The following is a 55,267-nucleotide window of genomic DNA, read 5'->3' on the forward strand; positions in this document are numbered from 1 at the left end:
ACTTAATTTTGAAAATGTGTCGGGCTCGTTCTACGCCGATACCATCACCGGTAACAGTGCCGACAACGTGCTGTATGGGCGCGAAGGTGCGGACACAATCGATGGCGGCGAAGGAAACGACATTTTGATTGGTGGATCTGGTAACGACACCCTCACCAGTGGGGCTGGTATGGACATTTTTATGTATCTGTCCTGGGATTTGGGCTCAGGGGATCTTGAAACGGGCGGACTTGACACAACCGACGCCACCATCGGTGATAAAATCTATTTCAAGATGCAAGACTTTACGAATTTGACCGTATATGGATCGCTCATCAATAATATCTGGCAAACTGAGAACGTCGCTTCGTCGCTTGACGCCTCCAACAGCATCGCCTTGGTCAATATAGACGGTGATTATCAGATTCATATTGATTTTGATGGGGACACAAACGCAGACTTTACAATTGATGTTGCCGATGACGTCACTCATGCTGTTGCTGCGGGCATAAATGGTTATGGAACCATTTCGTTTGAAACTGCAGGTATCGCTTAATGATCGTGGTGTTATGAGGTCTGCGTTCGTGAATGAGATTGAGAAGCTTTAATGTTTTCTCTTTGATCGGTGGGGTACTTGTGCGTGCACAGGCGCTTTACTTCTTGTGCCCCCAGGGCAACCTTGTTTGCCAACCGGGGATGATGATTGCGTGCAGATTATAACGGTCGCCTAAAGCAGCGATTGCTCCGTTTCCTCTGATAATGGACATTATATTGTCCTCACTTCTTTCGCGCCCAAAGGCTGCGTTCAGGGAACGTTCATGGAAGATGTGCATACTGGGTTCCGATGAAAAAGGAAATTGGTTACCCGAAATGCTGACACGTATGCTGATGCACTCTGCCATTTTTACCGTTGTTGTCGCCCTGGGTGCGGTGTCGATGAACAGTGTCGGCATGTTGGATGGTGGCAAGCCTGCAAAGTCCTCCTTTTCCAGCTTTTTCACAGGCTCTGCGGCCGGTGGCGGCCATCAATGGAACCGACGGGAGCACGATGATGACTAAATCGCGTAAGCCGAACCGTTTTGAGATGACGTTTCTGATGATGTTTCACGGTGTGCTCACGGGAAGCATATTGCTCACCTACCTGAGCGGTGATGACGTGTATTTCCTTCACAAATTCGCGGGCTATGTGGTTTGCGCTGCTCTTTTTGTGCGTTTGGCGGCTGCGCTGGTGGTTCCGAAAAGCAGTCCGCTTCGTTTGTCGCTGCCCAAGTTGTTCGTGCGGCGCGAAGGTGGACGGAGTCCGGTGTTCGCGTGGATGGCGGTGGCGTTGATCACAACCACTGCAGCGGCCGCGCTGAGCGGTTTGTTGGCCGACAGCATTGGCTTTAAAGATCTGCATGAGGGCTTGGCAGAAGGCATCCTTCCGATCTTCATCTTTGGGCACATGGCTTTGGTCTTGTGGCGGCCTTTGGTCCGCAGACTGTCAAACGTCACGGCAGAAGATGCGGATCGTATTGTTACCCAAGCGACCGTTGTTGGCTCACAGCTTACAGCCTTGCTCCTGTCTGTGGTACGACGCGCCAAACCCTATCTTCAAGGTACTCGCTGAAGGTATACGGACTTTAACCGTTTACGCGTCCTCTTCCTCGTCCTCGTCTTCCATCACACGGGCTTTTGGTTTGTGCAGTGTGAAGTAAAGCACCACGATGAAACCCAGGCTGAGACTGCCTATAGCCCCCCATAGGGCGAGGTAGAGATAATCGATACCGGTGTCTTTCGGGCTTGGTTCAGTCTCGGTTTTTTTTGCGGCTTGGGGCGGATTCGGGTTCATCTTAGATTGAACAAGGTCCGCCAGTTTTGGGATGGAGGTTCCTCCATCTTCTATCTTTATCGTTTCGGGAATTTCTTCTTTACCCGAAATGATGCTGGGCAGTCTGTCGCCGGAAAGATAGGGGTTGGTTTTAGGCGTGCTCGGTTGCGCTGTTGTTTCGACAGGAGCTGTCACGACAGGAGCTGTCTTGGGTGGGGCGAGCGGGGTGGATGTGATGGATGGAGTGGGCGCAACGGGCCTAGGCTTTTCAGGCTCTGCTTTTGACGTTAAGGCTTCTTTTTGTTTCAGAAGATATTTTGGCGCCTCAGAATCCGGTGCGACGACAACGGGCCAAGGGAGAAAACGCCCATCCCAGACTTCTTGGGGTTCGCGGCAATAATTTTTCTCCGCCGTCATCCGGGCAATCCCCCAGTTTGGGTCGACGGTCACTTTTGGCAGCAAGCCAGATTTAAAGGATTGGGCAACGATGACATCGCAATTGACATGCGGCAAATCAGCGGGCAATTCCGCATGAGCCTGGGGCGACAGAACCAATACACCTGAAAACAGGGTGCACAGGAATAGGGCATGGGGCCGCAACGCTTTCAAAGTTGGTGCTCCTCATCAATCATTTTGATGGAGGATCCCGTGAGACGAGATCAAACACTATTAAAACTTTTTGCAAACACGTGATCTTTTTCCAAGCCAAGGTCTTTAAGGGTTTGATAAAACTCTAAGTCTTTTCCTTTTGCAAATGATGCATATTTTTTGTCTTCATTGAGAATGTGATTGAATAACCAGCCTTTCATAAATTTCCGCAATTCAATCAGGTTTTTCTGACTGCGTTGATGGAGCCAGGCCTGATGATGAAAGTTTAGATCCCGGATAAGTCTTTTGTGAAGGGCGCAATGTGTCTGCAGTCCTGGAAATTTGGCGGTTCTTAAAATCGCTTCCTCGCGGTTGAAGTGGTAGTGCGTGTAATCCAGCAGTTGGGTAATCACATCATCAACGTCTGCGTCGTCTGCGGTTCTCAGCATGATCCGGTTTAACAAAGTTACGAGAACTTGGTGGTCTTTATCTAAGATATCAACGCCGACGCGGATGGCGTTTGTCCAAATCAGAACGTCGTCATTTTCGGATAAGGGAAGATCAACCCAGAAAGTCGCCCCGGAACCTTGTTCGCTTTTCAAGCCAATGCGCCCGGCCAAACGATCCACCAGCATTTTGCTGACGGTCAAACCAACGCCGGTTCCGTCCTTGGCAATCATCGGGTCCGTATCGAGACGTCGAAACAGATCGAACACGCCGGGTTGATCAATTTCGGCGATACCGTCACCGGTATCGGTTATCGACAAACGCAGATAGCCATAATCCAACATACGTCCTTCAATGATGATGGCTCCGTTCTCTTTGTTGTATTCGACGGCATTGAAAAGAATATTGATCAAAATTTGTTTGAAAAACATGGGGTCCGTGAACAGAAAGACGGGTGCTCCGGAACTGAAGTGGTCAATGACCTTGATGTTCCGCAACGCCCTGAGGGAAGCCGTCATGTGGACGCATTGAGTAACGATTTCGTTGGCGTTTACATTGTTTAAGTGAAGATCAAGCTGGGCGGCTTCGATTCTTGCGAGATCCAAAATCTTATTGACCAACTCCAACAGCTGATTGCCGCCTTCTAGAATATATTCCAGGTTTTGGTGTTGCGTTGATGAAGGCTGAATGTTGGGATCAAGTTGCATCAATTGCGCGAATCCGATTACGGCATTAAGCGGTGTGCGCAGTTCGTGACTCATGCTGGCCAAAAATTCAGATTTTGCTTGATTGGCCCGTTCGGCCTCAATCAAAGCGGCCTGCAGCTGCTCTTCAGCATGTTTTTGAGCAGCTATTTTATTGTTTAATGCCTTAGCCATTTGGTGGGTTAGTCCATAAACCAACCCGGCTGTTATAAAAATAAAGGCCCACCCTTTAACCGTCTGCAAATAACTTTCCAGTTCGCTGTTTTGGGCAAGCGCGTGCAATGTGGCATCTGAAAATAAGATCCAAATGACGCCAAAAAAAGCATACACAGCGGCTATGCGAATGGGTGAAAATTGCGTTTTCATTATGCGTTCCTGAAGGTGCAGACAGCGTATCAGAAAGTCGTCTTAAGCTATTGGAGGAAAAAATTACGACCTTAGCTTCTCCTTTCACAAGAACCTGAGCATACGCCATTTAGAGTGGAAATGTTATTGATTTTAGACGTAAAAGGTTGTGCAATCAAAAGGTTCCTGACCCGAGTTGCTTGCAAACGAACGCTTTTTCAATAATTTTCAAGTGTTCCTGTGAAGATCGTACGTGGAAAAGGGCGTGTAGTGTGCGCCTTTGTGCCCAAGGTGGCTTTCAAACAAGGTGAAGCCTTGCACCCTAAAGGGCTCTAGACAGAACCCGGCATGTGTAGAGAGGTGTTCGGCCAAGCGCCCCGGATTGACCGAGCGCCGGAAGCGCGTCAGCGTCACATGCGGGGTGAATTTTCGACCTTCCGGCTCCAAACCGGTGCGCACCAGGGCGCTTTCCACATTTGCATAGAGGTGCGCCAAGGCCCCGGACGGGGCGTCTTCGGTTCCCACCCATAAACTGTGTGGTGGGCTGCCAAAGGTGCCGACACCCTTTAAGGTCACCTCAAAGGGTTCCGCCGTCACATCGCCCAGCGCAAGCGCGATTTGCGCCGCCACGTCTTCGTCCACTTCGCCAATAAAGCGCAGCGTAATGTGCAAGTTTTCTGGATCGATCCAGCGGGCATCTTTGACCCCATTTTGAATTGTAGCCAATGTCCGGCGGTGGTCGTCTGGTATAGAAAGTCCCGCAAAAAGCCGTATCATTGCACATTCTCCATCTCGTGAAGATGTCACATAACACAGAAATATAGATTTTGCGCGGCCTCAAATGGTTCGATTCAGTTTACGCTGCGTCCCGGGGGCAAGATGATGGAAACATGCGTGCCGACCCCAACTTCGCTGGTCACATCAATGCGTCCGCCGTGCATTTCGGCAAGTGTCTTGACCAGATAAAGACCCAGCCCCACCCCTTCGTGCGACAAGGTAATGTTTTCTGCGGCTTGGCCAAAAGGTTCCAGAACCCTGGCAAGATCTTTCGCCGCAATGCCGATGCCGTTATCTTCCGACCGAATGATGATGCCGCCTTGGGGCGTTAATTCCATAACCAGACGCACCGATCCGCCCGCCGGGGTGAACTTGATGGCGTTGGTCAGCAAGTTGAGCACAATCTGTTTGATGCGCACTTCGTCGGCCAACAAATCCGGGAAATGCTCCGGTACGTGTGATGTTAGCGAGATGTTGCTGCCTGCTGCGCGGTGACGTAGCAACTTGCAACACGATTGTGCCAAATCATCAAGATGAATGCGGTCCTCAGACAGTTTCATCTTACCTGCTTCGATTTTGGAGACATCCAAGATATCGGAAATCAGCGTCAACAGGTGTGACCCTGAATTGTGGATGTCTTCGGCGTATTCACGGTATTTGTCATGGCCCAAAGGCCCAAACGTTTCCAGGCGCATCATGTCGATGAAGCCCAAAACCGCGTTCAAGGGCGTGCGCAGTTCGTGGCTCATATTGGCGAGGAACTGGGTTTTGACGTGGTTCGCCGCTTCGGCGCCGATCTTTGCCTCGCGCAATTCGATTTCGGCCTCTTTGCGCTGGGTGATGTCATCGTGGATGCCGACGAAGTGGGTGATTTGGCCATCCGCGTCCATAATTGGGCTGATGGTTTGGTTAACGATCACCAAGCTTCCGTCTTTGCGTCGGTTGATAAACTCTCCCGTCCAGATATGCCCTGCAAGGATGGTTTGCCAAAGGTTCTGGATAACATCCGGTGTCATCATGCCGGAGTTTAGCAACTTGGGATTCTGGCCAATCACATCATTGAAATCATAGCCGAACTGTTTGCAGAACGCGTCGTTCACCCATACGATTTGAGCAGCCACATTGGTGATCAGAACCATATTGGCCGAAGTTTTCAATGCGGCACCCAAGAGTGCCAATTGTTTTTCAGCTTGGTCTTGGGCAGATCGTTGGCGATAAACCACAACGGCCAAAATCATCAAAACCGTCAATCCTCCGCCCATGACCATGCTGAAGTTCAGGGTATCCTTCCGCCATGCAGCCAACGCGTCGTGCTGATCCAGGTTTACAGCCACCAAGACGGGCCAGCGGGTGGTGGCGCGATAACTGATGATGCGTTGATGGTCGTCGGGCGTGGCCCCCGCTTGGCGGAATGTGCCCCATTCTTGGTGAGCAAGATGGTCGGCAAACAAGGGGCTATCGGCGTGATTCTCGGTGCCGATTTCCAGCATGTCCAAGCCACTTTGAACCAACATGGCCCCATCATATCGATAAAAAGACACGATGCCGCCGGGGCCAATATTCAAAGCGCCGATCTGTTCTTGAATATAACCGGGGTTGAGGATCGCCAAGGCCATTCCCTGGAATATGCCGTCGTCGTTCGTGACGGCGCTGGCCGCGATCAAATGCCATTGGTGTGCGGATTCGGGAATATCCGCGACCGATCCAAGCAATCGTCCTGGTTGGGGCGTGCTGAGGAATAGGGGCGGCAAGTTCCCCTCTTGGGCTTGTTTAAAATAGTCTTCGACCGCAATGGAGAGCGCGGGCAATTCGGTTCGTCGGGAAATATCGGTAATGCGCCCGTTGGCGTCGGCATAGGCGACTTCGCGAATCTGCGGGGCTTCGTCCAACAATGATTGCAAAAAAGCTTTGCCATCTTTGCCTTGGGCCCAGCCGCCGGGGCGCATGCCCGCACTGACATTGAAAAGAATCAGATTCACCGCTTGAATTGATCTGTTATTGGCGTCTTCGATGGCGCGCGCCAAATTGGCGGCCGTTGCCTCCGCGGTTTGAAGGGCGCGCTCTTGACCTTGCCACACTTGATGACTCCACACCCCAACGAACGCCGTGATCACGACAAACGTGAAAAATAGCACGCCATGCTTTCCAGCTAGCCACGAGGTTCTGCTTTTCGGTGACAGGATTGCATCAAAGCGCACGGGGGGGGCCTTAACTTTACAAAAAAGATGTGCAATCGCACAGTATATAAGCTTACACTGATATTGTATGAGAAGTCACGAACAGCTTTATAGCTCTTATAAAACGCGCGCAACTTAAGGGAAAAACGGTCATGTCCAAACATATTAAGGTTTTGATCGGTGTTTTTCTGGCAATGGTACTCAATACGGCACCCGCACTGGCGGCGGGACACCTTGATCGCGTGAAAGACTCGAACGAATTGCGCGTTTGCCATTGGCCGGCGTATTACGCCATTTCCTACAACAACCCCAAAAGCGGCAAGCTGGAAGGCATCGACATTGGCCTTGCCGAAGAATTGGCCAAGGACTTGAGCGTGCAGCTGACGTTCGTTAAAACCAGTTTCGCCACCTTCATCAAAGATATTCAAGCCGACAAATGCGATATCGCCATGTTCGGCGTGGGCATCACCGAAGCACGCGCTAAGTTCTTGGATTACAGTGAACCTTATCTGCGTAGTGATATTTACGCCATCGTCACCAAGTCTCATCCCACCTTGAAAACTTGGGATGATATGGACAAGACGGGGCACATTTTGGTGGTGCAAAAAGGCACCTTTATGGAAGACGCTGCCAGTGCGTTCCAAAATGCCTCTATCCTGTCCGTGGTGAAGTTTCAACAACGTGAACAAGAAGTGCGCACGGGGCGTGCCGATGCGTTTCTCACCGATTTTCCCTATGGCAAGAAAATCCTCGTTACTTACGATTGGGCAAAATTGTTGGAACCCAGCAAACCATTTTGGACCACCGAATACGCCTATGCGATCAACAAAGGCGATCCTGACTGGCTGGCCTACATCAATGGATTTGTCGAACGCATTAAGTCGGATGGACGCCTGAAAAAACACGCCGAAGACAACGGTCTGCTGCCCATCGCCATTTTGAAGTGAAGCTTCCTGACCCTAGAGCGGTGCGCGAAAAACAAAAAATGCCCCCAGTCCGATCAAGGCAAATCCGACGGCATGATTGATGGTCAGCGCTTCTTTGAGAAACAGCAGCGAAAATGCGGCGAACACGACCAACGTGATGACTTCTTGAAAGGTCTTCAATTCCGCCGCCGTCCACACTTGGTGACCGATGCGGTTGGCGGGTACCGCAAGGCAGTATTCAAAAAAAGCGATGCCCCAGGCGATTGGCACCACCAGCCAAAGCGAAGTGTTGGGGTATTTCAAATGCCCATACCAGGCAAATGTCATGAACACATTTGATAAAGATAACAGTAAAATCGGCAGCAATACGGGAGAAAACAACGGGGAAATCAGTTTTTCCATCATCCAGACTCCAAGGATCAAAGCCTGCAACGGACATCCGTAATTTGCGTCCGGTCAGGAAGGAGCGAGTGTCCGTCTGCGGCCAGGGGTACGCAAGAAAAAAATCCCTGTGCAAAACGCTACAGGGCTTTTTGAAAATGGCGGAGGGAAGAAATCCGGATTTCAACCTTCTCTGATTTTTCATTTATAAACAACTCATTACAATGCATTTCCTCGGCGCTCTTCTTGGGCCCATTTGGCCCCCTTGCTCATATGGATCATTTTTGGTACAGTCCCATATGGTCGATCAGACGAAGCGCATTCAGGCGGTGTTCTTCCGATCCGATACCGGCGCCGAGCCGGTTCGGGATTGGCTGAAGACGCTGGACAAGCAGGATCGGTTCCGCATCGGCACGGATATCAAGACGGTCGAATACGGCTGGCCGATCGGAATGCCGACCTGCAAGCCCATGAAGAACGGGCTGTTTGAGGTTCGGACCAACCTTGGCAACCGCATCGCTCGGGTTTTGTTCTGCATCAACGATGGATGCATGGTTTTGCTGCATGGATTCATCAAAAAGACCCAGAAAACGCCACAGGCAGATCTTGACCTTGCATTGGAGCGCAAACGCAAACTGGAGAAACACTCATGACCAAGGCCCGCAATCCTCACATTGGCTCGACTTTGGACGATTTGCTCGACGAAGACGGCATCCTGGCCGAGGCCCATACCGTCGCCATCAAACGCACACTCGCTTGGCAGGTTAGCCAGACCATGGCCAACGAAAACTTGAGCAAGTCCGAGATGGCTCGGCGCATGAACACCAGCCGCGCCGCGCTCAACCGCCTGCTCGACCCCGACAATCCATCCGTGACCCTGCTGACCCTGGACAAGGCCGCAGCGGTGCTGGGCAAGCGGTTGCGGGTGGAACTGGTGGATGAGGTGGCGTGAGGGGGGGCGCTCATAGACGACAAGGAACACATCCTCGAGACGGTCAAACACATCCGGGGCGACTTGGACGATGCGTGTCGTATCGACAGCCTTCTGTACGGCCTCGATGACAGCCCGATCGCAGAAAACTGGGATTCGATCAGGGGCGATATTCGCGACCCGATAGCGCTCATCGAGGTGTCCCTGCTGACACGGCTCGTTCTGGACTTGGCCCGAATGTACGACACCGAAAAATCTAACGGGAAATTTAACGACAGGATGTGCCTGGCCGGTATATTCGCGCGCCTTGAGAACGTGAATAATGCCAGGCTCAAGAGCACGCTCCTTTCGACCGAGGGCCAAAAAGAGAGTTACGGTATGGCTCTGAAGAATTGGAAGGGCAGAGAAAACACCCCGTGCGTCCGGGGCATGAAAGCGGCAATCCAGGCCGCGAATTCCGGCAAGACCAACGAAATCGCCGGAATCTCAAAAAAACTTTAAGCTTGATAAATTATTGAAGAACCTCCGTGACCACTATCTTGCCCACAATCTGAAGCACCTAAATCTACACGGAATGGGTTACGACGAATTGCGATCCGTTCTGGAAATGACGATTGAGATCGTCGAGCCTTTGGAAAAAGCCCTCACCGAAACCAGCGTCACCTACTCGAGCACGAGAGAAATCTGGCACCGGAAGGCGGAAGCTTTTTGGGGACTGTTGAGTAGATAAGAATCCTTGATAGTTGTATAGCCTTATTAAAATCTCTCGTGTCTTGAGATGGCTTAAGGTTTGATGTTTTGTGGCGTGGGTGTGCCGACTTGGGCATAGGCCAGCGGAAATAAAATACACTGTGCCGCGAAGTCGTCAGATAAGCGGGAACGCGCATACCCTATCCGTAGGCGCAGTGCATGGCATCGTTAAGCAATCAATAACTTGCTAACGGCTTTTTGTAAGGATTTACGAATAAATGACACACGAACTAAGCACTCTTTTTAAATGCGTCGAAGAGTTTCGGAAAATTGATGATGAAATGCCTTCTCAAAGGATGGCGTTTCCACTAAGTTACCTTGATTGCGTGAACGGATCGCATCGGCAGCTCGAATGCTAGCCGCTTGCAACTCACGGCAAAGTAATCGCCAGCTAGGCGATTTGGGATCAAGCTGAAGGTTAACATTGTCCCAGGTCAAAACATCTTCGGCCTCGCTGAGGAAAAAATCAGAAAGTTTACCTCGGGCATAATCATGTCTATTCACGTCATCAAGAGAATCGTTGATTTCTGCGTAATCTTCAAAAGATGTAACGGGCAATTCTGGGGTTGGGCTATCAAGATCATGGAAGCCCTCTAGGCGCGTCTCATCATCTTCTTCCAATCGGAAGGCGTGATAGATTTCTCCAATGCTCTTTATCTGTTGGGTGGATAATTCAGTAAGCGGCGGTTGACCTTTTAAAACGAGCATTCGCCTGTGGGCATCAAACTTGCCGTCAACCTTGGCCGCAGCCACGCGAACAAGGCGAACCGCTTCTCTGTGATCCGTGGTGCCGAGTGAAAAGGTTTCCTCGGTTTTCGGGTATGAAGTCTTGATATCGACTGGGATCGCTGCGCGATGGTAATAGGTAGCGCCACGGCGGTATAAGCGGGGGTGTCCTGACATTTTTTCCATGCTCCTGATGTAACACATCACTGGAACAGCGGGAAGAAGAAAGCCCTGCAAATCAGTAAGTTACTGATCAAACAGGGCTTCCATGAAATATGGCGGAGAGACAGGGATTCGAACCCTGGGTACGCAAGCGCACAACGGTTTTCGAGACCGCCCCGTTCGACCACTCCGGCATCTCTCCGCAATTTGAGTGTCCTGAAGGTCTGGGCGGGCGGAGACTAGCTTAAAGCGGATGGGGGTGCAAGCCGGGGAATGGTCAAAGCGGTGCTTTTTGGACACTTTATAGAGTGGGGGGGAAATCGCGGGCCCAGGACGCATCAAATTGAGTCCGGACAGATGGCATAAAGCGTTGACATGCGCGGTTTTCGGGGTATATTGCCGCCTTCCTAACCCGGAGAGTGATTTCCGGGGTTTTGCAATGCGCAGTTTGAGGCGGGCCAAGGCTTTATAAGTTCGGCCCTTATAAGTTCGCAAGGCTTGAGTTTTTAAGCCCCGACGCCGTAGGACGCGGAACAGAAAAGAAGAGAGCGAAACCATGTTCGCAGTGTTTAAAACCGGCGGCAAACAGTACCGTGTCAGTGAAAACGACACGCTGGTCGTCGAAAAATTGGTTGCCGAAGCCGGCGATACCGTCAACTTTGACCAAGTCTTGATGATTGGCGAAGACGGCCAAGCCCCCACCGTGGGCGCGCCGCTGCTCGATAAGGCTGCTGTGACCGCCGAAGTGGTCCGTCAAACCCGTGGCGAAAAAGTTATCATTTTCAAAAAGCGTCGTCGTCAAAACTCGCGCCGCAAAAATGGTCACCGTCAAGATTTGACGTTGATCAAAATCACCGGCATCAGCGCAACCGGCGCCGCTAAAGCTCCGGCCAAAAAAGCCGCAGCCCCAAAGGCTGCCGCTGAAGACGCATCCGCAGACAAACCTGCCGCAAAGAAGGCTCCGGCTAAAAAAGCCGCGCCGAAGGCAGCGACCAAGACCGAAAAGGAGTAATCACTCATGGCACATAAAAAAGCAGGTGGCAGCTCCCGTAACGGCCGCGATTCTGACGGCCGCCGTCTGGGCGTGAAAAAGTTCGGTGGCGAAGCCGTCATTCCGGGCAACATCATCATTCGCCAGCGTGGCACCAAGTACAAGCCCGGCCTGAACGTTGGCCTCGGCAAAGACCACACCATCTTCGCTCTGGTTGAAGGCCGCGTGGCGTTCTCAGAAAAGAAGGGTCGTACCTTTGTTGGTGTGGAGCCGGCTGCGTAACGATACGCACCGCCCGATCAAATTCTCAAAAAGAGGGAATGGCACGGGCCGTTTCCTCTTTTTTTGCGTTCTACCCCCACGAGGCCCCAGTTTGGCCCCCCAGTTTGGCCCCCCAGTTTGGCCCCCCAGTTTGGCCACCAGTTCGGCCGATACGATTTTAAGATTCATTTAGGCAAACGACGATGAAGTTCCTCGATCAAGCAAAAGTGTTTGTGCAAAGCGGCGACGGCGGCGACGGCTGCATGTCGTTTCGCCGCGAAAAATATATCGCCATGGGCGGGCCCGATGGTGGCGACGGCGGGCGCGGCGGTGATGTGATCTTGGAATGTGTCGAAGGCTTGAACACCTTGATTGACTACCGTTATCAACAACACTTTAAAGCCAAGCGCGGCGTCCACGGCATGGGCCGTGACCGCACCGGTGCCAAGGGTGAAAGCAAAGTTTTGCGTTTACCCCGGGGCACGCAGGTCTTGGCGGACGATCAAGAAACCGTCTTGGCCGACTTGACCGAAGTGGGTCAAACCGTCTTGTTGCTTCACGGCGGCAAAGGTGGATTGGGCAATGCTCGTTTTAAGTCGAGCACCAACCGCGCGCCCAGGCGCACCGAGCCCGGCGAGCCCGGCGAAGAAATGTGGATTTGGCTGCGCTTGAAGCTGATCGCCGATGTGGGATTGGTGGGGCTGCCCAACGCGGGCAAGTCGACCTTTATTTCCGCCGTATCCGGTGCCAAACCCAAAATCGGCGCTTATCCGTTTACGACGCTCCATCCCAACTTAGGCATGGTGCGGCGTATGGACGGTGAATTGGTGATTGCTGACATCCCTGGATTGATCGAGGGGGCCAACGAGGGCCACGGCTTGGGCACGCGGTTTTTGGGCCACGTGGAACGCTGCGGCGTGCTGTTGCATTTGATTGACGGCACCGACGAAGATGTGGTGAAAAACTACTTGATCGTCCGCCATGAACTGGAAGCTTACGGCCTGGTCTTGGAAAACAAGGAAGAAATTCTCGCCCTGAACAAGTGCGATGCGTTGTCTGACAAAGACATTGCGGAGAAAAAATCGGCCTTGCAAAAAGCGTCTGGTCGGGTTGTACAGGTGATCTCCGGCGTGGCGGGTACGGGCGTGGATAAAATCATGAATTTGTTGTTCGATGCCGTCCGCGCCGCGCGTATTGCCGAAGCAGAAGCCGAGGCACACGAGGACTACGCGCCATGACCGCCGCCTTGTTGAAAACCGCGAAACGGGTGGTCATCAAAATCGGTTCGGCTCTGTTGGTCGATGAAGCCCATGGTACCGTACACCGCAAATGGCTGGAAGCCATCGCCTTGGACGTGGCGATGATGAAGGCCCGCGGCCAGGACGTGATCTTGGTCTCCAGCGGGGCCATTGCGGTCGGTCGGCGTTATTTGGGGCTGGCCGATGGACCGTTGAAGCTGGATGAAAAACAAGCCGCCGCCGCCACCGGGCAAATCCGCTTGGCGCACGCGTACCAAGAGGTCTTGGGCCAGCAAAACATCACCGTCTCGCAAGTGCTGCTGACCTTGGACGACACTGAAAGTCGCCGCCGCTACTTAAATGCGCGCGGCACCCTCAGCGCCATTTTGCGTTTGGGTGCGGTGCCTTTGATCAATGAAAACGACACGGTGGCGACCGATGAAATTCGTTTTGGCGACAACGACAGACTGGCGGCCCGCGTGGCGGCAATGGCCAGCGCTGACGTGTTGGTGCTGCTGAGCGATATCGATGGGCTGTATGACGCCAACCCCAACGAACATGAAGGTGCCAAGCACATTGCAACGGTGAACGCCATCACCCCCGAAATCGAAGCTATGGCGGGGGGCGTCGCGTCCTCGGTGGGTTCGGGCGGCATGGTGACCAAGTTGGCGGCGGCGAAGATTTGCCTGCAAAACGGGTGCGCCATGGCGATCACCTTGGGCAAAGGCGAACGACCCCTGCAACGACTGCAAGACGGTGCCCGCGCGACTTGGTTTATGCCGTCGCTGACGCCGACCAACGCTCGCAAGCGGTGGATTGCGGGCTCCCTGCAACCAAACGGTCAATTGGTGTTGGACGACGGCGCGTTGACGGCGTTGAAAGCGGGCAAGAGCCTGTTGCCCATCGGCGTGACGACGGTGAAGGGTGAGTTTCAAAAGGGCGATGCCGTAATCATCGAAGACAAAACGGGGCGCGAATTGGCGCGTGGACTGAGTGCCTATGCGTCAGATGAGGCGCGCAAAATCATCGGCAAACGATCCGCCGAAATCGAAGACATTTTGGGCTATCGGGGTCGGGATGAACTGGTCCACCGCGATGACATGGCGCTCAGTTGAGCATCGGAAGAAGTAATGAATGAGATGACACAGACACAAGATATTCCCGCCTTGATGCACACCATCGGTTTAGACGCGCAAGCGGCTGGACGGGCCTTGGCGTTGGCCAGCACGGCGGCGAAAAACTTGGCCCTGAGAGAAGGCGCAAAAGCCATCCGGGCGCGCAAAGCCGAAATCATTGACGCCAACAACACGGATGTGATCGCGGGAAAAGCGAAGGGCCTGACGCCGGCCTTGATCGATCGCCTTGTGCTCAATGACGAACGCATCGAATCCATGGCGGCGGGACTTGAAGCCATTGCCGAATTGGCTGATCCCGTGGGTCGGGTGCTGAGCGAATGGGACCGTCCCAATGGTCTGAAAATTCGCCGCGTGGCGGTGCCTTTGGGGGTCATCGGGGTGATTTACGAAAGCCGTCCCAACGTCACAGCAGACGCGGGGGCATTGTGCTTGAAGGCGGGTAACGCGGTTATTTTGCGCGGCGGCTCGGAAAGTTTTTTGTCGTCGGGCGTCATTCACAGCTGTCTGGTGGACGGTCTTAAAGCGGCAAACCTGCCCGCCCAAGCGATCCAGCGCGTGCCCACACGGGATCGCGCCGCGGTGGGTGAAATGCTCACCATGGTGGGGCTAATCGACGTGATCGTGCCGCGCGGTGGCAAGTCCTTGATTGAACGGGTGACGGCGGAAAGCAAAGTGCCGTTGTTCAAGCATTTGGAAGGCATCTGCCACACCTATGTGGACAAGTCCGCCGATGTCGTCAAAGCGCGCGCCGTTGTGTTGAACGCCAAAATGCGTCGCACCGGTGTGTGCGGAGCGACCGAAACCTTGCTGGTGGACAAAGCAGCGGGTGTGGGTGTTTTGAAAGACTTGGTCACGGACCTGTTGGATGCGGGTTGCGAAGTGCGCGGCGACGCTGCCACCCAAGCCGTCGATGAGCGGGTCTTCCCCGCCAAGGACAACGACTGGGACACGGAATATTTGGACGCGATCATTTCCGTGAAAGTCGTGGACGGGGTTGCGGACGCGATGGCGCACATTGCGGCGCACAGTTCGGGGCACACGGAATCCATCATTGCCGAAGACCAAGCGACGGCGGATACGTTTCTCAACACGGTCGACAGCGCCATCGTCATGCACAATGCGTCGACCCAATTCGCCGACGGTGGTGAGTTCGGCATGGGCGCGGAAATCGGCATCTCGACGGACAAGATGCATGCCCGCGGCCCGGTCGGTGTGGAACAGTTGACCAGCTTTAAATACCAAGTCATCGGCACCGGCCAGACGAGACCCTCATGAGCAGGTCGTTTTGATATGGCGAATGCGGCGCGCAAAGTGGGCCTGTTGGGCGGATCGTTCAATCCCGCCCACGAGGGGCATTTGCACATATCCCAATTTGCCTTGGACCGCCTGGGCTTGGATGAATTGTGGTGGTTGGTATCGCCGCAAAATCCGCTGAAGTCCGAACGCGACATGGCCTCGTTTGAGACCCGCATGAAGACCGCGAAAATGGTGACGAAGGCAGAGCCGCGGATTCGCGTTTCCGACTTCGAATCGACAAAACAAACCCGCTTCACGGTGGATACCTTGGCCGCATTGCAGGCCGATTTTCCCGACATAGCGTTCGTTTGGATTATGGGCGCGGATAATTTGCGCCAAATGGACAAGTGGAGAGGCTGGCGGGAGATATTCCACTCGGTTCCCATTGCGATTTTTCCTCGTGCTCCTTATTCTTTAAGGGCATTGAGGAGTAGGGCGGCGCGGCGTTTTGAACACGCGCGCATTCCCACAACTCGGGCATTTAGGCTTGCGCGCATGACGCCGCCAGCGTGGGTGTTGTTAAAGGCTCCACGCCACGGCCAATCCGCAACCCGGATTCGCAGTCTCGGGGAATCGATCTAAAACGCCGTTAGGCGGATATTAAGGGAAATTTGAGAGACTATGATTGAAACAACTTGGAGGAAACAAACCATTCCTCATACCGTACAAACGCCGCCGACAAGCCCAGATTTGCTTGATCTCGTGGAACGCACACTCGATGGTGACAAAGCCCACAACGTGGTTGTCATCGATCTCAAGGGAAAAACAGAAATCGCGGATTATCTCGTGGTTGCGTCTGGCACGTCACAGCGCCATGTCGGAGCCATGGCCAATCATCTGCGTGAAGAAATGAAAAAGGTTGGGGTCATTCCAGTCCCCGTTGAAGGCGTACCCCAGTGTGATTGGGTGTTGGTCGATGGCGGTGACGTGGTGGTGCATCTGTTCCGTCCCGAAGTGCGCGAATTCTACAACATTGAAAAGATGTGGGGTGCCGTCAGTTCAACGCCTCAAGACGGTGTTGTCGTCGACACTGAGGTTCGCCCGTAGGTTCGGAGGTTTGCATGCGCACCCATCTCACTGCGGTGGGCCGCATCAAGCCTGGGCCTGAACGTGATCTGTATGCGCATTATGTTGCGCGCCTCAACCCCGCACCGGTGGTGCGCGAAGTCGAGGAAAAGCGCAATCTTCCCGCAGCGCAGTTGAAGGTGCGCGAGGGTGAGTTGCTGTTGGCGGCCATTCCCGAAGGGGCCCACGTGGTGGCCTTGGACGAAAAAGGTCGCAAACTGGGCAGCGTTGCTTTTGCCGAACAGCTGGGGCAGTGGCGTGATTTGGGTGTTCGTGACGTGGCGTTTGTGATTGGTGGTGCGGATGGCTTGGACAAAGCGGTGCTGGACCGTGCCGACTTGAGTTTGTCGTTAAGTGATTTGACGTGGCCCCATATGTTGGTGCGGGGCATGTTGGCGGAACAATTGTATCGCGCCTACGCTATTTTAAGTGGTCATCCGTATCATCGTGTGTAAACGAGGTGAGGGAAACGGCCAAAAGGCAAAACGGAATTTTTGAGGGTACCGCGTTAAAATTTGGGAGCCCCCCATGAAAACGTGGCGCAAGAGGCTTATATAGAGATCATGAAGACGACTTCTCAACGCAGCGTGCAAAAACCCGTTGTTCTGTGCATCCTTGATGGATGGGGCGAACGCAAGGAAACCTTGAACAACGCCATCCAAATCGGCAATACACCCAATTGGGACCGTTTGGTGAAGACCTGCCCGAAATCGCAGTTGAGTGCGTCGGGTCTGGACGTCGGTTTGCCCGATGGCCAGATGGGCAATTCTGAAGTCGGGCACATGACCTTGGGCTCGGGCCGTGTGGTGTTGCAAGACCTGCCCCGCATCGACACCGCCATTCACGACGGTTCCCTGGATGCAAATCCGGCCTTGCTGCGCCTGATTGAAAAGCTTAAAGCGTCCGGGGGCACCTGTCATTTGTTGGGCTTGTTGTCGCCGGGGGGCGTGCACAGCCACCAGTGGCACATGCGCACCCTGGCGGGGATCATCTGTTCTCACGGGGTTCCGGTTCAGGTTCATGCGTTCTTGGACGGTCGCGATAGCCCGCCCAAAAGCGCCGCCAACATGGTGTCGCGTTTTGAAGTCGATATCCGCCACATGAATTGCATTTCCATTGCCACGGTGAGCGGTCGGTATTGGGCGATGGATCGCGACAACCGCTGGGACCGGGTGGAAAAGGCTTATCGCTGCCTCACAGAGGGCCAAGGTGAAAAAGCGCATAGTGCTCTGGAAGCCATCAACGCGGCCTACGAAAACGATATCACCGATGAATTTATCGAACCCACCGCCATCGGCGACTTTGATGGTATGCAAAGTGGTGACGGCATTTTGATGGCGAACTTCCGCGCCGATCGCGCGCGGGAAATTCTGGCGGCTTTGCTGGATCCAAAGTTTGATGGCTTTCCGCGCCCGCGCTCCATCGCTTTTGCCGCCCAGGCGGGCATGACGGAATATTCCGACAGCCACAATGCGTATATGGACGCTTTGTTCCCCTCAATTGACTTGAGCGATATTTTGGGTGAAGTCCTTTCCAAAGCGGGCAAGACCCAGTTGCACACGGCGGAGACGGAAAAATACGCCCACGTCACGTTCTTTTTCAACGGCGGGCAAGAAGAGCCCTTTCCTGGCGAAACCCGTCTTTTGATCCAGTCCCCCAATGTGCCGACCTATGACTTAAAGCCCGAAATGTCGGCACCGGAACTCACCGATAAGCTGGTCGCGGCCATTGAATCGGGGGCTTATGACTTTATCGTCGTAAACTATGCCAATGGCGACATGGTTGGTCATACCGGCGTTATGGAGGCAGCGGTGCAAGCGGTGGAAGCGGTCGATGTTTGTGTGGGACGCTTGGAAGCTGCCGTTAAGGCCGTTGGCGGCGTGATGCTGGTAACAGCAGATCACGGCAATTGCGAAAAAATGTGCGACGGCACCAACCCCCACACGGCGCACACCTTGTTCCCGGTTCCTGCCGTTTTGGTCAATGCTCCGGCGTGGGTCTTGAATTTGCGCGATGGCGGATTGTCCGATGTTGCGCCCACCGTGTTGCAGTTGTTGGGCCTGGATGTGCCCGCCTCAATGACCGGCAGTACGTTGCTTTTAGCTCGGGATAGGGCCGTTGCCGAATAGGGCGCACGACCAAAATACGCAGAACCGTGTGGTGAAAATGGTCTTCACCGGGACGGTTTTGGCGGCGGTTTCGGCGTTGATTGGGCTGAGCGTTGTCTCAAGCGTTCAGGCCGCCGGTCAAGACGTCAATGCGGCTGGCTCAAAACTGCAAAATGTTGAGCAGAAAATCAAAGCCAAGCAAGCCGAAAGCGATCGTGAAAAAGCGCGTGCAGAAAAGCTCAAAACAGAGCTCGCGGATATTTCCCAAATGTTGATTGCGGCGGCAAAACGCGTTCAAGATCAAGAATCTTCAGTTGCCGGGTTGGAAATGGAATTGAGCCGCTTGGAACGGGTGGAACGGCAAAAAGAAACCCAGCTGCGCGACCGCCAACGCCAGTTTTCCGGCGTGATGATGGCGCTCAGCCGCATCGCGCGGTTTCCCACCGAAGCGCTGATCGCCCAACCTATTCCCCCGGAAGAAACGGTGCGCAGTGCGATTTTGTTGCGTGCTGCCGTGCCCGCCATCGAAATGCGGGCAACGGTGTTGAAGGGCGAACTGGATGATTTGGCTCAGGCCCGCTTGAAAGTGGATGACCAGCGCCAAGCGGTGCAAGGGGCTGCGGAAGTTCTGCGCGAAGAAGAACAACGCATTGAGGCGATCCGCAAGCAAAAAGCCGCGTTGCGCGCCGAGGCGATTTCAAAAGGCCGGGCGGCGCAGTCTCAGGCGCGAGATTTAGCCAAGCAGGCCAAAAATTTACGCGACCTGGTGGGCAAACTCACCAAAGCGCGCGCCGAAGCGGCGCGGAAAGCACAGGAATTGGCAGAAGAAGAAGCCCGTAAAAAGTCTCGCTCTACCTTGCATTTGGCTCCCAAATCGGATCAGTCCGCACCCGAAATCGATGTCTCAGTGCAAGATGTATCGGCGTTGGGGGGGATCGGGAAAATCTCCAAGGCGCGCGGAAAACTGCCGTTTCCCGCCGTTGGACGGATGGTGGGCCTCTATGGTCAAGAACTTGACGGCGGTTTGACCAGCAAGGGCGTATCCATCGAAACCCGCAGCCAGGCCCGTGTCATTACCCCGTTTGACGGAAACGTGGTTTTTGCCGGACCGTTTCGCGGTTATGGGCAGCTCTTGATCATCGATCATGGCGAGGGATATCATAGCTTGCTTGCCGGTCTCGGGCGCATCGATGCGGCCATCGGACAACCCGTTTTGGCAGGTGAACCCGTCGCCATTATGGGAGATGATGGAAAACAGTCCGTACTTTATGTAGAGTTCCGTCGCGATAACGAACCGATCAACCCGCTGCCGTGGCTTGTACAACGTAAAACTGATCCACAAGGATAATCTGAAAGATGATAAACGCAATGACCACTCGCTTTAATTTCGCCACCGCTTTGGTTGGTGCGTTTCTTGTGATCACCCCCTTGGGTTCGGTGAGTGCGGCTGAAACGGATAGCAAAAAGCCTGACGAGACATACAAGTTGCTGCAATTGTTCGGCGATGTATTCGAACGGGTGCGCGGCGATTATGTGGAAAAGCCATCTGACAAAGCCCTGATTGAGGCCGCCATCAACGGCATGCTGAGCTCACTTGATCCTCATTCCAGCTATTTGACTGCCGACAGCTTCGAAGACATGCAGGTGCAGACCAAAGGCGAGTTTGGGGGCTTGGGGATCGAAGTGACCTTAGACAGCGGTGTGGTCAAGGTGGTGTCGCCGATCGATGATACCCCTGCGTTTCGTGCCGGATTACAGCCCGGTGATTTTATCACCCACTTGGACGGTGAACCGGTTTTGGGTCTGACCTTGAGCCAAGCCGTCGACAAGATGCGTGGACCGGTGGGCGCGGACATCACCATCAAAGTGCTGCGTGAAGGTCAAGATCCGTTTGACGTGACGCTGACCCGTGCGGTGGTGAAAATTCAGGCTGTGCGCTCTCACCTGGAGGGCGACATCGCCTACGTGCGCATCACCAGCTTTAACGAACAAGCGGCCAGCGGTCTGACCAAGGCGATGAAAAGTTTGCGCGCCGATTTACAAAAAGAAAATAAGGATAAAACCTTAAAAGGTATGGTTTTGGATTTGCGCGCCAATCCGGGCGGCCTTTTGGATCAAGCGATATCCGTGTCGGATGCCTTTCTTGAACAAGGTGAAATCGTCTCGATCCGGTCCGAACAACATCCTGAAGACGGCCAGCGCTATAACGCCCGCCCAGGTGACTTGACGGAAGGTATGCCCGTTGTTGTGTTGATCAATGGCGGATCGGCATCGGCGTCTGAAATTGTCGCTGGCGCCCTGCAAGACCATGGTCGTGCCATCCTTATGGGCACAAAATCGTTTGGTAAGGGTTCGGTGCAGACCATTTCACCGCTGGGTGAGTACGGTGCCATGCGCATGACCACGGCGCGCTATTACACGCCGTCCGGGCGCTCCATCCAATCGGTCGGCATTACGCCGGACATCATTGTGCCGCAGTCCAAAATTGAAAGCTTGGAGCCGGAAAGCCAGCCCCGGGAACGCGATTTGCGTGGCGCTTTGGATAAAGAAAACGGCCAGAAAGCAGATCCGAAATCGACCTCTAAAGTTGATCCGAAGGCGGATAAAAAGGACGTCAAAAAGGACGAAACAAAGGACGAAACAAAGGACGCTAAAAAAGCTGATGCGGTTGACTATCAGTTGAACCGCGCCTTGGATTTGATTCGTGGCATTAACCTTTACAAGGACATGTCCCCAGCCCCGAAGGGCTGAGGGGGGGGATGCAGCATCTGGGGGCTAGGGCTTCGTGAAACTCCCGTTCGTCAACAAGCTATCGGCACTGACAGGCGTTTTTGCACGTCTGAACCCGGCTGGCTTAATTGCGAAGATTAAAGCGCGTAAAAAAGGCGGTTCGCCTGAAGACGATGAAGATGATGCTTTGCCGACAGGCGATGATTTGTTCGCCGACTTGGGCGACTTGAAACAGCTTGATGCTGAGGCCAAGGCCAATCGTGAAGGCAGCAGCGATCACGACTTTGCAGATTTCGACAACAAAGAACTCAGTGAATTCAAAGAAGACGCTCTTGAAGACGAAACGTCTGGTTATGGCTCGGGCGATGACGATAACGAAGACGCAGTCCAAACCTTTGATGCGGATGATGAGCTGGAAAATGCATCCGCCTCTTCGGCCAGTACGGATGATATCGATCTAGCCGACCTTAAAGTGGGTGGCGGATTTGACGACGACGATGATGATGAGGAAGACGAAGCGGCACAAAAGGCCAAGCTGAAAAAACTTCTCCTCATGGCTGGCGGCGGGGTTGCCTTGGCGATGGTGCTGGGCGCTGGATCGTGGTTGTTGTTGGGCAGCGATGCGGTCGATGCCCCCGGTGAACACGTCGCGGCATCCGCAAACCCGCAAGCGGATGCGGCGGCTGGCGAGATGGTGATCAATCTTGATGAAGTCCCCGCCTATGTGGATCATACGGTGAAACCGCTCCCTCAAGCCCCCTCCGGTTCTGCGGCCACGGCTTCTTCTGCTGTGCCGGACCATGCTGCCCCTGCACCGGGGCATGAGACCGTTGCAGAGACGCCTGTGGCGCACGATGCCGTTCCCGTTTCTCACGGTGGGTTGCCAGAAGGACAATCGGAGTTGGCGCAATTGGGGCTCGACATTCAAGTTGAGCCGGGGGTGGGCATTGTTATACCGTCGGCGACCAAAACCTCTTTCGCTGCGCTCAAACCGTGGCCTGCTTCAGAGCCGTTGGTCGATGCCCCGGTGACGGCCTTGGTGGAGCAGGGTGAACACGGTCTACTGCCCAAAATCAGCCCCGAAGGCCAAACGCCGTTTGAGGCTTATGCGCGTCCCGCACCAACGCAAAAAAGTGGTGATCCGAAAATTGCCCTGATCGTAACCGGCTTGGGCATGTCGCGTGCGGCGACCGAAGCGGCGATTGCGGGTATGCCCGCTGATGTAGCGATGTCGATGAATGTTTACGCCCGCGGTCTGGACTTCTGGATGAGGACCGCGCGCGGGGCGGGGCATGAAGTGTTGTTGGAGATGCCTGGTGAATCCATTGATTTCCCGTTTTCCGATCCGGGGCCCAACGCCCTGAAGGCGCTTGTCCCGCCGGATGAAAATATCAAGCAATTGGAATGGATGTTGAGCCAAACCACAGGATATTTTGGCGTGTTAAGTGTGTTCGGCAGTAAATTTCTAACCGTGGAAGAGCAGGTTAAGGCGATTGCTGAGGCTCTCAAAAAACGCGGTTTGATGTATGTGGATGGTGGTGAAGAGGATTCACTCGGCAGTCGGGTCGCCTATCAGGTTGGGGCAAAGTGGGCGAGCGTGGATATGACCCTCGATACAGTGCCGGGACGCGCGGCCTTCGACCTTCAATTGCAGGAATTTGAAGATCTGGCCAAAAAACGCGCCATCGCGGTTGCCCGCGTTTCCGCCAATCCCATGGTTTTGGAGAAGCTCTCTGCCTGGCTTAAGACCTTAGGGAAAAAAGGTTTGGTGTTGGTGCCGGTATCCTCACTAGCCAACAAGCAACTCATCAGATAGAACCCCTTCATGAGCAAAGAAAATGGCATGAGCAAAAAAAATGACCTTCCTTACCGTTTGGGCGTGGGGGCCGTGGTGTTGAACCGCGCTGGCTTGGTCTTTGTCGCCCAACGCATCGATACGCCTGGTGATGCATGGCAAATGCCTCAAGGCGGCATTGATGCAGATGAGGACCCCCGTGAGGCGGTGTTGCGCGAACTGGGCGAAGAAATCGGAACCCAAAATGTTGAGATCCTGGACGAAACCCCCGACTGGTTGGTGTATGACTTGCCCAAGGACGTGCGCAAAAAGGTCTGGAAGGGCAAGTACCGTGGACAAAAACAAAAATGGTTTGCCGTGCGTTATCTGGGCGAAGACGCAGATATCGATTTAAACGCCCATAAGCATCCCGAATTTTCGGCATGGAAATGGGCGGATATGCAGCACCTGCCGCAGTTGATTGTGCCGTTTAAGCGCGACCTGTATCAAGATATCGTTGCTTGCTTTTCCCATCTTGCGGGCCGCTAATCCGTCCCGCCCCACATTCCATAGGGTTTTGGTTTCATGAGTTATCTTCAAGTCGCGATTGGGTTTGTGTTGTTGCTGGGTGGCGCCGAATTCTTGGTTCGTGGCGCGGTTCACGTGGCGATGAAGCTGGGTCTGTCCACGTTGTTGATTGGCATGACGGTGGTGGCGTTTGGCACGTCGGCCCCTGAATTTGTGGTCAGTCTGAACGCCGCTTTGGACAATGCGCCGGGCATCGCGCTGGGCAATGTGATCGGTTCCAACATCGCTAACATCTTCCTGATCTTGGGCGCCACGGCGCTGTTGGCGCCGGTGGTTGTGGATACCCGCGCCGTGATCCGCGATGGTTTGATGCTGACAGGTGCGACGGTGTTGTTCACCTGGTTGTGCCTGTCTGGCACCATCCAACAGTGGGCGGGTGGTTTCATGGTCTTGGTGCTGGTGGGCTATTTTTTGCGCTCATACCTGAAAGAACGCGCCGACGGCGCGGCCAGTGCACATTTGCATGAGCGCGAGGCCGAAGAGTTTCAAGATGTCCAGATGTCGACGCCGGTGGCTTGGATAAGTCTGATTGGCGGACTGATTGCGTTGAGCGTCGGTGCGGATCAGCTGGTCACGGGGGCAAGTGTGATTGCGCGGGGGTTTGGCGTTTCGGAAGAAGTGATCGGGTTGACCTTGATCGCCTTTGGCACGTCGTTGCCGGAATTGGCGGCTTCGGTGGTGGCGGGGCGTCGGGGGCACACCGATGTGGCCATTGGCAATGTGATTGGTTCCAATCTTTTCAACATCTTGGCCGTTGTCGGCGGGGTGTCAGTGATCGTCCCACTTTCCGTACCGGAACAACTGGTGCGCTTTGATTTGTGGGTGATGATGGCCGCCACGCTCATTGTTTTGGCTTATTTGGCCCTAGGTGCGCGTTTGGGGCGACGTGAAGGTCTGTTCTTTATGGTCGCTTACGGTCTTTATATCGGCGCGCAAGCATTTGGCGTTGAACGGGTTTTGGCTCTGATCGGCTAGGCGTCCAGCCGGTATGGCGGGACGGGTCGGGATGGGCAAAGCGCACTTGCATCGAACGCGGACTTCGCTCATTCTCCGTCCATGGAAACTCACGGACACCCAAACGTTCTCATCACCGGCGCGGCACAGCGCATAGGCCGCACCATCGCACTTGATTTGGCGGCACACGGTTACGGCGTCGCTGTGCATTATTTACACTCCCAAGACAAAGCTGAGCAGCTGGTGGCCTCCATTCGAGATGCAGGTGGCCGCGCTATAGCCCTTAAAGCCGATTTGGCCCATGAAGATGAGGTGAAATCCCTGATCCCCACCGCATCAAGTGCCTTGGGGCCGTTAACGGTTTTGGTGAACAACGCATCGTTATTTGAAAACGACACGGCCAAGAGCTGTACCCTTGAAAGCTGGGACAGGCACATGAACGTGAACTTGCGGGCCCCATTTGTGCTGTCGCAAATGTTTGCCGAACAGGTGCCTACTGATAGGGCGGATCCTGTGAGCGCCTCAATCATTAATCTTTTGGACCAGCGGGTGTGGAACCTGACGCCCTTTTTTATGTCCTATACGGTGTCCAAATCGGCGCTGTGGACCGTGACCCAGACCTTGGCTATGGCGCTGGCGCCCAAGGTGCGGGTGAACGGCATTGGTCCGGGGCCAACCATTTGCAACGCGCGCCAAAGCGAAGACGATTTTGTCCGCCAATGGTCCGAAATTCCGTTGGCACGGCGCGTGATGCCCGACGAAATTGCCGAGGCGGTGCGCTTTATCATCAACGCGCCGTCCATGACCGGGCAGATGATTGCCTTGGATGGCGGCCAGCATCTGGGCTGGGCCCAGGCCTCTAACCTCTGTCCGCCCAATGAATAACGCACAACAACTGACCTTCAGCCCCCTCTGAAAAAGGCCTCGCCATGAGCAACGTTCCTTTCCGTCTTGTCCCATCCCCCACCGTTGCCGATGCGCGCAATGGCATTCGCCATGTGTTTGTCCGCGATTTGGTGTTGATGAGCTTTATCGGTGTTCACGATTTTGAACACGGCGTTCAACAGCGTATTCGCCTGAACCTGGATTTGGCAGTGTTCGAAGGCGATATTTCGGCTGTTGCCGATGATATTCAAAATGTCGTCTGTTATGAAAAAATAACCACCGACGTGCGCGCCGTTTGTGACAACGGGCATACCAAGCTGGTGGAAACCTTGGCCGAAGAAATCGCGGTGGTGTGTTTGAAGAGTACACAAGTGCGCTCGGTGCGTGTGCGGGTGGAAAAACTCGATGTGTTTGAAGACGCCGCAAGTGTCGGCGTTGAAATCGAACGCTTTAATCCTGAAGTATAAGTTCACATTTTATTTACCATGTTTTCAAATGGTTCTGAGTAGTCCCCTGTTCGACTTGCGAGCATGGTTTTACACAGCCCCGTGGGTTCTTCGTTGAAACTTGCTTGTAACTTGTCTGTAAGCGGATTGTATAATGCGCAATCCAGAAAATACAAAAAATACAATAAAATCAATAACTTAAGATTTTGCTTATTTATTGGGCAATGTGAAGGACTCTAGGGAGTCCCTGAATGCGATGGCCCTTGGTGCGCATTATGCACAAACTTATCCACAGCATTGGTGGATAGTTCTTCCGTCAACAGCGTTGAATATTTTTATGGGAGAGTGCAACCGATTGAAAGTATGAGAAACCTTTACGCTGAGGCTCTGATGAGCGTATTTTGAGTGATGCACATCACTGAAACACCACCTGAAATGGACCTGGAAAAAGAACCTTCACCCGACCCAAACGTGCCTTTGGTCGGGGTCGAGGTGATTGAACGCTATCTCAAAACCCTGCCCGCAAAACCGGGGGTTTACCGGATGGTGGGTGACGGCGGTAAGGTTTTGTATGTGGGCAAGGCCAAAAACCTGAAAAAGCGGGTGGCGAGCTACACCAAGCCGGACCGCCAGTCGATCCGCATCCGGCGCATGGTGGCGCAAACCCAGGCGATGGAATTTGTCACCACCCACACCGAAGCGGAAGCTCTGCTTTTGGAAGCGAACCTGATTAAAAAGCTGGCACCGCGCTACAATATTCTTTTGCGCGACGATAAAAGTTTTCCTGAAATTCTGGTGACCTCCACCCATGACTACCCCCGAGTGCTGAAGCACCGGGGCGCGCATAAAGAAAAAGGCGACTACTTTGGCCCGTTCGCCAGTGTGTGGGCGGTGAACGAGACCTTGACGATTTTGCAGCGTGCCTTTTTGTTGCGCACGTGCTCTGATTCCGTGTTTGCCAACCGCACCCGGCCATGCTTGCTGTATCAAATCAAACGCTGCTCGGGCCCGTGTGTAGACGGCAATATTGCCGGGAGCGAATATGCTCAATTGGTGGACGAAGCGCGTCAGTTTTTGCAAGGCAAAAGCCAAGATATCCAAAAGCGCTTGGCGGTTCAGATGCAAACCGCCAGTGAAGACTTGGACTATGAAAGCGCCGCGCAATTTCGCGACCGCATCCGCGCGCTCACGCGCATTCAGCAACACCAAGACATCAATCCGGGCACGGTCGTTGATGCCGACGTGGTGGCGCTCAGCCAGAAAAACGGCCTCAATTGCGTTCAGGTGTTCTTTTTTCGGGGCGGACGCAATTTTGGCAATCGCGCGTATTTTCCGGCCCAAGCCAAGGGCGAAGAGACTTCGGATGTGCTGGAAGCTTTTTTGGGTCAGTTCTACGCCGCCCATCTGCCGCCCCGCGAAGTCTTGCTGAGCCAGTCCATTCCCAACGCAACGTTGGTTGCCGATGCCTTGGCGGTGCGGGCCGAACGTAAAGTGAAGCTGTCCCACCCCAGCCGCGGCGATCGTGCGGCTTTGGTGGCGCACGCGTTGGACAATGCCCGCGAAGCGTTGGCCCGGCGCGCCGCCGAATACGCCAGCCAGGAACATTTGATGGAAGAAATGGCGACATTGTTTGGTTTGGATGCCCCGCCCAACCGGATCGAAGTTTATGACAACTCCCACGTCTCGGGCACCCATGCGGTGGGTGCGATGATCGTCGCGGGACCGGAAGGCTTTCGCAAAAACGCGTATCGAAAATTCAACATTCGGGGGGCGTCTAACGTGCCAGCGGATGAACGATTGGGCGAGCAAAATGAGGATGAAGGCGGATATTCCCCCGGCGACGACTACGCCATGATGCGTGAAGTGCTCACCCGGCGCTTCAAGCGCGCCCTGAAAGACGTCGAAGACCAAGGCGGAACACGCGGTGCGGAGTGGCCCGACTTGCTGTTGATTGACGGCGGGAAGGGGCAATTGGGTGTGGTGCTGGAGGTTCTGAAAGAGTTAGGGATAGAAGGGGTGACGGTCGCCGGCATCGCCAAGGGGCCGGATCGCAACGCCGGGCGGGAACGGATATTTTTGCCCGGCCAAGCGCCCAAGCAGCTGCAAGAGCGCGATCAGGTGCTGTATTTCATCCAACGCCTGCGTGATGAAGCGCATCGCTTTGCTATTGGTACCCATCGGGGGCGCCGCCTCAAAGCGCAGCAGCATTCCAAACTGGACGATATTCCATCCATCGGGGCGAAGCGCAAGAAGGCCCTGCTGCATCACTTCGGATCGGCCAAGTCCGTCGAAGAGGCGGGACTGGTGGATTTGGAGGCTGTGGACGGAATTTCCAAAGCCACCGCAAAACAAATTTATGACTGGTTTCATCCCGACACGTAGAGGGCTAGAATGCACAAGTCTCGAATCCAAATTGGTCCCCATTTTTAGATCTCTAAGCGTAGAATTATGGTTTTAAACATCCCCAACGTCCTGACGGTTTCCCGCATTCTGGCCATTCCCGTGGTGCTCGCCTTCATCGCATGGGGTGGGCCTTTGGGCAATTGGCTGGCTTTTTCGGCGTATACGTATGCCTGCATCACTGATTTTTTTGACGGCTATCTGGCGCGCGCATGGCATCAGCAGTCGGCATTTGGTCGGTTTTTAGACCCTATCGCCGATAAGCTTTTGGTGGCGGGCGTTCTGTTCATGCTGGTGGGGGTCGAAAGCGTGAGTGGCGTACACATTTTACCGGCTGCCATTATTCTTTGCCGGGAAATTTTGGTGTCAGGGTTGCGGGAATTTCTGGCTGAAGCTCGCGTCGGCTTGCCGGTGAGCTTGTTGGCAAAATGGAAGACTACCATTCAGATGCTGGCGCTGGGATTTCTCATCGTGGGCAACGTTGGCCCTGACTTTGGCTTCGCGACCACCTGGGAAATTGGCGTTTATGGCTTGTGGATTGCGGCCCTTATCACCATCATCACAGGGTATGATTATTTGCGTGCGGGGCTGCGCCACATCGCAGAGGCGGACGCGGCTGCCGAAAAAAATCCTGAGGGTAATTAACATGACGGGCTTGCAAGACGACTGTTTCAAAATCGGCGATGACCTGTTGGCCTTTGAAGAAGGTCTGAGAATCTTAAAAGAGCGCACCCATGTTGTGGTGGGAACGGAATTGGTCGCCCTTGGCAACGCATTGGGCCGCGTTTTGGCCCAAGACATCAGCGCGCCGCGCGATGTTCCGCCACATGACAATTCGGCCGTTGACGGCTATGGCGTACGGTTTTCTGACCTGAGCAGCACCGGGCAAACCCGACTTCCCGTCACCGCGCGCATCGCTGCGGGCCATCCTTTGGACCGCGCCAGTGAAGCCGGCGAAGCCGTGCAGATTTTCACCGGCGCCCCCGTTCCTGCCGGAATGGACACGGTGTTCATGCAAGAAGATGTGGCGTTGGATGGCGATCATGTGATCTTGCCCCAGGGCATCAAGTGTGGTGCCAATCGGCGCAAGCAAGGCGAAGACGTGAGATCTGGCGATGTCGTGTTGAAGACTGGACAACTGCTCCGTGCCCAGGAAATCGGCTTGGCCGCGTCGCTGGGTTTGGGCAAGTTAAAAGTATACTCGCGCTTGCGTTGCGCCGTTTTTTCCACCGGCGATGAAGTTTTTGACCCAACCTTTGATGAAGCCAAAGAGGGGGCGATCTATGACGCCAATCGCTACACCATCGGGGCCATGCTCAAGGGGCTGGGGTGCGAAGTCACAGATTTGGGTATTTTACCCGACCGGGTCGCGGACATTCGCTCGGCCCTGCACGATGCTTATCCGGGGCACGATTTGATCATCACGTCGGGCGGCGTCAGCCTGGGCGAAGAAGATCACATCACCCATGTGGTGCAAAGTTTGGGCTCGATCGATTTTTGGCGCTTGGCGATCAAACCCGGTCGTCCTATGGCTTTTGGTAAAATCGTCGACACGGCGTTTGTCGGCCTACCCGGAAATCCCGTTGCGGCGATGGTGACGTTCATGCGCATTGCCCGCCCGTTGATCATGAGGTTGTCGGGACGTTTGGAAGTAGACCCGCACATTTACCGCATTCCGGCCGCGTTCTCGATGAGCAAAAAAGCTGGACGTCGCGAATGGCTGCGGGCCAATTTGCAGCGGGATGAAAACGGTCATGTCTTTGTTCACAAACACCCGTCTCAAGGTTCTGGGGTTTTGACCTCCATGGTCGCCAGTGATGGTTTGGTAGAATTGGTTGAAGACTTAACCCAAGTCAACGAAGGCGACTTGGTCGACTTTTTGCCGTTTGTGGAGGTTGCGTCGTGAAGGTTTTGTATTTTGCGTGGTTGAAGGAAAAGACCGGACTCAGTTCTGAAGACGTGGACCTTCCGAACGGTGTCACCGATGTGTCGGGGTTTGTTGCCTGGTTGCAAGGGCGAGGCGATGGTTACGCCGATGCCTTTGGTGACGCGTCCATTGTGCGCGTCGCCGTGAACCAAGAACACGTCGAAATGTCGCACCCCTTAAGCAACGGTGACGAGGTTGCTTTTTTCCCGCCAGTAACGGGCGGATAGGGGGGCATCCATGATCCGCGTGCAAGAAGATGACTTTGATCCGGGCTTGGAGCTTGAACGTCTGAGTGCGGGCAATCATGGCATCGGCGGGGTTTGCTCGTTCATTGGATTGGTGCGCGATATTGCCGATGATGAACAGGTTTCCGCGATGACTTTGGAACATTACCCGGGCATGACGCAAAAGCAGCTTGAAGCCATCGAAAAAGAAGCCCACGCCCGTTGGCCGCTGGACGCCACCTTGATCATTCACCGTTATGGTCGGTTAGAAGCCGGCGCGCGGATCGTCTTTGTCGCCACCGCCAGCGCCCACAGAGACGCAGCGTTTGAAGCCTGTCACTTCTTGATGGATTGGCTGAAAACAAAAGCACCCTTTTGGAAAAAAGAAACCACCGAGGCCGGCGATCAATGGGTCGAAGCGAAAGACAGTGACGAGCAGGCCACCCGGCGTTGGAACAAGACCTAAAGTCTTCGGGGGAGAAAACACATTCTGTTCGACGCCATTTTTTTTGATTTTGACGGCGTACTTGTTGAAAGTGCGGACATCAAAACCGATGCCTTTCGCGTTTTGTATGGCCAATTTGGTCAAGACGTGGTGGCAAGATGCGTCGCCCATCATAGCTATCATGCGGGCATCTCGCGGGTCCGGAAAATTCAGCATTACCACAGCACATTTTTGCACCAATCTTTGAGCCCTAAGGAGCTTGATGCCTGGGTCGGTCGCTATTCGGACCTGGTCGAAGCCCAGGTTGTGGCGGCTCCCGCAGTTCTGGGCGTTGAGGCCTTTTTGCACTCGGCCAGCGCTCAGTTGCCGTTGTTCGTGATTTCCGGTACCCCCCAAGAAGAATTGAAGCGTATCGTCACAGCGCGTGGATGGGATGGTTTCTTTTCAGAGGTTCACGGCTCTCCGCGTCTGAAGACGGACATCATTGATGACATTGCCGGGCGGACAAACTTGGACTTAAGCCGGGTGCTGTTTGTGGGCGATGCGATGACGGACTTCGACGCCGCTAAAGAGAGAGGCGTTGCCTTTTTGGGCAGGGTCGCTCCTCATCACGACAATCCTTTTTCACCGGGTACGGAAATCGTTGAAGACCTGACGGGCCTTTTTCAGCGGGTAGGGATGTAAACACAAAGCGAGCAGCTTTTGCGCTGCCCGTTTTTTTGCTCACAGGATTTTTCCTGTGCGCAATGCGTTTTATAGATATGGGTGTCATCTAAACCGTTTCCCATCACTTCATCGTGAATACTTGCCAAAGCCTTGAAAGGCGTAAACAATATGTGTTCACGAGAGCTAAGCACTGGAGACACACATGATCCGTAAGCGCGCAGACCGAGGTGTTGATGAGGCCGTCCCAAAGCCCGTCAAAGCCTATACGGACTTAAATTTCCTCAACAGCCGCGCCGGGCGACCGATGCGGATTTTGGCGGAGTTTTTAGAGCCCGAAGACCGCTTTGAGCGCCACAACGTGTCCGACACCATTGTGTTTTTTGGTTCGGCGCGTATCCGTTCTCGCGAGGTGGCCGAGGAGGCTTTGGACTCGGCGAAGAAGCACGGGGGTGATGTTGAACGGGCCGAACAGACGTTGCAGATGTCGCGTTATTATGAAGAGGCCCGTGAACTCTCAAGGCGCTTAACGGAGTGGTCCAAGGGCCTGACGGGACGCTCAAAACGTTTTGTGATGTGCACGGGTGGCGGCCCCGGCATTATGGAAGCTGCCAACAGAGGCGCTGCCGACGCCAAAGGTCACAACATCGGCCTGAACATTTCCCTGCCGTTTGAACAGCATGAAAACCCATATATTTCGCACGAACTGTCGTTCGATTTTCATTACTTTTTTATGCGCAAGTTCTGGTTTTCGTATCTGGCAAAGGCGATGATCGTGTTTCCCGGCGGTTACGGGACCTTGGATGAGTTTTTTGAACTGATGACGTTGGTGTCGACGCGCAAAATGGGCAAGGCCATGCCCGTGATTCTGTATGGCAGTGACTACTGGAAAGAGATTTTGAACCTAGACGCCATGGTCAAGTTCGGCACCATTTCGCCAAGCGATCTGGAGCTGTTTCATTGCTCGGACAGCGTCGACGACGCGTACGATTATCTCACCAAGATGCTCAGCGAACATCATTTGGATAAGCCTGGCGGGGGGATGTGAAAAGGCTCGAGTCATAAAAAAAGGCCGGGATTTCCCGGCCTTTTTACGTAGAAGCGTGTCTTGTGAATTAAGACACCAGCACTTTGCCGACGGCTTTGTCGTAATCGGCCATCAAAGTTTTGGTGAGGTCGCCGACCGTATAGGTGTGCTCATCGATTTTGCCGACAGGTGTCACTTCGGCGGCCGTCCCGGTCAAGAAGATCTGGGTGGCGTTGGCCAGTTCGTCGGGCATGATCACGCGTTCAACCACTTCGATGTCGCGTGAGCGGGCCAGATCGATAACCGTGCGTCGAGTGATGCCGTCGAGGAAACAATCGGGAATGGGCGTGTGTAATTTGCCGTCGCCCATTTCCATGAAGATGTTCGCGCCGGTGGCTTCGGAAACCTGTCCGCGCCAATCCAACAGCAAAGAATCCGTGTAGCCTGCTTGTTCTGCGTCGTGTTTGGACAGGGTGGCAATCATGTACAACCCGGTCGCCTTGGCATGTACCGGAGCAGATTCAGGCGGCGGGCGGCGCCATTTGGAGGTTTTCAGGCTGATGCCCTTGGCACGCGCTTCGGGGGAAAAATAGCTGGGCCATTCCCACGCCGCCACGGCCAAGTGGATGGTGTTTTTTTGTGCCGCAACACCCATCATTTCGCTGCCCCGCCACGCGATGGGACGCAGGTAGCCGTCAGAGATGGAGTTGGCGGCGCAGGCATCGACGCAGGCTTGGTCAATTTGTTCAACGCTGAAGGGGATTTCAAAGCCCATGATGCGGGCAGAATTGATCAAGCGTTCGGAATGCTCACGCAGCTTAAAAATTTGGCCGCCGTACATGCGCACGCCTTCAAAAACACCGGAACCATAGTGCAGGGCATGGGTCAGCAAATGGACTTTGGCATCGCGCCAGTCCACCATTTCGCCGTCGTACCAGATGCTTCCATCTCGATCATCGTAAGCTGATCCCGCCATTGTCTTCACCCTTCTCGTTTTTAAAGTTCCAAAAATTGAAGAATTTTTGTAATATTATTACAATGAATTGGCTTATCTCATCATTGTTGTTGCGTTTTTTATCAGGATCGGACATATATGTCAATAACACTGTCTTATTTTTGAAGGTGCAATTGCGATGAGCCCTGAAGATGAATTGAGCCCCTATCTCAGTGATGAAGAGCTGCGCCAGGCCTTGGAGCTTTTGTTTTTCGCGTACCGGGACTTCACCGGAGAGCCGGACGCGATTTTGGCCAGCGATGGATTTGGCCGGGCGCATCACCGGGTGATTTATTTTGTGAAGCGCAATCCGTCCATCACCGTGAACCACCTTTTGGGCATCTTAAAAATCACCAAACAAAGCCTGTCGAGGGTGTTGGGGCAGTTGATCAATGAGGGCTACATCAATCAACAAACGGATTCCTCTGACAGGCGGCGGCGGACGTTGACCCTGACGCCCAAGGGGGAAGCCTTGGAAGGGCGGCTCACGGGCTGCCAAAGTGCGCGCATTGGCGGGGCTTACCGGGCGGCGGGGGCGGAGGCCGTCAAGGGTTTTAAGGCGGTGCTGACGCAAATCATCAACGCCGATGACCGGGCCCGGTTCACGGGTGGTGGCCCTCACACCGATTGAAGTGCTAAAGTGCCCATTCGGCTAGGCGTAGGAGCTTTGGGGGATGACAGCAGACCTTCCGCATATCTTGGTGGTGGATGACGATGATCGTCTCCGCGAATTGCTGCGCAAGTATCTCAGCGACAATGGGTTTGTGGTGATCTCCGCCACCGATGCCGCCAATGCACGGGCCAAATTGGCATCTTTGGCGTTCGATTTGATCATCTTGGATTTGATGATGCCGGGGGAAAGCGGTCTCGAATTCGCCGCTGATTATCGCAAGTCCTCAACCACCCCCATTTTGATGCTGACTGCCATGGGCGAGGCCGAAGACCGCATTCGGGGTTTGGAAAACGGTGCCGACGATTACCTGACCAAGCCGTTTGAACCTCGTGAATTGTTGCTGCGGGTGAACAATATCTTGAAGCGCGTTGTCCGTCCAACGGCGGCTGACGACGGTCCGCGCTTGGTTCATATGGGCACAGCCAGCTTCGATTTGGATCGTGGCCAGTTGATGGTCGACGGCCAACCGGTTCGCCTCACCACGGTGGAAGTCCAATTGTTGAAAGTCTTGGCCGAACGTCCGGGCGCGCCGTTTTCGCGTGATGATCTGATTGAACGCACCGGTGCGGGTGCCGATGCGGGTGGCGGTGGACGCGCCGTAGATGTTCAAGTGACGCGCTTGCGGCGTAAAATTGAAACCGACCCAAAGCTGCCACGGTATCTTCAAACCGTGCGGGGAAAGGGCTATGTTCTGACGCCCGACTGAGGCCCCTGACATAGGATCACGCCCATGCACTTTTCGACCATGCTGAAACCGTATCTGCCCAAAAGTCTGTTGGGCCGTTCCGTGCTCATCATTGTGACGCCGCTGATTTTGCTGCAGGTGATCAGCGCCACGGTGTTTTTTGAAAACCACTGGGAGAAAGTCGGGCGTCGCCTCGCGCTGGGGGTGGCGGGGGAAATCGCGGTGGCTATAGACGGCATGCGTCGCGCGACCGATTCATCGTCTCGGCTGGCGTTGTTCCAGCAAATGCGAGGCGCGTTGCAGTTGGATCTGCACTATGAGCCGGGTGGCGTCCTCAAAGACACGCGTAAATTGGGGGAAACGATTTTGGTGCGCCAAATGACGGGGGCTATGGACGAAACCGTGAACAAGCCGCACCGCATTGATGCCGAAAGCAGCGATCGCTTTGTCGATATTGACGTGCAGTTGGCTGACGGCGTGTTGAGCGTGACGGTGCCCCGCAAGCGGTTGTTTTCTACCACGACCTATGTGTTTGTGCTGTGGATGGCGGGCACATCCATGCTGTTGTTCGCGGTGGCGATGGTTTTTATGCGCAATCAGGTGCGTCCCATTCGCCGTCTCGCTCAAGCCGCCAACGACTTTGGCATGGGTCGTGATACGCCGCGTTTCAAACCCGAAGGGGCCAGTGAGGTGCGCCGGGCAGCAGGCGCGTTCATCGCCATGCGCAATCGCATCCGCCGCCATATCCAACAGCGCACCGACATGCTGGCAGGGGTTTCGCATGACCTGCGCACGCCCTTGACGCGCATGAAGCTGCAATTGGAAATGATGGATGGCGTCGATGGTGTGGCGGACTTAAAAACCGACATCACCGACATGGAACATATGCTGGAAGAGTATCTGGCCTTCGCCCGCGGTGAAGGCGGGGAGGCGACGGTTGAATTCAGCCTTTCCGATATGCTGCAAGACATCACCACCCAAGCACGGCGCAAAAGTGCGGCCATAGATTTGCATTGCGAAGGCGACATTCGTGCGCCGATCAAACCCAACGCCTTAAAGCGCGCGTTGACCAACTTGGTGGAAAATTCCATTCGCCATGGGCAGAACGTTTCCATTCGTTCAGGGGTGCGCGCCGAGACTGTGGAAATCGTCATTGATGACGACGGCCCCGGAATCCCGCCGGAAAATCGCAACGATGTGTTCAAACCATTTTTTCGCCTGGATAAGTCGCGCAATTCGGGAACCGGCGGGGTGGGGCTGGGCATGACCATCGCGCGCGATGTGATCCGCGGCCACGGGGGGGAAATCGTTTTGGATGACGCCCCCGGTGGCGGGCTGCGGGTGCGGGTGTCGTTGCCTGTTTAGCCTCTGATTTTGGCTGTTAAAACAGCCGTCCGCCCAGAGGTGCGAAGTGGTCGGGTTTGAGCAGTACGACTTCACCATCCACGTCCGGCACGCCCAGCACCAAAACCTCACTCATAAAACTACCGATTTGGCGGGGCGGGAAGTTGACAACCGCAAGCACTTGTTTGCCCATCAGCATGTGCGGTTGGTAGTGCTTGGTGATTTGTGCAGAGCTTTTGCGCATGCCGATGTCGTCGCCAAAATCGATCCACAGTTTGATGGCGGGTTTGCGGGCTTCGGGAAAGGCCTCGGCACGCATCACTTGTCCGACCCGGATATCGACTTTGAGAAAATCATCAAAGGTGATTTGGTCGGCCATTTTTAGGCCCCTAACCGGCGAGCTCTTTGGATCGCCGGGTTGCCGCCTCGATGGCTTTACTCATCAGGTCTTCGAGGCCGTCGGGTGCCATCAAAACATCCAACGCCGCCGCCGTGGTGCCGCCCGGTGAGGTGACGTTTTGGCGCAGGGTCGAAGCCGGTTCTGAGGATTGATGCAGCAGTTCGCCTGCCCCGGCCACGGTGACGCGCGCCAGCTTGTCGGACAGCTCGGGCGACAGACCAACCTTTCGCCCAGCGGCGCTCATGGCTTCGGCCAGTAAAAAGATATACGCCGGGCCGCTGCCGGACACCGCTGTGACGGCATCCATGTGCCGTTCTTCATCGACCCATTCGACATCGCCGACCGCTTGGAGCAATTGGTCGCAGAGCTTGCGTTGTTTTCCCGATACATTGGCATTGGCGCAGCCCACCGTGATGCCGCGCCCCACGGACGCAGGCGTGTTGGGCATGGCCCGCACAATGGCGGCCTCAGAGCCCAAGATCATTTCAAAGCTGGCAATGGTGCGTCCCGCTGCGATGGACAAAAACACCGTGCCCGCCTTCGCCAAGTTTTGGTAGGGCGGCAAGATTTGGTTCATCACCTGGGGTTTGACGGCCAACACGGCGACACTGGGAGCATAGCCCTTGGGCAAGTCATGGGCATCACTGACCGCCAACACACCGTATTTGCCCGCCAACGTGGCGGCCAGCTCGGTGCTGGGTTCAACAATGGTGATATCAGAAGCATTGGTGCCTTGGTCGAGCCAGCCTTCCAGCAGGGCACCGCCCATCTTGCCGCAGCCGACGAGCAGAAGTTTTGGCATTTAAGCCTCGCCCACCGTGACCAACAGGGCCGCTTCCATTGCTTGTTCGGCGGTTTGACCACCCCAAATCACGTACTGGAATGCCGGGTAGAAACGCTCGCATTCATAAAGCGCCGTTTCGACCATGTCTTGGACTTGTTCGATGGTCGGTGCTTCTGCTCCGCGCAAGGGCAGCGCATGGCGAAACATCGGCAGGCCTTGTTCTACCCACAAGGTGAAATGGCCGAGCCATAATTTTTCGTTGGCCAGCATCAACAGCTCATACACGGCGGAACGTTTGTCTTTGTGGATGCGCATGTCAAAGGCACAAGTCAGCTGCATCGCTTCGGCATTGTCACTCCACGTGAAGTACATGGAGTAATCGCACCACTTGCCGGGAACTTGAACGGCAATTTCCGTGTCGCAGCTGCGTTCGGATTGCCACTCGTAAAGACCCACGGTCTGTTCGACCACGTCCATCGGGTGGTGTTGCGAAACGTCAATCGTACGGTGCAATGTTGGCATCGTGTCGAACCCCTCAGTCCACTTTATGTGCGCCTTTATGGCGTGAGCACTAGATTTAGTGTGTCGAAGGCCAAGCCCTCTCGCAAGGTGGAGCAAGTGGTTTTTTGTGGATAAAGCGAGTCTTTTGCGTGAGTCTCAATGATTCCAAAGCGTTAGTTCCGATTCGCAAAAACACCCCCGAATCGGGCGAATCGGGAGTGCTAAGGGATTCAGAAACTTGGGTTTTTTAAAAACCGGAGAGAATCGGATCACTTTTTCGTTTTGGCCGTTTTCAATTGAGCTTCCAGGGCCTCGATACGGGCATTGAGCTTGTCTTGTTCGGTGCGGGCTTTAACGGCCATGGCTTTGACGGCGTCAAATTCTTCGCGGGTGACCAAGTTCATGTCGCCCAGCAGCTTTTCCACATGACGGCGCAACATGCCATCGGCATCGCCTTTTAATCCCGTGACGGCGGATACGGCACCGCTTGCCACTTTGGCCATGTCGTCGAGAATGCGGTTCTTGGTCTGCATGTGAAAAGTCCTCTGATTTCGATTGGACGCGCAGTATAGCGGGGGTGTGCCATGCCGCGCAAGCTGGGCGGCAACCTCACGGCTTGTCGAAGTCCGTCCTGGGCCTTATAAAGCAAGAAGCGCAAATCAAAGGGACTTTTCTAGGATGTACATCGTCACCGGCGGGGCCGGATTTATCGGTTCTAACATCGTGTGGGCGTTGGAACAACGCGGCTACAGCAAGATTGTCGTGGTTGATCGGATGCGCGACGGGCAAAAGTGGAAGAACATCGCCAAGCGCGAGCTTTATGATGTTGTTCATCCCGACGACTTGCCCGAGTTTATGGAAGACAACAAAACCAACATCGAAGCGATTTTCCACATGGGGGCGATTTCGTCCACCACAGAAACCGACGTCGATAAAATCATGGACAACAATTTCCGCCTGTCGATGGATTTGTGGAAATGGTCCATTGCGCATCACGTGCGTTATATCTATGCGTCCAGTGCCGCGACGTATGGGGGCGGTGAAAACGGTTTTGTCGATAACGCCAGCATTGATGCCTTGGCGCCTTTGACTCCTTTGAATCCTTATGGTTGGAGCAAGCAGCTGTTCGATCGCTGTGTCGCGCGCTCGCTCGCCAACAATGAACCGCATCCGCCGCAATGGGCGGGGCTGAAGTTTTTTAACGTCTATGGGCCTAACGAATATCACAAGGGGTCCATGCAAAGCGTGGTCAGCCATGTGTTTCCGGTGGCGACCAAGGGCGAAACGGCCAAGCTGTTTCAATCGCATCACCCCGATTATGAAGATGGCGGGCAGTTGCGCGATTTTGTCTCGGTCGACGATTGCGTTGATGTGATGATGTGGCTGTTGGACAATCCCGGCGTTTCGGGACTGTTCAATTGCGGCACCGGGCTGGCGCGACCGTTTAAAGATTTAGCCGCCGCCGTGTACACGGCCTTGGGCCAAGAGCCGAAAATTGAATACGTGCCTACGCCCGAGCATCTGCGCGGAAAATACCAATATTATACCCAGGCCGATATGACCAAGCTGCGGGCTGCGGGCTATGATCGTCCTTTCATGTCGTTGGAAGAAGGTGTGCGCCGTTACGTGCAGGACTTTTTGTTCACCGACGATCCCTATCGCTGACCTTAACCACGAATTAGGCACTTCATGTTTGCCATAGCCTTTCCCATGATTGACCCGGTGCTGGTCCAATTCGGCCCCATCGCCATTCGCTGGTACGCGTTGGCCTATATCGCCGGGCTGGTTTTGGGTTGGCGTTATATGATTTGGCTGGCGGGTCAGCCGGGCGCGTTGGTGAAGTCCCAAGACGCCGACGATTTTTTAACCTGGGCGGTGCTGGGCGTTATCTTGGGCGGTCGGTTGGGCTATGTGCTGTTTTACAAACCTGCCTATTATTTTGCCCATCCGCTTGAAATCTTGCAAACGTGGCAAGGCGGGATGTCGTTTCACGGCGGGTTCTTGGGTGTGTTGGTGGCGACCTTGATCTATTGCCGCAGGCGCGACATTCGTTTTTGGGCGTTTATCGATATGGCGGCGGTGGTGACTCCCATCGGTTTGTTTTTTGGCCGCATCGCCAACTTCATCAATTCTGAATTGTGGGGCCGTACCACCGATGTGCCGTGGGCTTTTGTATTTCCCAACGGCGGGCCCTATCCGCGCCATCCCAGTCAATTGTACGAAGCCGGACTGGAAGGTTTGGTGTTGTTGGTGGTGCTACATATGGTGTGGCGACAAGACCGCTGGCGGACCAAGCCGGGGGTGATTTCGGGCGCGTTTCTCATCGGTTACGGATTGTCGCGCATCATCGTTGAATTTTTCCGCCAGCCGGACGCCCATCTGGGCTTTTTGGCCGGTGGCGCGACCATGGGCCAACTGTTGTCGGTGCCGATGGTTCTTGCGGGCATGGCACTTATTGCATATGCCAAAAAGCGAACTACATAAAAGCGGCCTCCCCCCAAAAGCAATGGACCAAAAGCATTGGATAAGACATGAGCGCACTTTTCGACATCATTAAGGCTGAAATTTCTGCAGATGGCCCCATCACGGTGGCACGTTATATGGAATTGGCTTTGGGCCATGCAGAGCACGGCTACTACAAAAAACAAGATCCCTTCGGTGAAGATGGGGATTTCGTCACTGCACCGGAAATCAGTCAAATGTTTGGTGAAATGATTGGCCTGTGGATGGCGGTGGTGTGGCAAGCCATGGGCCAGCCCGACCCGATCAATGTCGTCGAAGTCGGTCCCGGTCGCGGCACCTTGATGGCCGATGCGCTGCGGGCGGCCTATGCCATGGAAGAGTTTGACGATGCGGCGCGCCTGTGGCTGATCGAAACCAGCCCGGCGCTGCGCGAAAAGCAAAAACGCGCCCTGGCGCAGGCCATGATGATGCCGGCGTGGCGAGAAACCTTCACTGAAGTCGGCTCCGGCCCATCCATCGTCATCGGCAACGAATTTTTCGACGCGCTGCCCATCCGCCAGTTTGAGCGCGCCAACGACGGCTGGCGTGAACGCTTGGTGGGCTTGGATGAGGACGGCGACCAGTTTGAATTTACCTTGTCCAAGGATTTGGCCGACAGCACCTTGATCCCCGATGATTTGCGCGATTCAACCCCGCCCGGCGGCATTTTTGAACTTCAACAAGCGGCTTGTGAGGTGATGCGTGACATTGCCCAGCGGGTGGTCGAAAGTGGCGGCGCGGCACTGTTTTTTGATTACGGCCATGGCGAACACGGTGTCGGTGAAACCTTGCAGGCGGTAAAAAAACACCAATTTGCGGACGTCTTGAAAACGCCGGGTGATGCAGACTTAACGGCGCACGTGGACTTTGCACAACTCATGATAGCAGCCCGTGAGGCTGGAGCCGAAGTCCTGGGCCCGGTTCCGCAAGGGGCCTTTTTGGACCGTTTGGGCATGCGCCATCGCGCCGATATGTTGATGTTGAACGCGGGTGAAGGACACACCGCTGAAATTGATGCGGCGTACAAGCGCTTGACCGAAGCGGATCAAATGGGGGTGTTGTTTAAGGTCATCGCCGTTGTGCCACCGGGATTTGGCGTTCCGCCCTGGGCCGAGTAATGGGGCCGCGTAATGAGGTCGAATGAAGGCGCTGCGTAACGGAAATAGGGGCTCAATTATAAAACCGTCATGCGGCCAATGGCTTCGTTGCGCGACACGTTAACGGTTTGCAGCATCATCTGCGCTTGCGTATTTTGGCTCAGGTTTTCAACCAAAATACTGCCCAGTTGAGACCAGTCGGCTTCAATTTGATCACCGACTTTTGCGGTAAGCCGACCAATCGTTTCCAGGACCATGCACTTTTGATCCATCGATTCGACAACAATCGCACCAAGTTGATGGTTAACCGCAACAATCGTGCCTTTCATTGGGCATCCCTTATTCATGCTGTCTAAGCTTATGTCAATCAACGTATCATTGCTAAAAACATAGGTAAAGCTCATTAAAATGTTACCTTGAACGGCTTGTTTTGAAGACTTTGTATCGAAGAGGTTGGCTTTCAAGTCGCGAAGCCCTTAAATGCACATATGCTAAACGCAACAACCCTTAATCATCCGACCATCCTTCATGGCTTTCTCACCCGCGAAGGCGGGGTGAGTGACGGCATTTATGCGGGTTTGAATTGCGGGCCGGGTTCGCGGGATTTGCCTGCCTCCGTGACGGAAAATCGTCGCCGTGCCTTGGGCCAGGTGGGCCTGGGCGCGGCCCGATTGGTGACGTGTTATCAAATCCATTCTCCCCATGTGGTGCGGGTGACGACACCTTGGGACGCGGCATCACCACCTCAAGCGGACGCCATGGTGACCGACCGGCCAGGCTTGGCGCTGGGGATTTTAACGGCCGATTGCGCGCCGGTGCTGTTTGCCGACTTTGACGCCGGGATTGTGGGGGCCGCTCATGCCGGGTGGAAAGGGGCCGTGGGCGGTGTTTTGCAAGCGACCGTCTCTGAAATGGTAGCGCTGGGAGCTAAAATCAGCCGCATTCACGCCGCCGTTGGCCCCTGTATTCATCAGCCGTCCTATGAGGTTGGCGAAGAGTTGCGTTTGCAGGTGATCTCCGCGTCGTCGTGGGCTGATTGGTGCTTTCAACGCTCAGCACGCGCTGGCCACTATCAATTCGATCTGCCCAGTTACGTCAGCGGAGAATTGCAGCGCTTAGATCTGGGTACGGTTGAGATTGTCGATTGGGACACCTACGCAGATGAAGCGCGTTTTTTCAGCTATCGGCGCACCACCCATCGGGGCGAGCCGGATTATGGACGGCAAATGTCCATCATCGGTTTGCAGCCATGATGCGTTTGGTGTCGCTGGCAGGGGCCTTCAGAGCATTGGTGGTGGTGGGGAGCGTTTTGGCGTTGAGCAGCTGTATAGACGCAGCCGCCAAGCGCACCACCCATTGGGATGAGTACTACGCCCGCACCAACACGCCGCGCGCCCATGTGCAGGTGGTGCCGCCCGAAGGCACCACCTTGCCGATGGCCGAGCTGATCGCCGAATATGTGGTCAGTCACTTGCAAAGAGAGAAAATTTCCGCCGCCGTTGGCGACGGTAAAGCTTCCGACGGACAGTATTTTATTCTCACCGGGTTGGCGGAAGAAAATTTGACCGACCCGCACATCAGATATCACCACGTTTTGCGCTGGGTCCTAACGAATGCCAATGGACAGGTGATTTCCACCTACAGCCACGGTGTTGAGGGCACGGATCAAGAATGGCAATTTGGCGATCCTCGACTGCTGAGCGCCATTGGCTTTGGCACGGCCGGTCCTATTGCCAAGATGATTTTGGCGGAAACCAAGGCCACTGTGCCCATTGACCCGTTGCGCCGGGGGCTTTTGGTGGAGCAGGTTTCAGGACTGAATGACGAAAACAGTGCGCATTTAACCCGCGCTGTGGCAGATGCATTGCGCACTTCGGACGTGTTTGTAACCGGCGATCCGCGCCAGGCTTCGTTTCGCTTGGCCGGTCATGTCGATGTCGCCCGGGCCGATGACGGTTTTGACGATATCAGTATTGTCTGGCGTGTTTTAACCATGGACGGGCGCGAATTGGGCAATGCGGTGCAAGAAAACCGTCTGCCTTGGGGAGCCGTCGAAGGGCGCTGGACGGAATTGGCCCCGAGCGTCGCCAAGGCTGCCGCGGTGGGTGTCGAGCATGTGTTCGGTACGCGCGCCGGGCCCCCGCCGGGTGCCCCCGAACGGGCTCGAGGAGAGCCGCCACGCATCGTCTTGCCGGGCGAACCGGGACGCGCGCCGCCCCCGCCTCAATAGCCGCCTCAAGAGCAGGTTCAAAGCCGTGGCGCGTGTACAAGCCGTCGCTTTTGCCCTTTGTGGGGCGCGATTATGGGCTCAACGGTGCGATTTGCCCGAAATTCCCCTGTTTTAAGGCGCATTGTCCGTTTACAGGGACGATCTGCCTTGGTATGTTCCGCCGCGTTTCACGTTGGTCATCGTTGAGAAATAATCAGCCCGTTAAGGCTTATATCTTTGCGCAAAAGGTGGACGTATCCTGAATGGCCTTAGGGCCGGAAGTTGAGCCGGGTCAAATCGATGAAGATTATCGCAGGCAATAGCAATCTGCCGTTGGCCGAAGCCATTTCCGCTGAAATGGGCTTGTCGCCAGCCAAGAGCACCATCCGGCGTTTCTCCGATATGGAGATTTTCGTCGAAATTCAGGAAAACGTGCGCGGCGAAGACGTCTTCGTCATTCAGTCCACGTCCTATCCTGCGAACGATAACCTGATGGAATTGCTGGTTGTGATTGACGCTTTGCGCCGGGGTTCCGCGCGCCGCATCACGGCTGTTTTGCCCTATTTTGGGTATGCCCGCCAAGACCGCAAACCCGCACCGCGCACGCCGATTTCGGCCAAGCTGGTTGCCAATATGATCACCGCTGCGGGTGCGGATCGGGTTCTCACCTTGGATTTGCACGCCGGTCAAATTCAGGGTTTCTTCGATATTCCGCTGGATAACCTTTATGCAGCCCCCGTGTTTACCCGCGACATCAAGGCGCGTCTGCATGGCGAAAACAACATCACCGTGGTTTCGCCCGACGTTGGCGGTGTGGTGCGTGCGCGCGCCGTTGCCAAGCGTTTGGACGCTGATTTGGCGATTATTGACAAGCGCCGTGAACGCGCCGGCGTTTCCGAAGTGATGAACATTATCGGTGACGTGGAAAATCGTCGTTGCATTTTGATCGACGATATAGTTGATTCCGGCGGCACCCTTTGCAATGCAGCGGTTGCCTTGAAAGAGGCCGGAGCGTTGGAGGTTTATGCCTACATCACCCACGGCGTGCTTTCGGGCGGTGCAGTGGCACGTATTACAGCCTCGCCTTTGCAAATGTTGGTTGTGACCGACAGCATCCAAGCGACGGAAGCGGTCAAAAAGGCCCATAATATCGAACAGCTTACGATTGCGCAGTTGATGGCCGAAGCCATCCAGCGCATCAGCAACGAAACCTCGGTTTCGTCCCTCTTTGACTGATTGGGTTCGATAAAACAGAGATACCCGGCCAGGGTCTGAACTTGAAAAAGTTGGGCCATGGGCGGGTTTTGGAGGACGCAGACACCCCTGGAGGTTTGCGTCGATTATGTAAAGGAGATAGCCAAATGGCTTCTAATGCTTTTGAGCTGAACGCTGAAATGCGTGAGCGGGCAGGTAAGGGGGCAGCCCGCGCGACCCGCCGTGCGGGGCGCGTGCCTGCCGTCATCTATGGTGACAAAAAAGAATCCGTTATGATTTCTGTTGTGCCGCTTGAACTGAAACGTTTGATTCAAACCGGTAGCTTTTTTTCGCATCTGGTGGAAATCAAAGTCGGTGGCGACGTCCACCGCGTGATCCCGCGCGACATTCAAATGCACCCGGTCACTGATCGTCCGGTTCACGTTGACTTCATGCGCATTTCCAAGGGTTCGACCATTACGGTGAGCGTTCCCATTCACTTCACCAACGAATTGGCCTCACCGGGTCTCAAGTTTGGTGGCGTGTTGAACACCGTGCGCCACGATGTCGAATTGGAAGTTTCGCCGGAATCCATTCCGGAATTCATCGAAGTCGATTTGACCGGCTACGAAGTGGGTGATTCCATCCACATCAGTGCGATTAAATTGCCGGCCGGTGCGACCCCGACCATTACGGATCGCGACTTCACCATTGCGACCATTGCGGCGCCGACTGTATCTAAAGCGACGGATGACAGCGAAGCGGCAACGGAAGAAGATGAGGGCGAGGAGGCGTAATCCTCCCGCAGCTTCTAATGTATCTTGTTGTGGGGCTTGGAAATCCTGGCGAAAAATATGCCCGGAACCGCCACAACATCGGGTTTATGGCGGCGGACGAGATCGTTCGCCGCCATTCCTTTTCGCCCTACCGGGCTAAGTTTCAAGGTGAGATCGCTGAGGGTAAAATCGGAACCCATAGGGTTTTGGTGCTCAAGCCGCAGACCTTCATGAACGAATCTGGTCGGTCCGTTAAAGAGGTGGTCACGTTCTATAAGATCGCCCCCGAAGATATCTTGGTGTTGCATGACGAGCTGGATTTGGCCCCCGGTAAGTTGCGCGTCAAACGGGGCGGAGGGCATGCCGGGCACAACGGCCTGCGCTCGCTCCACGCCCACGTTGGCGATGTCTATACGCGGGTGCGGTTGGGCATTGGCCATCCGGGCTCCAAAGAACAAGTTACGGGCCATGTGCTAAATGACTTTGCCAAGGCGGACCAAGATTGGATGACACCCCAATTGGACGCGGTGGCCGACAACATCGAATTGATTTTTGCGGAGCAAGACTCCGAATTTATGAGCCGTGTGGCACAGGCGGTGAAACCGCCCCGAAGCTCCAATACGACGGCGAAAACTGAAAAGGGCGAAAGCTAATGGGTTTTAAATGCGGTATTGTGGGTCTTCCCAACGTGGGCAAGTCCACCCTCTTTAATGCGCTCACGGCGACCGCCGCGGCGGAAGCGGCAAATTTCCCGTTTTGCACCATTGAGCCCAACGTTGGGCGCGTCGGTGTGCCGGACCCGCGCTTGGACATGATCGCCAAGATCGGTGGTTCGGCCAAAATTGTCCCAACCCAACTGGAATTTGTCGACATTGCGGGTTTGGTGCGTGGTGCGTCAAAGGGCGAAGGTCTGGGCAACCAGTTTTTGGCCAACATCCGTGAAACCGATGCCATCATCAAAGTGGTGCGCTGCTTTATCGATGAAAACGTCACCCACGTCGAAGGCGATGTGGACCCCATCCGGGATGCGGAAACCATCGAAACCGAATTGATGCTGGCCGATATGGAAAGCTTAGAGCGGCGCGTGACATCGTTGGGCAAAAAAGCCAAGGGCGGTGACAAGGATTCCAAAATGCAATTGGACCTTGTGGAACGCGCCTTAAAAGTTTTGGAACAAGGTAAGCCGGCCCGCACCATGGAGGTCTCTGAAGACGAAGCCAAATCGTTTCAGATGCTGCAATTGCTGACGGCCAAGCCGATCTTGTTTGTGTGCAATGTTGAAGAAGAGGCCGCCGCCGAAGGCAATGCGTTGTCGGCAAAAGTCGCTGAAATGGCAACAGCACAGGGGGCGCGCTCCGTCGTGATTTCGGCCAAAATCGAAGAAGAGGTCAGCCAACTCGACAGCGAAGAAGAAAAACAGGAGTTTCTGGAAACCTTAGGGCTGGAAGAAACCGGACTGGCGCGCGTGATCCGCGAAGGCTATGCGTTGCTGGGATTGATCACGTTCTTCACCGTGGGTCCCAAAGAAGCACGGGCCTGGACCGTGCATAAGGGGGCCAAGGCCCCGCAAGCCGCAGGCGCCATCCATTCCGATTTTGAGCGGGGCTTTATCAAAGCTGAAACCATCGCCTATACGGATTTTGTTGAACTGGGGGGCGAGCAGGCCTGTAAAGAAGCCGGTAAAATGCGCCAAGAAGGCCGCGATTACCTAGTCCATGACGGAGATTTGATGCTGTTTCGTTTTAACGTGTAAGACATTTTTTGGGATGATGGATTGCCAAATGAACGGTGACACGACACTGTAAAGACAAGATTGTTTCATTTATGGGTTGAGGGGTTAAGGCATGGTTTCGAAGGTCCGTCACTTTGCGTCCGTTCGGTCGTTGGTGGAAACGCTCAAACCCAGTTACCCCATTTATTGTCTGCACCCTGACGAAATCAAACGCTGTGCGGAACAGTTTCTCGATCTTTTTCCGGGTCGCGTGCTGTATGCGGTGAAGTGCAATCCGCATCCGCTGGTTCTCGACATACTCTACAAAGCGGGTATTCGTCATTTTGATACGGCCTCGCTCAGCGAAATTGCCTTAATTCGCGAAACCTACGCCAATGCGGAAGCCTACTTTATGCACCCCGTAAAAGGCCGTGCGGAAATTGACGCGGCCCGGGATGTTTACGAGATTGATCACTGGATGATCGATCACGAAGACGAACTGCGCAAGATCATCGATGTTTCGGGCACCGGCGATGGACAGGTGGTGCTGGTGCGCTTGGCGACCCGTCCGTTTGGCTCTGCTTTTGAATTGTCCAAAAAGTTTGGAGCAAGCCAAGATGAAGTCGCCAGACTTCTGCGTCTGGTTGCCAAAGAAGGCTTTCAGCCGGGTTTGGCCTTTCATGTTGGTTCCCAATGTCGCACCCCGGAAGCCTTTCGTGATGCTTTTCGGGCGGTGCGGGATGTTTTGCAAGCGTCAGGCGAAGCCATTTTTTATCTCGACGTGGGCGGCGGCTTTCCGGCTGACTACGTCGATGATCGCCCCCCCGCATTCGCCGAATACGTTCAGGCCGTTAAAGAAGGCGTGCAGTCGCTGAAATTGCGCGGTGATTGTGTGTTGATGTGTGAACCAGGGCGTGCCTTGGTGGCCAGTGGCTGCACCTTGCTCACCCAGGTGCAGTTGCGCAAAGACGATGCCATTTATATCAACGACGGCATCTATCACAGTCTGTCGGAAAGTTTGGACGGCCATATTCATTATCCGGCGCGTCTGGTGCGGGTGAAAGGGGAGCCGTCAACCACCCTGAAGCCGTTTACGGTGTTTGGACCCACCTGCGACAGCAGCGACGTGATGCCTTATCAGGTTGAACTGCCAGATGATGTGCGCGAAGGCGACTGGATCGAATTTGGCCAGGCTGGAGCTTACACCAACTCCATGCGCACGGCGTTCAATGGCTTTTACCCAGACACCTTCGTCACCGTGGATGAGCCGCCCTTTTTCATCGCGCCCGACAAGACAGACACCTAAAATTCTAACGGCAGGTTGCGGTGTAACCGTTCAGCGATGTGTAGGTGGTTCGCACCAGTAACCGTGCGTTCATTTGATCCGTAAAGCGGTCCAGTTGCTCCATCATTTTTTTGTCGCCGATGTCGTTGCTTGGGGCATAGACCTGTTCGCTTTGGGCAATATCGTGCAGGTGTTTTTCGACGCCTCTCCCGTGGTTATGAAAACACGTCTTGATCAAGCGCTGCTGGACGATTTGGTGCGTTGATAACGTCCAAGAATATGGCGTAGTGCGGCCCCGTGCTCGGTCATCCATGAGGAGCCAAGGCATCGTCCGTAAGCAACAGGGCCGCTTTTGAAGCTGGATAATTTAAGGCGGACTCATCGGCAATGCTGGCGGACGACAGACAGACGATACAGGTTGCCACCAACAGAAGACCCAAGAGATGTGCCAAAGGGAATGGCAAAAGCCTACTGAAAGGATGATTTTGTTTCAATCGCATAGGTATTTCATAATGCAAAACTCAATCATAAAAATATGTGAGAGAATTTATCCCTGTCGTGAAGGGAATTCAGGCTTTGCGGGACTATTCGTCCCCATAAGGTCGTGCTAAAACGACTTAAAGGTCCCTTTTGTGGGGCTTAGTTGATTGTTTAGACCAAGGGAGTACCCCCCATGACGGCACCCGGCACACCGCCCATCATCGGCGTTATCGGCGGCAGCGGTATTTATGAAATCGACGGCCTGGAAAACACCAGCTGGCAAAAGGTCGGAAGTTCCTTTGGCGAGCCATCTGATGAATTGCTGTTTGGTGAGTTGGCGGGGCAGCAGATGGTGTTTTTGCCGCGTCACGGTCGGGGCCATCGCATCCCCCCGTCAGAGCTGAATTTTCGCGCCAATATCGATGCCTTGAAGCGCGCAGGTGTGACGGAGATTCTATCCGTTTCCGCGTGTGGCTCGCTCAATGGTGAAATGCCGCCGGGCACCTTTGTCATTTGCGACCAATTCATCGACCGCACGTTCGCGCGAGAAAAGAGTTTCTTCGGCACCGGTCTGGTGGCCCATGTGGGGCTGGGCGATCCGGTGTGCACGCGCTTGGGCGATGCTTTGGAAGAGGCAGCAACCGAGTTGGGCCTCGATTTCAAACGCGGTGGTACCTATCTGGCCATGGAAGGCCCGCAGTTTTCCACCCAGGCGGAATCCCATTTGTACCGCAGCTGGGGCTGCGACGTCATCGGCATGACCAACATGCCCGAGGCCAAATTGGCCCGCGAGGCCGAGATGTGTTACGCCACCGTCGCCATGGTGACGGATTTCGATTGCTGGCACCCCGACCACGACCACGTCACCGTCGACAGCATCATCAAAACCCTGTTGGACAATGCCGATAAAGGCCGCGCGTTGGTGAAAGCCGTTGCGCCAAAATTGGCGGGTCGTACGGTCAGCTGTACATCGGGCTGCCAAACTGCGCTGGATACCGCTATCATTACATCCCCGGACGCACGCGATCCGGCCATGATCAAAAAACTCGATGCCGTCGCTGGGCGGGTTTTGAAAGGCTAACATCATGCCAATGCCTGAAAGGCTGAAATTATGAAAGTCAACGGAACGCCAATGCGCACCATCTGGGAGTCGGACAACGGTCCTGCGGTGGACATCATCGACCAGACCAAGCTGCCGTTTGAATTTGACACCGTGCGGCTTGAAACGGTGTCGGAAGCGGCGCATGCCATCTTTGATATGTTGGTGCGTGGCGCGCCTTTGATTGGCGCCACGGCGGCTTACGGCATGGCCTTGGCGATGAAAGACGATCCTTCTGACGACAATTTGGAACACGCTTATAAGGTGCTCTATGAAGCGCGGCCGACGGCTGTAAATCTGCGCTGGGCCATTGATGAACAAACTGCATGTTTGAAACCTTTAAAGCCGAACAAGCGCTTTGAAGCGGCGTGGCAGCGCGCGGCGGAAATTGCCGATGAAGACGTGGCTATGTGTTCAAGCATTGGCGATCACGGCAAAGGCTTGATCGAGATGGCTTATGAAAAAGCCGGAAAATCACGCCCGGTGAACATTCTCACCCATTGCAATGCCGGTTGGTTGGCGACCGTGGATTGGGGCACCGCCATCGCACCGATTTACAAGGCGTTTGAGGCAGGCATTCCGGTACATGTGTGGGTCGATGAAACCCGTCCCCGCAACCAAGGTGCCAGCTTGACCGCTTGGGAACTGGGCCAGCACGGCATCCCTCATACGGTGATTGTGGACAACGCCGGGGGGCATTTGATGCAGCACGGCAAGGTCGATTTGTGCATCGTCGGCACTGACCGCACCACCCGCACCGGAGACGTGTGCAACAAGATCGGCACGTATTTGAAAGCTTTGGCAGCCCACGACAACAAGGTGCCGTTTTACGTCGCCCTGCCGGGACCGACCATCGATTGGACGCTGGATGACGGCTTTAAAATTCCCATCGAAGAGCGCGACAGCAGCGAAGTGACGTGGATGACCGGAAAAGACAGAAACGGTGTCGTACGTAGCGTGCGCATCGTGTCTGAGGGCTCCAAGGCGGGAAACCCGGCCTTTGATGTAACTCCGGCGCACTATGTCACCAAGTTGATTACGGAGCGCGGCGTGTGTGAAGCCTCAGAGCAAGGTTTACGATCGCTCTATCCCGAAAAGCCGGAAGCTTGGATCTGACCGGCCATGCGACATATTGATCTCAGAAACAAGATCATCAAGACCGCACTCAGCTTGAACGAAACAGGCTTGAGCGCGGGTGCGTCGGGCAATGTGTCTGCACGGATACCCGATATAGATGGGGATGGCTTTTTGATCACGCCCTCAGGCGTCAAGTATCACAAGCTGCGCGCCGAAGACATTGTGTATATGGATATGGACGGTAAAGCGACGGGGGATTTTGTACCGTCTAGCGAATGGCGCTTTCATTTAGATATCTACAAACAACGCCGTTCCGCCAAAGCCGTCGTCCATGCACACCCGCCTTATGCCACGGCGCTGGCGTGCCTGAACAAAGGCATTCCGGCCTTTCATTATATGGTCGCGGTTGCGGGGGGCAAAGATATCCGCTGCTGCCCGTACAAACCGTTTGGCACATTGGAGCTGTCCGAAGTGGTGCTCGAAGCCCTGGCTGGGCGCAGGGCGTGTCTGATGGGGCACCACGGTCTGATCGCGTTTGGCGACGATCTGGAAAAAGCCCTAAGTCTGGCCGTCGAGGTCGAAGTCTTGGCCAAGCAATACCAACTGGTGTTGCAGATGGGCGAACCGGAACTGCTGAGTGAACAAGATATGGAAGATGTCTTGCACCGTTTTTGGACTTATGGCGACAATGCCCAAAAGGTCGAAAATGAAAAGCGCCGCAAACCGCGCAAGAGCTGGAGCGCCAACATCACCTATCCCAAACGCACCACGTTCTATAAACGTCCCGATGAAAAAGACAATCTTTAGGGGGGCGCACCGACCCCGGTCGTATAAAGCGTGCCAACCACCGATCGCAAACAAAAGCCCCCGCCGGATCCGGCGGGGGCTTTGTTGTTCGACATAAGCTCTGCTTTAAACGTTAGCTCGGCATTTTGTGATCGTCGAGATCCTTTTGATACTGCTCTTCGTAAGGACCGTGGGTGTACTCGTCCAGGCAGAGGCGGCTCCAGATGCGGCGTTTGAGCGCATAGAACATGCCCGTCAGCAAGATCAGGTACAACATAACCTTGATGCCCAGTGATTTGCGGGCTTCCAGCTCAGGCTCTGCAGCCCAGGCGAGGAAGTTCACAATGTACTTGGCTTCTTGTTCGAGATCGACCGTCGTGCCATCTGCAAATTCCACGTCTTCACCGTAGAGCGGCTGAGCCATGAAAATCTGGTTTCCGGGGAAGAACTCGTTGTAGTTCGTCCCTTCGGCCAGTTCGACATGTTCCGGAACTTCTTCCTTATAGCCCTGCAGCAGACTGTAGACATAGTTTGTGCCATTTGCGCGGGCCTTGGTGATGACCGACAGATCCGGAGGATAGGCACCGCCATTGGAATAGCGTGCGGCTTTTTCATTGGGGAACGGAGGCACAAAACGATCCGAGAGGCGTGCGGGACGCATAAACATCTCGCCTTCCTCGTTGGGGCCGTCCTGGACTTCGTAACCGGCAGCCAGTTCCTTGGCTTCGTCTTCCGTCCAACCGATATCCACCAAGTTACGGTACGACATCAACTCCATGGAGTGACAGCCACCGCACACTTGGAAGAAAATCTGCCCGCCACGTTTGATTGCAGTGCGATCAAACGTGCCGAAGATGCCATCGAAGGACCACTTGGCCGTCTTGAGGGCAACACCGCCTTCGCTGGCGATGGCAGAAGATGGCAAGCTCATGCCAAGACCTAAGCTTAGGCCCATTGCTGCTGTTATGAGAATTTTACGCATGGCTCAGTCCTCCTTCGTGCGGCAATTTTTGGATACTTCTTCAAAAATGCTGCTGGGAAGCGGTTTGGGCTTCTCAAGCTTGCCGACCAGCGGCAACAACACCATGAAGTGGAAGAAGTAGTAGCCAGTCGCCAACCGGCTCAAGACCAGATAAATGCCTTCAGCCGGGCGAGCGCCCAACCAGCCCAAGAACAAGCAGTCTGCAACAAAAATCCAGAACAGCTGTTTAAAGATCGGACGGAAGGCTGCGGAGCGAACCTTGGAGGTGTCCAGCCACGGCAGGACAAACAAGATCAGCACGCCAGCAAACATCGCGATCACGCCACCCAATTTATCGGGAACTGCGCGCAAGATTGCGTAGAACGGCAAGAAGTACCATTCCGGCAAAATGTGCGGCGGTGTAACCATCGGGTTCGCCGGGATGTAGTTGTCCGGTTCACCGAAGAAGTTCGGGTAGAAGAACACGAAGAACAAGAAGAAGATCATGAAAATGCCCAGACCGAACAAATCCTTGATCGTGTAGAACGGGTGGAACGGCATCAAATCCTGAGGGGTTTTGATGTCGATGCCCAGCGGGTTGTTGGACTTGTGTACGTGCAACGCCCACAAGTGAACCACAACCAGCATGACCAAAATCATCGGCAGCAGATAATGCCACACGAAGAAGCGGTTGATGGTCGGCATATCGACCGAGAACCCACCCCAAATCCATACCACGATGTAATCGCCGATGACCGGAATTGCGGAGAACAGGTTGGTGATAACCGTAGCGCCCCAGAAGCTCATCTGGCCCCAAGGCAGAACATAACCCATAAAGGCGGTGGCCATCATGGCGAGGTAGATCACCACGCCAACCATCCACAAGATTTCACGCGGGGCTTTGTAAGAGCCAAAGTACATCCCACGGAACATATGAATATAAACGATGATGAAGAACATCGACGCGCCGTTCATGTGCAAATAGCGCAACAACCAGCCGTAGTTCACGTCGCGGACGATGCGTTCCACACTGGCGAACGCCACATCGGCATTCGGCTGGTAGTTCATTGCCAAGAAGATACCCGTGACGAGCATGATCACCAAAATGATGCCTGCGATGGAACCGAAGTTCCACCAGTAGTTCAGGTTTTTCGGTGTTGGATAAGCGATGACGTTGGCTTCAGCATAGCTGAAAATCGGCAGACGATCATCAATCCATTGAACCAAGCGGTTCGAGCTTTTTGTTGAATGTTTCATGGCCAGCCTCACCCAATCACAATGTTTGTGTCGTCCGTAAACGCATACGGCGGCACAGGCAGGTTGAACGGTGCCGGTCCCTTACGGATACGGCCGGAGGTGTCATACGCAGAACCGTGACACGGACAGAACCAGCCGCCCCAATCCCCGCGTTTGTCGCCCAAGTTTTGACCCGAGGGAATGCAACCCAAGTGCGTGCAGACACCGACGGCAATCAGCCATTCGGGTTTTTGCACCCGTTCTGCATCGGTTTGGGGATCACGCAATTCGGCCATGTCCACATCTGCGGCAGAGGCAATTTCTTCTTCCGTGCGGTGACGAATGAAAACGGGCTTGCCGCGCCACATGACGGTGATGGCTTGGCCGACTTCAACGGCGGACAAATCCACCTCGGTCGAAGCCAGCGCCAGCACGTCTTTGGCGGGATTGATGGAATGAATAAAGGGCCATGCTGCAATAGCGACCCCAGCCACGCCAAGCGTGGTCGTAGAAATCAAAAGGAAGTCACGGCGCGGGCCGTCCACTTCTTTGAGAGTATTTGTGGGATTATCCGTCATGATGACGCCTTTCCTGACCGTGGTCACAGGTTCT

The 55,267-nt window shown here is 54.7% G+C and carries 62 protein-coding genes, 1 tRNA gene and 1 pseudogene; 47 read left to right on the plus strand and 17 right to left on the minus strand.

Going from position 1 to position 55,267, the window contains the following annotated elements; genetic code table 11:
* The 3 genes from BEN30_RS08315 to BEN30_RS08330 all read left to right on the plus strand — a co-directional run.
* Positions 1-535 (plus strand): calcium-binding protein (locus tag BEN30_RS08315; RefSeq protein ID WP_407655967.1); only part of this gene is annotated, 535 nt, incomplete at its 5' end.
* A 314-nt stretch (positions 536-849) separates the two neighbouring features.
* A complete protein-coding gene (locus BEN30_RS08325; RefSeq protein WP_139134929.1) occupies positions 850-1,038 on the plus strand; it encodes a hypothetical protein in 189 nt (62 codons plus the stop codon).
* Positions 1,028-1,588 (plus strand): hypothetical protein, encoded by a 561-nt coding sequence (locus BEN30_RS08330; RefSeq protein WP_139134930.1) that lies wholly within the window; start codon positions 1,028-1,030, stop codon positions 1,586-1,588. Before BEN30_RS08325 ends, BEN30_RS08330 begins: the two co-directional genes overlap by 11 nt.
* 21 nt (positions 1,589-1,609) lie before the next feature.
* On the opposite strand, the gene BEN30_RS08335 is transcribed toward BEN30_RS08330, so the two are convergent.
* The 4 genes from BEN30_RS08335 to BEN30_RS08350 all read right to left on the minus strand — a co-directional run bounded on the left by BEN30_RS08335 (position 1,610) and on the right by BEN30_RS08350 (position 6,785).
* A complete protein-coding gene (locus BEN30_RS08335) occupies positions 1,610-2,398 on the minus strand; it encodes a hypothetical protein (protein ID WP_139134931.1) in 789 nt (262 codons plus the stop codon).
* A 50-nt stretch (positions 2,399-2,448) separates the two neighbouring features.
* The gene (locus BEN30_RS08340; RefSeq protein ID WP_069957888.1) at positions 2,449-3,894 is read right to left on the minus strand and encodes a bacteriohemerythrin; all 1,446 of its coding nucleotides are present in this window, start codon (positions 3,892-3,894) and stop codon (positions 2,449-2,451) included.
* Positions 3,895-4,101: 207 nt separating this feature from the next.
* Positions 4,102-4,650: an RNA 2',3'-cyclic phosphodiesterase gene (gene thpR, locus BEN30_RS08345; RefSeq protein WP_069957889.1), complete on the minus strand. Its 549-nt coding sequence runs from the start codon at positions 4,648-4,650 to the stop codon at positions 4,102-4,104.
* A gap of 74 nt (positions 4,651-4,724) precedes the next feature.
* A complete protein-coding gene (locus BEN30_RS08350) occupies positions 4,725-6,785 on the minus strand; it encodes an ATP-binding protein (protein WP_139134932.1) in 2,061 nt (686 codons plus the stop codon).
* 194 nt (positions 6,786-6,979) lie between these two features.
* On the opposite strand from BEN30_RS08350, the gene BEN30_RS08355 reads away from it, so the two are divergent.
* Positions 6,980-7,774 carry a substrate-binding periplasmic protein gene (locus BEN30_RS08355; RefSeq protein WP_069957891.1) on the plus strand — a complete coding sequence of 265 codons (795 nt, stop codon included), beginning with the start codon at positions 6,980-6,982 and terminating at the stop codon, positions 7,772-7,774.
* Positions 7,775-7,786: 12 nt separating this feature from the next.
* Here the strand turns inward: BEN30_RS08355 and BEN30_RS08360 are convergent, their stop codons facing one another.
* Positions 7,787-8,158 carry a DMT family protein gene (locus tag BEN30_RS08360; RefSeq protein ID WP_245649020.1) on the minus strand — a complete coding sequence of 124 codons (372 nt, stop codon included), beginning with the start codon at positions 8,156-8,158 and terminating at the stop codon, positions 7,787-7,789.
* Positions 8,159-8,433: 275 nt separating this feature from the next.
* On the opposite strand from BEN30_RS08360, the gene BEN30_RS08365 reads away from it, so the two are divergent.
* The 4 genes from BEN30_RS08365 to BEN30_RS19205 all read left to right on the plus strand — a co-directional run bounded on the left by BEN30_RS08365 (position 8,434) and on the right by BEN30_RS19205 (position 9,795).
* Positions 8,434-8,787, plus strand: a complete 354-nt coding sequence (locus tag BEN30_RS08365; RefSeq protein ID WP_069957892.1) for a type II toxin-antitoxin system RelE/ParE family toxin — start codon at positions 8,434-8,436, stop codon at positions 8,785-8,787.
* Positions 8,784-9,086: a helix-turn-helix domain-containing protein gene (locus BEN30_RS08370; protein WP_069957893.1), complete on the plus strand. Its 303-nt coding sequence runs from the start codon at positions 8,784-8,786 to the stop codon at positions 9,084-9,086. The genes BEN30_RS08365 and BEN30_RS08370 overlap by 4 nt, the downstream gene beginning before the upstream one ends.
* 63 nt (positions 9,087-9,149) lie before the next feature.
* Positions 9,150-9,566 (plus strand): hypothetical protein, encoded by a 417-nt coding sequence (locus tag BEN30_RS08375; protein WP_069957894.1) that lies wholly within the window; start codon positions 9,150-9,152, stop codon positions 9,564-9,566.
* Between the two features lie 13 nt (positions 9,567-9,579).
* Positions 9,580-9,795 carry an AbiU2 domain-containing protein gene (locus BEN30_RS19205; protein ID WP_069957895.1) on the plus strand — a complete coding sequence of 72 codons (216 nt, stop codon included), beginning with the start codon at positions 9,580-9,582 and terminating at the stop codon, positions 9,793-9,795.
* Between the two features lie 263 nt (positions 9,796-10,058).
* On the opposite strand, the gene BEN30_RS08385 is transcribed toward BEN30_RS19205, so the two are convergent.
* Both BEN30_RS08385 and BEN30_RS08390 read right to left on the minus strand, forming a co-directional pair.
* Positions 10,059-10,727: a DUF6538 domain-containing protein gene (locus BEN30_RS08385; RefSeq protein ID WP_139134933.1), complete on the minus strand. Its 669-nt coding sequence runs from the start codon at positions 10,725-10,727 to the stop codon at positions 10,059-10,061.
* Between the two features lie 90 nt (positions 10,728-10,817).
* A tRNA-Ser gene (locus tag BEN30_RS08390) sits at positions 10,818-10,905 on the minus strand.
* 354 nt (positions 10,906-11,259) lie between these two features.
* On the opposite strand from BEN30_RS08390, the pseudogene rplU reads away from it, so the two are divergent.
* The 23 genes and pseudogenes from rplU to BEN30_RS08505 form a co-directional block, all read left to right on the plus strand.
* Positions 11,260-11,568, plus strand: a pseudogene (gene rplU, locus BEN30_RS08395) (50S ribosomal protein L21); the annotation flags it as partial.
* Positions 11,569-11,721: 153 nt separating this feature from the next.
* Positions 11,722-11,976: a 50S ribosomal protein L27 gene (gene rpmA, locus BEN30_RS08400; protein ID WP_069957898.1), complete on the plus strand. Its 255-nt coding sequence runs from the start codon at positions 11,722-11,724 to the stop codon at positions 11,974-11,976.
* 182 nt (positions 11,977-12,158) lie between these two features.
* Positions 12,159-13,193 (plus strand): GTPase ObgE, encoded by a 1,035-nt coding sequence (gene obgE / locus BEN30_RS08405; protein WP_069957899.1) that lies wholly within the window; start codon positions 12,159-12,161, stop codon positions 13,191-13,193.
* Positions 13,190-14,308, plus strand: a complete 1,119-nt coding sequence (gene proB, locus BEN30_RS08410) for a glutamate 5-kinase (protein ID WP_069957900.1) — start codon at positions 13,190-13,192, stop codon at positions 14,306-14,308. The genes obgE and proB overlap by 4 nt, the downstream gene beginning before the upstream one ends.
* A gap of 15 nt (positions 14,309-14,323) precedes the next feature.
* Positions 14,324-15,604: a glutamate-5-semialdehyde dehydrogenase gene (locus BEN30_RS08415; RefSeq protein ID WP_069957901.1), complete on the plus strand. Its 1,281-nt coding sequence runs from the start codon at positions 14,324-14,326 to the stop codon at positions 15,602-15,604.
* A 15-nt stretch (positions 15,605-15,619) separates the two neighbouring features.
* A complete protein-coding gene (locus BEN30_RS08420) occupies positions 15,620-16,207 on the plus strand; it encodes a nicotinate-nucleotide adenylyltransferase (protein WP_069957902.1) in 588 nt (195 codons plus the stop codon).
* A 39-nt stretch (positions 16,208-16,246) separates the two neighbouring features.
* Entirely contained in the window at positions 16,247-16,672 is a 426-nt protein-coding gene (gene rsfS / locus BEN30_RS08425) for a ribosome silencing factor (RefSeq protein ID WP_069957903.1), read from the plus strand.
* 14 nt (positions 16,673-16,686) lie between these two features.
* A complete protein-coding gene (gene rlmH / locus BEN30_RS08430; protein ID WP_069957904.1) occupies positions 16,687-17,145 on the plus strand; it encodes a 23S rRNA (pseudouridine(1915)-N(3))-methyltransferase RlmH in 459 nt (152 codons plus the stop codon).
* A 108-nt stretch (positions 17,146-17,253) separates the two neighbouring features.
* Positions 17,254-18,819, plus strand: coding sequence for a 2,3-bisphosphoglycerate-independent phosphoglycerate mutase (gpmI, locus tag BEN30_RS08435; protein ID WP_069958023.1), 1,566 nt, complete (start codon positions 17,254-17,256; stop codon positions 18,817-18,819).
* Positions 18,809-20,146, plus strand: a complete 1,338-nt coding sequence (locus BEN30_RS08440; protein ID WP_069957905.1) for a murein hydrolase activator EnvC family protein — start codon at positions 18,809-18,811, stop codon at positions 20,144-20,146. The genes gpmI and BEN30_RS08440 overlap by 11 nt, the downstream gene beginning before the upstream one ends.
* Before the next feature lie 20 nt (positions 20,147-20,166).
* Positions 20,167-21,549, plus strand: a complete 1,383-nt coding sequence (locus BEN30_RS08445; protein ID WP_069957906.1) for a S41 family peptidase — start codon at positions 20,167-20,169, stop codon at positions 21,547-21,549.
* 34 nt (positions 21,550-21,583) lie between these two features.
* Positions 21,584-23,344, plus strand: a complete 1,761-nt coding sequence (locus tag BEN30_RS08450) for a divergent polysaccharide deacetylase family protein (protein ID WP_069957907.1) — start codon at positions 21,584-21,586, stop codon at positions 23,342-23,344.
* 27 nt (positions 23,345-23,371) lie between these two features.
* Positions 23,372-23,851: an RNA pyrophosphohydrolase gene (locus BEN30_RS08455; protein ID WP_407655968.1), complete on the plus strand. Its 480-nt coding sequence runs from the start codon at positions 23,372-23,374 to the stop codon at positions 23,849-23,851.
* 36 nt (positions 23,852-23,887) lie between these two features.
* Positions 23,888-24,865 carry a calcium/sodium antiporter gene (locus tag BEN30_RS08460; RefSeq protein ID WP_069957909.1) on the plus strand — a complete coding sequence of 326 codons (978 nt, stop codon included), beginning with the start codon at positions 23,888-23,890 and terminating at the stop codon, positions 24,863-24,865.
* An 81-nt stretch (positions 24,866-24,946) separates the two neighbouring features.
* A complete protein-coding gene (locus tag BEN30_RS08465; RefSeq protein WP_069957910.1) occupies positions 24,947-25,729 on the plus strand; it encodes an SDR family oxidoreductase in 783 nt (260 codons plus the stop codon).
* A 44-nt stretch (positions 25,730-25,773) separates the two neighbouring features.
* The gene (locus tag BEN30_RS08470; protein ID WP_069957911.1) at positions 25,774-26,196 is read left to right on the plus strand and encodes a dihydroneopterin aldolase; all 423 of its coding nucleotides are present in this window, start codon (positions 25,774-25,776) and stop codon (positions 26,194-26,196) included.
* Positions 26,197-26,610: 414 nt separating this feature from the next.
* On the plus strand, positions 26,611-28,557 hold the full coding sequence (gene uvrC, locus BEN30_RS08475) for an excinuclease ABC subunit UvrC (protein WP_069957912.1): 1,947 nt from the start codon (positions 26,611-26,613) through the stop codon (positions 28,555-28,557).
* 66 nt (positions 28,558-28,623) lie between these two features.
* Positions 28,624-29,220: a CDP-diacylglycerol--glycerol-3-phosphate 3-phosphatidyltransferase gene (gene pgsA, locus BEN30_RS08480; RefSeq protein WP_069957913.1), complete on the plus strand. Its 597-nt coding sequence runs from the start codon at positions 28,624-28,626 to the stop codon at positions 29,218-29,220.
* Between the two features lies 1 nt (position 29,221).
* Complete coding sequence (moeA, locus tag BEN30_RS08485; protein WP_069957914.1) at positions 29,222-30,481, plus strand: molybdopterin molybdotransferase MoeA; 1,260 nt, start codon at positions 29,222-29,224, stop codon at positions 30,479-30,481.
* A complete protein-coding gene (moaD, locus tag BEN30_RS08490) occupies positions 30,478-30,729 on the plus strand; it encodes a molybdopterin converting factor subunit 1 (RefSeq protein WP_069957915.1) in 252 nt (83 codons plus the stop codon). Before moeA ends, moaD begins: the two co-directional genes overlap by 4 nt.
* Before the next feature lie 10 nt (positions 30,730-30,739).
* Entirely contained in the window at positions 30,740-31,192 is a 453-nt protein-coding gene (locus BEN30_RS08495) for a molybdenum cofactor biosynthesis protein MoaE (protein WP_069957916.1), read from the plus strand.
* A gap of 36 nt (positions 31,193-31,228) precedes the next feature.
* Positions 31,229-31,855, plus strand: a complete 627-nt coding sequence (locus BEN30_RS08500) for an HAD family hydrolase (RefSeq protein ID WP_281201832.1) — start codon at positions 31,229-31,231, stop codon at positions 31,853-31,855.
* Between the two features lie 184 nt (positions 31,856-32,039).
* Positions 32,040-32,882: an LOG family protein gene (locus BEN30_RS08505; protein ID WP_069957918.1), complete on the plus strand. Its 843-nt coding sequence runs from the start codon at positions 32,040-32,042 to the stop codon at positions 32,880-32,882.
* Positions 32,883-32,949: 67 nt separating this feature from the next.
* Here the strand turns inward: BEN30_RS08505 and BEN30_RS08510 are convergent, their stop codons facing one another.
* Entirely contained in the window at positions 32,950-33,837 is an 888-nt protein-coding gene (locus BEN30_RS08510; protein WP_069957919.1) for a branched-chain amino acid aminotransferase, read from the minus strand.
* 157 nt (positions 33,838-33,994) lie between these two features.
* Here BEN30_RS08510 and BEN30_RS08515 point away from each other — a divergent pair, with 157 nt between their 5' ends.
* From BEN30_RS08515 to BEN30_RS08525, 3 genes are read left to right on the plus strand one after another with little or no spacing between them, the layout of a single operon-like run.
* Positions 33,995-34,486: a MarR family winged helix-turn-helix transcriptional regulator gene (locus BEN30_RS08515; RefSeq protein WP_069957920.1), complete on the plus strand. Its 492-nt coding sequence runs from the start codon at positions 33,995-33,997 to the stop codon at positions 34,484-34,486.
* Between the two features lie 43 nt (positions 34,487-34,529).
* Positions 34,530-35,234: a response regulator gene (locus tag BEN30_RS08520; RefSeq protein WP_069957921.1), complete on the plus strand. Its 705-nt coding sequence runs from the start codon at positions 34,530-34,532 to the stop codon at positions 35,232-35,234.
* Positions 35,235-35,258: 24 nt separating this feature from the next.
* Complete coding sequence (locus BEN30_RS08525; protein ID WP_069957922.1) at positions 35,259-36,578, plus strand: ATP-binding protein; 1,320 nt, start codon at positions 35,259-35,261, stop codon at positions 36,576-36,578.
* 16 nt (positions 36,579-36,594) lie between these two features.
* Here the strand turns inward: BEN30_RS08525 and BEN30_RS08530 are convergent, their stop codons facing one another.
* The 4 genes from BEN30_RS08530 to BEN30_RS08545 all read right to left on the minus strand — a co-directional run bounded on the left by BEN30_RS08530 (position 36,595) and on the right by BEN30_RS08545 (position 38,775).
* Positions 36,595-36,936 carry a tRNA-binding protein gene (locus BEN30_RS08530; RefSeq protein WP_069957923.1) on the minus strand — a complete coding sequence of 114 codons (342 nt, stop codon included), beginning with the start codon at positions 36,934-36,936 and terminating at the stop codon, positions 36,595-36,597.
* A gap of 10 nt (positions 36,937-36,946) precedes the next feature.
* Entirely contained in the window at positions 36,947-37,759 is an 813-nt protein-coding gene (gene proC, locus BEN30_RS08535; protein ID WP_069957924.1) for a pyrroline-5-carboxylate reductase, read from the minus strand.
* Entirely contained in the window at positions 37,760-38,263 is a 504-nt protein-coding gene (locus BEN30_RS08540; RefSeq protein WP_069957925.1) for a type III secretion system chaperone family protein, read from the minus strand.
* A gap of 248 nt (positions 38,264-38,511) precedes the next feature.
* Positions 38,512-38,775: an accessory factor UbiK family protein gene (locus BEN30_RS08545; RefSeq protein WP_069957926.1), complete on the minus strand. Its 264-nt coding sequence runs from the start codon at positions 38,773-38,775 to the stop codon at positions 38,512-38,514.
* Positions 38,776-38,920: 145 nt separating this feature from the next.
* Between BEN30_RS08545 and rfaD the strand changes: the two genes are divergently transcribed.
* Genes rfaD through BEN30_RS08560 form a run of 3 tightly spaced genes read left to right on the plus strand, consistent with a single transcriptional unit; the run spans position 38,921 to position 41,862 of the window.
* Positions 38,921-39,907: an ADP-glyceromanno-heptose 6-epimerase gene (gene rfaD / locus BEN30_RS08550; protein WP_069957927.1), complete on the plus strand. Its 987-nt coding sequence runs from the start codon at positions 38,921-38,923 to the stop codon at positions 39,905-39,907.
* A gap of 24 nt (positions 39,908-39,931) precedes the next feature.
* Positions 39,932-40,726 carry a prolipoprotein diacylglyceryl transferase gene (gene lgt / locus BEN30_RS08555; RefSeq protein WP_069957928.1) on the plus strand — a complete coding sequence of 265 codons (795 nt, stop codon included), beginning with the start codon at positions 39,932-39,934 and terminating at the stop codon, positions 40,724-40,726.
* A gap of 47 nt (positions 40,727-40,773) precedes the next feature.
* A complete protein-coding gene (locus tag BEN30_RS08560; RefSeq protein ID WP_069957929.1) occupies positions 40,774-41,862 on the plus strand; it encodes a class I SAM-dependent methyltransferase in 1,089 nt (362 codons plus the stop codon).
* Between the two features lie 56 nt (positions 41,863-41,918).
* Here BEN30_RS08560 and BEN30_RS08565 read toward each other — a convergent pair whose 3' ends face one another.
* Complete coding sequence (locus BEN30_RS08565; RefSeq protein ID WP_139134934.1) at positions 41,919-42,305, minus strand: hypothetical protein; 387 nt, start codon at positions 42,303-42,305, stop codon at positions 41,919-41,921.
* A 24-nt stretch (positions 42,306-42,329) separates the two neighbouring features.
* Here BEN30_RS08565 and pgeF point away from each other — a divergent pair, with 24 nt between their 5' ends.
* The 7 genes from pgeF (at position 42,330) to BEN30_RS08600 (ending at position 49,037) form a co-directional block, all read left to right on the plus strand.
* A complete protein-coding gene (pgeF, locus tag BEN30_RS08570; RefSeq protein ID WP_069957931.1) occupies positions 42,330-43,094 on the plus strand; it encodes a peptidoglycan editing factor PgeF in 765 nt (254 codons plus the stop codon).
* A complete protein-coding gene (locus BEN30_RS08575) occupies positions 43,091-44,071 on the plus strand; it encodes a hypothetical protein (protein WP_069957932.1) in 981 nt (326 codons plus the stop codon). The genes pgeF and BEN30_RS08575 overlap by 4 nt, the downstream gene beginning before the upstream one ends.
* A 279-nt stretch (positions 44,072-44,350) precedes the next feature.
* The gene (locus BEN30_RS08580; RefSeq protein WP_069957933.1) at positions 44,351-45,286 is read left to right on the plus strand and encodes a ribose-phosphate pyrophosphokinase; all 936 of its coding nucleotides are present in this window, start codon (positions 44,351-44,353) and stop codon (positions 45,284-45,286) included.
* A 125-nt stretch (positions 45,287-45,411) separates the two neighbouring features.
* Positions 45,412-46,041 (plus strand): 50S ribosomal protein L25/general stress protein Ctc, encoded by a 630-nt coding sequence (locus BEN30_RS08585; protein WP_069957934.1) that lies wholly within the window; start codon positions 45,412-45,414, stop codon positions 46,039-46,041.
* 29 nt (positions 46,042-46,070) lie between these two features.
* The gene (gene pth, locus BEN30_RS08590) at positions 46,071-46,673 is read left to right on the plus strand and encodes an aminoacyl-tRNA hydrolase (RefSeq protein WP_245649021.1); all 603 of its coding nucleotides are present in this window, start codon (positions 46,071-46,073) and stop codon (positions 46,671-46,673) included.
* Entirely contained in the window at positions 46,673-47,773 is a 1,101-nt protein-coding gene (gene ychF, locus BEN30_RS08595) for a redox-regulated ATPase YchF (RefSeq protein WP_069957936.1), read from the plus strand. Before pth ends, ychF begins: the two co-directional genes overlap by 1 nt.
* Positions 47,774-47,864: 91 nt before the next feature.
* Positions 47,865-49,037 carry a type III PLP-dependent enzyme gene (locus tag BEN30_RS08600; RefSeq protein WP_069957937.1) on the plus strand — a complete coding sequence of 391 codons (1,173 nt, stop codon included), beginning with the start codon at positions 47,865-47,867 and terminating at the stop codon, positions 49,035-49,037.
* Between the two features lie 4 nt (positions 49,038-49,041).
* Here BEN30_RS08600 and BEN30_RS18325 read toward each other — a convergent pair whose 3' ends face one another.
* Positions 49,042-49,329 (minus strand): hypothetical protein, encoded by a 288-nt coding sequence (locus BEN30_RS18325; protein ID WP_139134935.1) that lies wholly within the window; start codon positions 49,327-49,329, stop codon positions 49,042-49,044.
* A 360-nt stretch (positions 49,330-49,689) separates the two neighbouring features.
* Between BEN30_RS18325 and BEN30_RS08605 the strand changes: the two genes are divergently transcribed.
* Genes BEN30_RS08605 through BEN30_RS08615 form a run of 3 tightly spaced genes read left to right on the plus strand, consistent with a single transcriptional unit; the run spans position 49,690 to position 52,479 of the window.
* The gene (locus BEN30_RS08605) at positions 49,690-50,577 is read left to right on the plus strand and encodes an S-methyl-5'-thioadenosine phosphorylase (RefSeq protein WP_069957938.1); all 888 of its coding nucleotides are present in this window, start codon (positions 49,690-49,692) and stop codon (positions 50,575-50,577) included.
* A gap of 30 nt (positions 50,578-50,607) precedes the next feature.
* A complete protein-coding gene (gene mtnA, locus BEN30_RS08610) occupies positions 50,608-51,711 on the plus strand; it encodes an S-methyl-5-thioribose-1-phosphate isomerase (protein WP_069957939.1) in 1,104 nt (367 codons plus the stop codon).
* 6 nt (positions 51,712-51,717) lie between these two features.
* Positions 51,718-52,479 (plus strand): class II aldolase/adducin family protein, encoded by a 762-nt coding sequence (locus BEN30_RS08615; RefSeq protein ID WP_069957940.1) that lies wholly within the window; start codon positions 51,718-51,720, stop codon positions 52,477-52,479.
* A 112-nt stretch (positions 52,480-52,591) separates the two neighbouring features.
* On the opposite strand, the gene BEN30_RS08620 is transcribed toward BEN30_RS08615, so the two are convergent.
* From BEN30_RS08620 to petA, 3 genes are read right to left on the minus strand one after another with little or no spacing between them, the layout of a single operon-like run.
* Positions 52,592-53,440, minus strand: coding sequence for a cytochrome c1 (locus BEN30_RS08620; protein WP_084005281.1), 849 nt, complete (start codon positions 53,438-53,440; stop codon positions 52,592-52,594).
* 3 nt (positions 53,441-53,443) lie between these two features.
* Positions 53,444-54,676, minus strand: a complete 1,233-nt coding sequence (locus tag BEN30_RS08625) for a cytochrome b (RefSeq protein ID WP_069957942.1) — start codon at positions 54,674-54,676, stop codon at positions 53,444-53,446.
* 8 nt (positions 54,677-54,684) lie between these two features.
* Positions 54,685-55,233: a ubiquinol-cytochrome c reductase iron-sulfur subunit gene (gene petA / locus BEN30_RS08630; protein ID WP_069958024.1), complete on the minus strand. Its 549-nt coding sequence runs from the start codon at positions 55,231-55,233 to the stop codon at positions 54,685-54,687.
* Positions 55,234-55,267: the final 34 nt, after the last annotated feature.

The sequence above is a fragment of the Magnetovibrio blakemorei genome, assembly GCF_001746755.1.
Taxonomy (GTDB): domain Bacteria; phylum Pseudomonadota; class Alphaproteobacteria; order Rhodospirillales; family Magnetovibrionaceae; genus Magnetovibrio; species Magnetovibrio blakemorei.

Coding starts and splice junctions, on each gene's coding strand:
- obgE (WP_069957899.1), top strand. CDS start 12,159: ATGAAGTTCCTCGATCAAGCAAAAGTGTTTGTGCAAAGCGGCGACGGC.
- BEN30_RS08605 (WP_069957938.1), top strand. CDS start 49,690: ATGACGGCACCCGGCACACCGCCCATCATCGGCGTTATCGGCGGCAGC.
- rsfS (WP_069957903.1), top strand. CDS start 16,247: ATGATTGAAACAACTTGGAGGAAACAAACCATTCCTCATACCGTACAA.
- BEN30_RS08330 (WP_139134930.1), top strand. CDS start 1,028: ATGATGACTAAATCGCGTAAGCCGAACCGTTTTGAGATGACGTTTCTG.
- BEN30_RS08445 (WP_069957906.1), top strand. CDS start 20,167: ATGACCACTCGCTTTAATTTCGCCACCGCTTTGGTTGGTGCGTTTCTT.
- ychF (WP_069957936.1), top strand. CDS start 46,673: ATGGGTTTTAAATGCGGTATTGTGGGTCTTCCCAACGTGGGCAAGTCC.
- BEN30_RS08530 (WP_069957923.1), bottom strand. CDS start 36,936: ATGGCCGACCAAATCACCTTTGATGATTTTCTCAAAGTCGATATCCGG.
- lgt (WP_069957928.1), top strand. CDS start 39,932: ATGTTTGCCATAGCCTTTCCCATGATTGACCCGGTGCTGGTCCAATTC.
- BEN30_RS08460 (WP_069957909.1), top strand. CDS start 23,888: ATGAGTTATCTTCAAGTCGCGATTGGGTTTGTGTTGTTGCTGGGTGGC.
- rpmA (WP_069957898.1), top strand. CDS start 11,722: ATGGCACATAAAAAAGCAGGTGGCAGCTCCCGTAACGGCCGCGATTCT.
- BEN30_RS08470 (WP_069957911.1), top strand. CDS start 25,774: ATGAGCAACGTTCCTTTCCGTCTTGTCCCATCCCCCACCGTTGCCGAT.
- thpR (WP_069957889.1), bottom strand. CDS start 4,650: ATGATACGGCTTTTTGCGGGACTTTCTATACCAGACGACCACCGCCGG.
- BEN30_RS08585 (WP_069957934.1), top strand. CDS start 45,412: ATGGCTTCTAATGCTTTTGAGCTGAACGCTGAAATGCGTGAGCGGGCA.
- BEN30_RS08465 (WP_069957910.1), top strand. CDS start 24,947: ATGGAAACTCACGGACACCCAAACGTTCTCATCACCGGCGCGGCACAG.
- BEN30_RS08525 (WP_069957922.1), top strand. CDS start 35,259: ATGCACTTTTCGACCATGCTGAAACCGTATCTGCCCAAAAGTCTGTTG.
- BEN30_RS08520 (WP_069957921.1), top strand. CDS start 34,530: ATGACAGCAGACCTTCCGCATATCTTGGTGGTGGATGACGATGATCGT.
- BEN30_RS08370 (WP_069957893.1), top strand. CDS start 8,784: ATGACCAAGGCCCGCAATCCTCACATTGGCTCGACTTTGGACGATTTG.
- proB (WP_069957900.1), top strand. CDS start 13,190: ATGACCGCCGCCTTGTTGAAAACCGCGAAACGGGTGGTCATCAAAATC.
- BEN30_RS08575 (WP_069957932.1), top strand. CDS start 43,091: ATGATGCGTTTGGTGTCGCTGGCAGGGGCCTTCAGAGCATTGGTGGTG.
- proC (WP_069957924.1), bottom strand. CDS start 37,759: ATGCCAAAACTTCTGCTCGTCGGCTGCGGCAAGATGGGCGGTGCCCTG.
- BEN30_RS08365 (WP_069957892.1), top strand. CDS start 8,434: ATGGTCGATCAGACGAAGCGCATTCAGGCGGTGTTCTTCCGATCCGAT.
- BEN30_RS08360 (WP_245649020.1), bottom strand. CDS start 8,158: ATGATGGAAAAACTGATTTCCCCGTTGTTTTCTCCCGTATTGCTGCCG.
- BEN30_RS08385 (WP_139134933.1), bottom strand. CDS start 10,727: ATGGAAAAAATGTCAGGACACCCCCGCTTATACCGCCGTGGCGCTACC.
- BEN30_RS08355 (WP_069957891.1), top strand. CDS start 6,980: ATGTCCAAACATATTAAGGTTTTGATCGGTGTTTTTCTGGCAATGGTA.
- BEN30_RS08540 (WP_069957925.1), bottom strand. CDS start 38,263: ATGCCAACATTGCACCGTACGATTGACGTTTCGCAACACCACCCGATG.
- BEN30_RS08455 (WP_407655968.1), top strand. CDS start 23,372: ATGAGCAAAAAAAATGACCTTCCTTACCGTTTGGGCGTGGGGGCCGTG.
- BEN30_RS08495 (WP_069957916.1), top strand. CDS start 30,740: ATGATCCGCGTGCAAGAAGATGACTTTGATCCGGGCTTGGAGCTTGAA.
- BEN30_RS08340 (WP_069957888.1), bottom strand. CDS start 3,894: ATGAAAACGCAATTTTCACCCATTCGCATAGCCGCTGTGTATGCTTTT.
- BEN30_RS08615 (WP_069957940.1), top strand. CDS start 51,718: ATGCGACATATTGATCTCAGAAACAAGATCATCAAGACCGCACTCAGC.
- BEN30_RS08510 (WP_069957919.1), bottom strand. CDS start 33,837: ATGGCGGGATCAGCTTACGATGATCGAGATGGAAGCATCTGGTACGAC.
- rlmH (WP_069957904.1), top strand. CDS start 16,687: ATGCGCACCCATCTCACTGCGGTGGGCCGCATCAAGCCTGGGCCTGAA.
- BEN30_RS08545 (WP_069957926.1), bottom strand. CDS start 38,775: ATGCAGACCAAGAACCGCATTCTCGACGACATGGCCAAAGTGGCAAGC.
- BEN30_RS08325 (WP_139134929.1), top strand. CDS start 850: ATGCTGACACGTATGCTGATGCACTCTGCCATTTTTACCGTTGTTGTC.
- BEN30_RS08560 (WP_069957929.1), top strand. CDS start 40,774: ATGAGCGCACTTTTCGACATCATTAAGGCTGAAATTTCTGCAGATGGC.
- BEN30_RS08600 (WP_069957937.1), top strand. CDS start 47,865: ATGGTTTCGAAGGTCCGTCACTTTGCGTCCGTTCGGTCGTTGGTGGAA.
- BEN30_RS08420 (WP_069957902.1), top strand. CDS start 15,620: ATGGCGAATGCGGCGCGCAAAGTGGGCCTGTTGGGCGGATCGTTCAAT.
- BEN30_RS08505 (WP_069957918.1), top strand. CDS start 32,040: ATGATCCGTAAGCGCGCAGACCGAGGTGTTGATGAGGCCGTCCCAAAG.
- pgsA (WP_069957913.1), top strand. CDS start 28,624: ATGGTTTTAAACATCCCCAACGTCCTGACGGTTTCCCGCATTCTGGCC.
- BEN30_RS08580 (WP_069957933.1), top strand. CDS start 44,351: ATGAAGATTATCGCAGGCAATAGCAATCTGCCGTTGGCCGAAGCCATT.
- BEN30_RS08620 (WP_084005281.1), bottom strand. CDS start 53,440: ATGCGTAAAATTCTCATAACAGCAGCAATGGGCCTAAGCTTAGGTCTT.
- BEN30_RS08415 (WP_069957901.1), top strand. CDS start 14,324: ATGAATGAGATGACACAGACACAAGATATTCCCGCCTTGATGCACACC.
- gpmI (WP_069958023.1), top strand. CDS start 17,254: ATGAAGACGACTTCTCAACGCAGCGTGCAAAAACCCGTTGTTCTGTGC.
- uvrC (WP_069957912.1), top strand. CDS start 26,611: ATGGACCTGGAAAAAGAACCTTCACCCGACCCAAACGTGCCTTTGGTC.
- BEN30_RS18325 (WP_139134935.1), bottom strand. CDS start 49,329: ATGGATGACCGAGCACGGGGCCGCACTACGCCATATTCTTGGACGTTA.
- pgeF (WP_069957931.1), top strand. CDS start 42,330: ATGCTAAACGCAACAACCCTTAATCATCCGACCATCCTTCATGGCTTT.
- petA (WP_069958024.1), bottom strand. CDS start 55,233: ATGACGGATAATCCCACAAATACTCTCAAAGAAGTGGACGGCCCGCGC.
- BEN30_RS08515 (WP_069957920.1), top strand. CDS start 33,995: ATGAGCCCTGAAGATGAATTGAGCCCCTATCTCAGTGATGAAGAGCTG.
- BEN30_RS08625 (WP_069957942.1), bottom strand. CDS start 54,676: ATGAAACATTCAACAAAAAGCTCGAACCGCTTGGTTCAATGGATTGAT.
- moeA (WP_069957914.1), top strand. CDS start 29,222: ATGACGGGCTTGCAAGACGACTGTTTCAAAATCGGCGATGACCTGTTG.
- rfaD (WP_069957927.1), top strand. CDS start 38,921: ATGTACATCGTCACCGGCGGGGCCGGATTTATCGGTTCTAACATCGTG.
- mtnA (WP_069957939.1), top strand. CDS start 50,608: ATGAAAGTCAACGGAACGCCAATGCGCACCATCTGGGAGTCGGACAAC.